We start from the raw sequence: 46,408 nt of genomic DNA, 5'->3' as shown, positions 1-46,408 counted from the left end.
ACGGCGTCCCCCTCAACCGGACCCACCCCGCCATCCCACGGAAAGCCAGCTCTTGCTGTTGAGGTTGCCGGCCAGCGGCCGGCACTACCGCGGGTGCAGGGCGCAGCCCTGCAACCCCCCTACCTTCCCGGCAACTGCGCAAACGCGCGCTGCATGCAGTCCTCGCGCGGGCACACCCGGCAACCCGGGCCGATCGACACCGAGTTGCCCGGGCTCTGCACATCCAGCCCCAGCGAATACACCAACCGCTCCGCATGCTGCAGGTCGCACCCCAGCGCCACCGCGAACGTCTTGCGCGGCTGGCCATGGCCCACCGGCCCGCTGCTGACCTGCCGCGCCAGCCAGAAGTGGCGTCGCCCATCGGGCATGCGCGCGGTCTGCGTCAGGATGCGCCCCGGCTGGTTGAACGCCTCATAGACGATCCACAGCGGGCACGACCCACCCACCTGCGAAAAATGGAAATCGGTGGCCGAATGGCGCTTGGACACATTGCCCGCACGGTCCACGCGGATGAAGAAGAACGGCAGCCCCGGCGCACTGCGCCGCGCCAGCGTGCTCAGCCGATGACACACCGCCTCGAAGCCCACGCCGAACTGATGCGCCAGCAGTTCGATGTCATAGCTGCTGGCCTCGGCCGCACGCAGGAAGCGCATGTACGGCATCACCAGCGCACCGGCGAAGTAATTCGACAGGCCGATCCGCGCCTGCGCGATGCGCGCCTCATCGTGGAAGCCCGCACGCGCGATCACCGCATCGATCTGCGGCAGGTAACCGTGCAGGGCCAGCTCGGCCGCCATCTGGAACGCCTGCTGGCCCGGCTCCAGGTAATCGGGCAGCCACAGCCGGCGCGCACCGGCATCGAACTGGCGCTTCTCGCGCCCGGCCTGCAGCGCGGCCACTTCCACCAGCACGCCGTGGCGGTCGGCCAGCAGCTGGCGCAGGCGCGGCGCCACGTGCCCGGGTGACAGTCCCCACTCGGCGAACAGGCGCTCGGCCAGTTCGTCCAGCTCGGGGATGTGGTTGTGCATGCGGTTGAAGAACTCGCGCACCTGGTCGCCGGCGGGCAGGGTGCTGCCGGCCTCGGGCTCGCCCAGCTGGAACTCCAGCGCGGCGGCGTGCTCGCGCAGGGCCAGGTGGCGGCGATGCAGGTCCAGCAGGGCGCGGCTGACCTGCGGCAGGTTGCCGGCCAGTGCCCGCAGCTCGGTCGCGCTCACCTCCGCCAGGCCGAGGTCGCGCAGGGTCTCGCCCAGCGCCTCCTGCAACGCGGCGGGCTCATCATCGTCGAACAGGGCAGAAACGTCGCCCAACACCTCGCCCAGCTTCTTCTGCACGGCCGGGGTCAGCGGGCGCTTGTTGCGCTCGATCTGGTTCAGATAACTGGCCGACAGGCCCAGGGCACGGGCCAGGTCCACCTGGCTGTAGCCGCGCTGTTCGCGCAGGCGCAGCAGGCGCAGGCCCAGCTGGCGTTGTGAAGGCTGGAAATTCACAGAATTAACATGAATCGTCTGGCGTGTTGGCCAGATTAAGCGGATTCAGGCCGGAAATCGAGGAGGGTGCTGTGAATAATGCCAAGCATCTTTCGAGCCAGTGGGATTGTCGTCATGACTGTTGCAGCGCCCCGTATCCGCATGCTGATCGATGGCCAGTTCGTCGAATCGGCCACCTCCCACTGGCAGGACGTGATCAATCCGGCCACCCAGGACGTGCTGGCCCAGGTGCCGTTCGCCACCACCAGCGAAGTGGATGCCGCCGTTGCTGCCGCCAAGGAAGCCTTCAAGACCTGGCGCAAGACCCCGATCGGCACCCGCGCGCGCATCTTCCTGAAGTACCAGCAGCTGATCCGCGAGAACATGAGCGAGCTGGCCCACATCCTCACCGCCGAACAGGGCAAGACTCTGCCGGACGCGGAAGGCGATGTGTTCCGCGGCCTGGAAGTGGTCGAGCACGCCGCTGCCATCGGCAACCTGCAGCTGGGCGAGCTGGCCAACAACGTGGCCAACGGCGTGGACACCTACAGCATCATGCAGCCGCTGGGCGTGTGCGCCGGCATCACCCCGTTCAACTTCCCGGCGATGATCCCGCTGTGGATGTTCCCGATGGCGATCGCCACCGGCAACACCTTCATCCTCAAGCCGTCCGAGCAGGACCCGATGGTAACCATGCGCCTGGTCGAGCTTGCCCTGGAAGCCGGCATTCCGAAGGGCGTGCTGAACGTCGTCCACGGTGGCGAGGAAGTGGTCAACGCGATCTGCGACCACCCGGACATCAAGGCCGTGTCGTTCGTCGGCTCCACCCGCGTCGGTACCCACGTCTACAACCGCGCCTCGCTGGCCGGCAAGCGCGTGCAGTGCATGATGGGCGCCAAGAACCACGCCGTGGTGCTGCCGGACGCCAACAAGGAACAGACCCTCAACGCGATGGTTGGCGCCGCCTTCGGTGCGGCCGGCCAGCGCTGCATGGCGGCCTCCACCCTGGTGCTGGTCGGTGAAGCGCGCAACTGGGTGCAGGACCTGGTGGCCAAGGCCAAGACCCTCAAGGTCAGCGGCGGCACCGTCTCCGGCACCGACGTCGGCCCGGTCATTTCCTGCAGCGCCCGCGAGCGCGTGGAAGGCCTGATCGCCTCCGGCGTGGAGCAGGGCGCCAAGCTGGTGCTGGACGGCCGCAAGCCGCAGGTCGATGGTTTCGAGAAGGGCAACTTCGTCGGCCCGACCATCTTTGCCGGTGTCACCACCGACATGCGCATCTACCAGGAAGAAATCTTCGGGCCGGTGCTGGTCATCCTCGAAGCGGAAACGCTGGACGAGGCCATCGCCATGGTCAACAGCAACCCGAACGGCAACGGCACCGCGCTGTTCACCCAGTCCGGCGCCGCGGCCCGTCGCTTCCAGGAAGACATCGACGTCGGCCAGGTCGGCATCAACGTGCCGATCCCGGTGCCGGTGCCGCTGTTCTCGTTCACCGGTTCGCGCGCCTCCAAGCTGGGCGACCTGGGCCCGTACGGCAAGCAGGTGGTGCTGTTCTACACCCAGACCAAGACCGTCACCGCACGCTGGTTCGATGACGAGACGCTGAGCCACGGCGTCAACACCACCATCAGCCTGAAGTAAGGGCAGGAGCAGCCATGAGCCACTCGATGACGACGGACCAGGAAGAAGCACAGCAGGCGTACCGCGAAGCCGCGCGTGACTTCGCACAGGCCGAACTGGCGCCGCACGCCGCGCGATGGGATGCGGAGGGCATCTTTCCGCGCGAGGCGATCGCCAAGGCCGGTGAACTGGGCTTCTGTGGTCTGTACATGGACCCGGAAGTCGGCGGCAGCGGCCTCAGCCGCCTGGACGCCGCCGTCGTCATCGAGGAGCTCGCCAACGTCGATCCGTCGACTGCGGCGTACATCAGCATCCACAACATGGCTTCGTGGATGGTCTCCAAATGGGGCCAGGCCGAACTGCGCGATGCGTGGGGCACCGACCTGTCCTCGGGCAGCAAGCTGGCCTCGTACTGCCTGACCGAACCGGGCGCTGGCTCGGATGCTGCTTCGCTGAAGACCACCGCCGTGCGCGACGGTGACTTCTATGTGCTGAACGGCTCCAAGGCCTTCATCTCCGGCGCCGGTGCCACCGAGCTGCTGGTGGTGATGGCGCGTACCGGCGGTGCCGGTGCAGGCGGTGTCAGCGCCATCGCGGTGCCGGCCGACCTGCCGGGCATCAGCTATGGCCGCAAGGAAGAGAAGATGGGCTGGAACAGCCAGCCCACCCGTGGCATCACCTTCGAGAACGTCCGCGTGCCGGTCAGCCACCTTCTGGGAGAGGAAGGCGGCGGCTTCAAGCTGGCGATGAAGGGGCTGGACGGCGGCCGCATCAACATCGCCGCCTGCTCGCTGGGTGCCGCGCAGGGCGCGCTGGATGCCGCACGCCGCTACATGGGCGAGCGCCGCCAGTTCGGCAAGGCGCTGGCCGATTTCCAGGCGCTGCAGTTCAAGCTGGCCGACATGGCCATCGAACTGGTGGCCGCGCGGCAGATGGTGCATTCGGCGGCGCGCAAGCTCGACGCTGGTGCCAGCGATGCCAACGTGTGGTGCGCGATGGCCAAGCGCTTCGCCACCGATGCCGGCTTCAAGATCTGCAACGAAGCGCTGCAGATCCACGGCGGCTACGGCTACATCCGCGAATACCCGATCGAGCGCCTGCTGCGCGACAGCCGCGTGCACCAGATCCTGGAAGGCACCAACGAGATCATGCGGGTGATCGTTGCCCGCCACCTGCTCAACACCGAAGAGGAACTGCGATGAAGGATTGGCGTACCCAGGAGCACGTGGGCCTGAAGGTCGAGGCCGATGGCCACACCGCCGTGGTCACCCTGCACAACCCGCCGGCGCACACCTGGACCGTGCACAGCCTGGCCGCGCTGCGCGACCTGGTGGGCGCGCTCAACGCAGACCGCGACATCTACGCGCTGGTGATCACCGGTGACGGCGAGAAGTTCTTCTCCGCCGGCGCAGACCTCAACCAGTTCGCCTCGGGCGACAAGGGCGCCGCACGCGAAGCCGCACGCCGTTTCGGTGAAGCCTTCGAAGCGCTGTCCGCGTTCCGTGGCGTGTCGATTGCCGCCATCAACGGCTACGCCATGGGCGGTGGCCTGGAATGCGCGCTGGCCTGTGACCTGCGCATCATCGAAGACCACGCCCAGGTCGCGCTGCCGGAGGCCACCGTCGGCCTGCTGCCGTGTGCCGGTGGCACCCAGAACCTGCCGCGCCTGGTGGGCGAGGGCTGGGCCAAGCGCATGATCCTGCTGGGCGAGCGCGTCAACGCGGAAACCGCGCTACGCATCGGCCTGGCCGAAGAGAAAGTCGGCAAGGGCGAAGCCAAGGCACTGGCGCTGGAATGGGCGAAGAAGGCCGGCAAGCAGAGCCCGACCAGCATCGCCGCCTGCAAGACCCTGGTGCAGTCCACCCGCACCGGCACCCACGCCTCGGCGCTGGTGGCCGAGCGCGAAGCCTTCGTCGATCTGTTCGACACCGCCGACCAGGTCGAGGGCGTGACCGCCTTCCTGGAAAAGCGCGCCGCGCAGTGGAAGAACGCATGACCGCCGACACCGTTGCCGAACAAGCACCGGTGCTGTTCGAAGAGCGCGTGGCCGGCAACGGCACGCGCATCGGCATCGCCACCCTCAACGCGCCGCGCACGCTCAATGGCTTCTCGCTGCCGATGGCGCACCTGCTGCTGAAGCAGTTGAACGCCTGGGCCGACGATGACGGCATCGCGATGGTGGTGCTGCAGGGCGCCGGCGAAAAAGCGTTCTGCGCCGGTGGTGACCTGCACAGCCTGTACAAGGCCATGGTCGCCTTCCGCGGGGCTGGCCACGGCGATATCCGCGAAAACGACTACGCCGCCGAGTTCTTCGACGTCGAGTACCGCGTCGATTACCTCATCCATACCTATACCAAGCCGATCCTGTGCTGGGGCCATGGCATCGTGATGGGCGGTGGCATCGGCCTGATGTCCGGCGCCAGCCACCGTGTGGTCAGCGAGCGTTCCAAGCTGGCCTTCCCGGAAATCACCGTTGGCCTGTTCCCGGATGTGGGTGGCAGCTGGCTGCTGCCGCGCGTGCCGGGCAAGGGCGGCCTGTTCCTGGCCCTGACCGGCGCGCTGCTCAATCCGGGCGATGCCATCTACGCGGGCCTGGCCGACGTGCACGTGGCCGAAGAACGCCGCAGCGCAGTGTTCGATGCGCTGCTGCAGGTGGCCTGGTCCAGCGACGCCGCGCACAACCACGAACGCCTGGATCATCTGCTGCAATCGCATGCCAGCGACGCCGCGACCGGCCCGCTGCTGGCCAACGCCGCGCAGGTCGACGCGCTGTGCGAAGGCGATGACCTGTCCGCAATCATCGACCGCATCAGCCGCCTGCAGACCGACGATGCCTGGCTTCAGGCCGCACAGAAGACCCTCGCCGCCGGTGCACCCGGTTCGGCGCGGCTGGCCTTCGAGCTGCAGCGCCGCAGCGCCGGCCAGGACCTGGCCAGCGTCTACCGCCTGGAATACATCACCGCCCTGCATTGCGCCGCCCGTGGCGATTTTGCCGAAGGCATCCGCGCGCTGCTGATCGACAAGGACCGCAACCCGCAGTGGAACCCGGCCACCCTGGCCGAGGCCACCGCCGCGTGGGCGCAGACCTTCTTCGTTTCCCCCTGGGCCGACGCCGCGCATCCGCTGGCCGACCTGGGCACTCCCCTTGCTGAAAGGAGCCTTGCATGAGCCGCATTGCATTCATCGGGTTGGGCAACATGGGTGGCCCGATGGCCGCCAACCTGGTCAAGAACGGCCACACCGTGCGCGTGTTCGACCTGGTGCCGGCTGCCGTCCAGGCCGCCGTCGATGCCGGTGCCAGCGCCGCACCGTCGGCCCGTGACACCCTGGCCGATGCCGAAGTCGTGATCTCGATGCTGCCGGCCAGCCGCCACGTCGAAGGCGTGTACCTGGGCGATGACGGCATCCTCGCCGCGATCCCGGCCGGTGCGCTGGTCATCGACTGCAGCACGATCGCCCCGGCCAGCGCCCGCAAGGTCTCTGAAGCCGCTGCCGCACGTGGCCTGCAGATGCTCGACGCACCGGTGTCCGGCGGTACCGCCGGCGCACAGGCCGGCACCCTCACCTTCATCGTCGGTGGCGAAGAGGACGCACTGGAACGTGCGCGCCCGGTGCTGCAGGCCATGGGCAAGAACATCTTCCACGTCGGTGCCAGCGGCGCCGGCCAGGTGGCCAAGCTGTGCAACAACATGGCGCTGGGCGTGATCATGGCCGTCACCGGTGAAGCCATCGCCCTGGGCGTGGCGCACGGGCTGGACCCGAAGGTGCTGTCGCAGATGATGGCGGTGAGCACCGGCCGCAGCTGGGCCACCGAAGTGTGCAACCCGTGGCCGGGTGTGCTGGAAAATGCCCCGGCCTCGCGCGGCTACAGCGGCGGCTTCGGCAGCGACCTGATGCTGAAGGACATGGGCCTGGCGGTGGAAGCGGCGATGAGCGTCGGCGCCTCGATCCCGCTGGGCGAAGTGGCCCGCAACCTGTACTCGATGAACCACCAGGCCGGCCGCGGCAAGCTGGATTTCTCCAGCGTCGTGCAGCTCATCACGAGCGAGAAGTAAGGTTTGAACGTGTAGAGCCGAGCCCATGCTCGGCTGATCCATGCAGCCGAGCATGGGCTCGGCGCTACACAAGCGAATGCGTCCCCGGCCACATGCCGGGGCCCACCCGAGGTGGGATGGGCGGATGCCCGGTTTCGACCGGCATCCGCCCATTTTTTTGCTCTTGCCGTGGTAGTGCCGGCCGCTGGCCGGCATCACCGCATCAGGCAACGATCAGCGTCACGTCGATGTTGCCGTGGGTGGCGTTGGAGTACGGGCAGACGATGTGCGCCTTCTGCACCAGCTCTTCCAGCTGTTCGCGCGGCACGCCCGGGGCGTTGATGGTCAGCTCGGCTTCGATGCCGAAACCGGTCGGGATCTGGCCGATGCCCACCTTACCGGTGACGGTGGTGTCGGCCGGCAGCGCGACCTTGGCCTGGCCCGCCACGAACTTCAGCGCGCCCAGGAAGCAGGCCGAGTAACCAGCCGCGAACAGCTGTTCCGGGTTGGTGCCCGGGCCGCCGGCGCCGCCCAGCTCGCGAGGGGTCGACAGCTGGATGTCCAGCACGTTGTCGGAGGAGACCGAACGGCCTTCACGGCCGCCGGTGGAGGTGGCCTGGGCGGTGTACAGAACCTTTTCGATGGACATGGGATGCTCCTGGTCAGTGGGTGGGTGTTTCGATGGGTCTACTTTGCCCGTTCCTTCAGGACGATGGGTGATAGTTCGTCCTGAATATTTGACGAATCGTCCTGTCGACCTAGATGGTCCACTCGCGGTCGGTGGTGAACATGATGGTCAGCCAGCGGTCCGGGGAAGCCTCGCCCAGTGCATCGCCGATCTCATCGCGCAGCTGGTCCCACTCCACCAGGGGCCGCGGCGGGTCGTCCTCGCGCACCACGAAGAACAGCTCGATCTGCTCGCCACGGCCGACCTGGGCCACGTAGCTGCGGTGTTCGACGAAGCCATGGCGGGCCACGATGTCCCGCGCCACGGCGTCCACGTGCGCCTGCAGGTCCGGCGGGGTCACCAGCAGGATGCCGGCCAGCGCCCGCCGCACCGTGCCCAGCGGCGCCACCATCACGAACAGGCAGACCACCGCCAGGATGGCCGGATCGATGTAGGGCCCGACCCAGGCCAGCGATGTGCCCTGCACCAGCACCCCGCCCACGAACGCGGCCACGTAGCAGGCCGACATGCTCGCGGCGATCACCCAGTTCTTTGCATCCAGGGCGATGAAGTCCGAGCCGATGCGGCGGTTGGCGCGCCACACGAAGGCGCCGAACGCACTCTCTGCCAGCAGTGACACCACGCCGAACACAATCGCCGGCCCCAGCGCGATATGGCGCCCGCCGGACATCAGCGCATCCACCGCGTTGACCAGGGCATACAGCGCCGCGCCGATCATCAGCAGGCCGCTTACCCCCAGCACGATGGGCTCCAGGTGCCAGAAGCCCATGGTGAAACGCTGGTTGAGCCGCGACTGCAGCGCATCGGTCTGCGTGGACAGCGCGATCAGGCGCGCCACCAGCAGCGACAGCCAGGTCATCACCACGTCGATCAGGCCGTAGATGCCGTCGAAGATGATCAGCGAAGAATTGGCCAGCAGGCCGAACACCACCCCGGCCAGCGCGACCGCCAGCGAGAAGGCAATGGACAGGCGCAGCACGCCCTGTTCGGTGGCGGGGTCGAAGAAACGGGGAGAGGGCAGGGCCATGGCCCGATTGTAGGGCGCTGCCATGTCACGCTGCGTTCAATGCCTGCCCGCGCTACCGCCGCCGGGCGGCTTCCCGTAGACTGCGCGCCTCCCACGTACCGACACCCGCCTGCAGTGATCACGCCACCCTGACCCTTGCCGCACCTCGGCACCCGGCCCGCCCGGCTCAGGAACCCGTGTCTTTCCACTGCATCGCCACGTGGCCCTTTGCCCGTGCGCGCGGAGTTTTCCCATGCAAACGTCCTACCCCCTGCGCCAGCAATGGCTCGGCAACATCCGTGGTGATCTGCTGTCCGGCATGGTCGTCGCCCTGGCCCTGATTCCCGAGGCCATCGCCTTCTCGCTCATCGCTGGCGTCGACCCCAAGGTCGGCCTGTATGCCGCGTTCTCGATCGCGGTGGTCACCGCCATCGCCGGCGGCCGCCCGGGCATGATTTCCGCTGCCACCGGCGCCATGGCGCTGGTCATGGTCGATCTGGTCAAGGACCACGGCCTGCAGTATCTGTTCGCCGCCAGCATCCTGGCCGGCCTGCTGCAGATGCTGGCCGGCGTGTTCAAGCTCGGCTCGCTGATGCGCTTCGTCTCGCGCTCGGTCATCACCGGTTTCGTCAACGCGCTGGCCATCCTCATTTTCCTGGCGCAGATGCCCGAACTGATCGGCCGCGGCCCTACCGTCTATGTGCTGTGCGCCGCCGCGCTGGCCATCATCTACCTGCTGCCGCGCATCACCCGCGCCGTGCCCTCGCCGCTGGTCGCCATCGTCGTGCTCACCGCCGTGGTCATCGGCTTCGGCGTGGACGTGCGCAGCGTGGGCGACATGGGCCAGCTGCCCGACAGCCTGCCGCACTTCCTCATCCCCGATGTGCCCCTCACCTGGGAAACCCTGCGCATCCTGCTGCCGGTGTCGGCCACGCTGGCCGTGGTCGGCCTGCTCGAATCGATGATGACGCTGCAGATCGTCGAGGACATCACCGAGACGCCCAGCGAGCGCAACCGCGAATGCGTCGGCCAGGGCGTGGCCAACACGGTCACCGGCTTCCTCGGCGGAATGGCCGGCTGCGCGATGATCGGCCAGTCGGTCATCAACGTGACCTCCGGTGGCCGCGGCCGCCTGTCCTGCCTGGTGGCCGGCGCACTGCTGCTGGTGCTGGTGGTGTACGGCAGCGACCTGGTGCGGCAGATCCCGATGGCCGCGCTGGTGGCGGTGATGATCATGGTCAGCATCGGCACCTTCAGCTGGCGCTCGCTGCGCGACCTGCGCACGCATCCGCGCAGCTCGTCTGCGGTGATGCTGCTGACCGTGGTGGTCACCGTGGCCACCCACGATCTGGCCAAGGGCGTGCTCAGCGGCGTGCTGCTGTCGGCGCTGTTCTTCGCCCGCAAGGTGGGCCGCATGCTGGACGTGCAGCGTGAGGACGCGGCGGATACCCAGGTGTACCGCGTGCGCGGGCAGGTGTTCTTTGCCTCGGCTGGCCAGCTCGGCGCGGCCTTCGACTACCAGCACGTCGCGCCGAAGGTGCAGATTGATCTGCGCGATGCCCACCTGTGGGACCTGACCGCCGTGGCCGCGCTGGAACGCGCGCAGGAAAAGCTGGCCGCACATGGGGCGGAGGTGACGGTAGTTGGGCTCAATGCGGCCAGCCAGACCCTGATCGAACAGGTGGGCGGCGCGCGCGGCGGGCATTGATCGCGTAGGGGATGCTGGTAGCGCCGGGCCATGCCCGGCGAGCGCAGCGGCGGCGATCAGGGGGGGCCAGCGGATTGCTTGTCCGCCTGCACGACCAGATGCACTCCCAATGCCGACAGCACGCGCTGCACGGTATCGAAGCGCGGATGCGCGCCGGGGCGCAGCGCCTTGTACAGGCTTTCGCGGCCAAGCCCGGCGTTGTCGGCAACACCGCCCATGCCGCGTGCACGCGCAACCGTTCCAAGCGCTTCCTGGAAGTGATCCGGGTCACCCGCTGCCAGTGCCTCGCTCAGATAGGCGGCGATCGCGATGTCGTCATCGAGGTAGTCGGCTGGATCGAAGGGAACTGTCTTCAGCTTGCTCATTGGGGAGTCCTGGGAACGGCGCGTCGTCAATTGTGGCTAGAGTGAATCTGCGAGGCGGATCGCTTTGGCGATGTCGCGGCGCTGGCTCGATTTGTCGCCGCCGTAAAGCAGTACGACGAGAGTTCTGCCGCGGCGCGTGAAGTACACGCGGTATCCCGGTCCATGGTTGATGCGAAGTTCGCTCACTCCTCCGCCCACTGATCGAACGTCGCCCTCAAGCCCCCGGGCGACGCGCTGCAGGCGCTCCACGATCAGGGCCCGGGCCCTGCCGTCGTTCAGTGCGCGGAGCCACTGCGTGAAGGTTTCTGTCGCCCGAAGCGTGATCATGGGCCGATCGTATCCACAAGGATACATCGTTCAATCGGCAACAGCGTCAAAGCTTGGCGTATCCGCACAGGGCTCCCCGCCGCCATTCAGCCACCCGGTGTAAACTATTGATCTCACTGGCAATGCCAGTCTCCACGATCAACGCCCCGATGACGTCCGCCACCGCCCGTTACGCCGACTCCCTGCGCCTGTCCGTCGCCCCGATGATGGATCGGAGCGACAGCCAATCAGGACAAGACTTTCGCGGTGGTTGGTACAACATTGGTGCTCAGGAAAGTCCGTGGAAGTGAGTTCACCCCAAGGAAGAGAGGAAAGTAGTGAACAGGATTACGGTTGTTGAAGTACCAGATCTGGTATGCACGGACGATGCCGAGCGAGACAGGGAGATCGAGGAATGGTTGCTTGCGAACAAGGAAAAATGGTCGCACGCACTGGATCTTGAAACCGACTACATCGATCCGCGCGCGGCCCATGCGGGAGACGAGATTGAGGATATTGACGTTGTAGCAGGAGACATCACGGTCAATTACACCGTTAGTTATTCCATCTACTACGGCTGCGATGACATGGATGTAAATGATGACGATCAGCGCGTTATCGGCGGGGAGTATTCCGATGGCAAGATCACGTTCGAAACGCCGCCGCACCCGGAACCTCGCTATCCGAACGAGGAACTGTGATTAAGCGCCCGCGTCTAGTTTGACAGTACTAGAGAGGGCCACCTAGGGTGGCCCTCTCTGGCTGTTTATGCAGCGCGTGCTTTTCGCTGGCCATCCAACCAACTGACAACGTCGCGCGTGTCGTACACGTCGCCTACCCGTGGCGGCAGCAAGCCGGCTGTGTGCTTGTTGGCCATCGTTTTGATCTTCGCCGTTGGGAAGTAGGTCATCCGCAGTTGCTCGACGGTCATCGTTGCCCCGAATTGGCCATAGAGCAGCCAGAATGTGCCGAACCCGTGTGGCGTCATATGTCACCACCTGCCAACCGCAGCCCCAGCTGCACCACATTGCTGCCGGCGGCAGGTGCGGATGCCTGCCGGCGTTGAGGCGTTCACCTTCGGTGACCCCACGCCCGTGCTGGAATCTCGCGGCATCCTCGACTACCTCGAATGCTGGCGTAACGGGCGCTACTTCGAGCCGCCGGTGGATTTGCATGGGCTGTCCCGCACCACCCGGGCCAATCCGTATCTGCACAGCGGGCTGACGTTCAAGCGCAACATGCTGGTGAGCACGTTCAAGCCCCACAAGCTGCTGAGCCGCGAGGCGTTCGCACAGCTGGCTTTGGACTACATCACCTTCGGCATGGCCTATGTCGAGCGCCGCCGCGCTATGTCCGGTGTCAATCACTCCCTGACGGTGCCGCTGGCCAAGTACGTGCGCCGAGGTGTCGAGCCGGGCGAGTTCTTCCAGATCCGCGCCGGCAAGATCGAGCATGAGTTTGCTCGAGGCGATGTGTTCCAGCTCCGCGAGGCAGATGTTGACCAGGAAATTTACGGGCTGCCGGAATGGATGCCGGCTGTTCAGTCGGCCCTGCTGAACGAATCGGCGACGCTGTTTCGCCGGAAGTATTACAACAACGGCTCGCATGCCGGGTTCATCCTGTACCTCACCGACTCCCTGACCGAGAAGGACGATGTGGACGGCATCCGAAACGCGCTACGCGAGTCACGTGGGCCGGGCAATTTCCGCAACCTTTTCCTGCACTCGCCGGGCGGCAGCAAGGATGGTCTGAAGCTGATTCCCGTCAGCGAGGTTGCGGCGAAGGATGAGTTTACCGGCATCAAGAGCGTGACCCGAGACGACATGCTGGCCTCCCTGCGCACACCGCCGCAGCTGCTGGGCATTGTGCCGCAGAACAGCGGCGGCTTTGGCTCCATACGCGAGGCGGCGACCGTTTGGACTGCGATGGAGCTGGCGCCCCTACAGACGCGGCTAACCGCGCTCAACGAATGGCTGGGTGATGCGGTGATTCAATTCCGCTCCTTTGAGCTGGCGCAGCCGACCTAGCTTGGATCTGGAAGCACTCACGCGGCATTCGCGAGTGCAGTGCCGCTTGGTGCCTTTAAGCGCACCAGGCGGGTGACAGATAATAACGACTTTTGCACCTTCACCCCCGTAACTCCTTCAGGGTCATCTTTGATGTGCTACCCGAGCGCCTGGCTAGAACTATTTCGCCGCCGGTATCACTAAGGAATCGGTCGTATCCCCGAAGATCTAGCTCTATCGGAACAGGGCAGACCAGCTGACCACCAAATGTCAAAGGCAAGAGAAATGGCACGACGTAGTCGTCGGTTTCTGGGAGGTCTTCTTCAGAGCACGGAATGTTTGCTGAGGATATGCCAATGTCTAGCGTCTCACCACTGAGCATTCGGTAGACGCATTCGATCAGCCAGATCTCCTTCTTTGAGTGTTGGAGGTCTGTTAGGCGATAGCTTGAATTCATCAGGCGCGCGACATGGTGCAGCTTGCCAACCGCCGACATGAAGTGAAGTAGTTCGTAGCTCTCATCGTAGTTCGCATAGAACTTGATGACTTGCTTGCCTTTTACGATTTCGCCGCTTATGACGCCATCGTTTAGGACCGCTTGCTCTGCCCATTTACCGAGAGCTCCGACGCTTTGCTTCAGTGCTAGGTCTTGGCCATCGGTGAACGATTCTGGCAGTTGCAGATTCATCTTTAGCGAGTGTCCATTGCTTGAGCTTGTTCCGCGGATTCTTATCCCCAGCGGAGCGCCTGGTGTGCTTTCAATCGTAATCCCTTTGGTGCCCTTGGATAGAAGGCAAGGGATAATTAGCTCTTCGTCGAAGGCCTTTGCTGATTTCGACGGCCGTAGCTTCAATCTACACGCCTCGCGGTAGAGTGGGGAGATCTCGATGGTTGCGGGGGATGAGCGGTCCAAGCCTAGTTCAGTGAAGACTGGGGAGCCTGTGAATATGACCGCGTCGCTCTTGGCTATAGCGGGCTGCCCATAGTCCACCATTGCTTCAACCGCCTCCAAGTTTTGATCAGCGAAAGTTGCCGTGATCTCTGCTGTGCACTTCTTGCCCTCAGCTTCTGAGAACTCGAACGTGGTGGTCTGTCCCTGTTGAACCATGGATACATTCATAGTGTCGTCCAAGCTCGACAGATGAGAGACCTTTGCATTCATAAGGCTCATAACGCCGTCGCAACGCCTGTATAGCGGGAGAAGGATCTCTCTTGCCGCTTCGACGAACTGCTCGATTGAGCACACTTGATTGCTAGGGGGAAGTGGAACTTGAGCTTCACCGGTACCAATGGCCAGGCGAGGATTTTGCTCGACTGCCCTCTGCGCGTGCACCCAATACGCAGTGTTATCCCCCACGAAGACTCGAAAAATGAAGACCGGCATGATGTTCGCGGCGTAGTCACGAAGACGCTTTCTGGCGACAGGTGCAAAGACGCCTCCTCTCTGCCGTTTAGCTTTCCCCTTGACCTGGACTAGAAAGCTCTGGCCGTTGAAATCGTCTCTTGGCGGTGTGACAAAAAGGTCGTACCCATCGTCGATTTGATATGCGCCGACGGTCCAGCCGGCATTGGTGAAGAAGGTCTCAACCCAAAGTTCCCCCTGCCGTCCGGTTTGCTGTGCCAGCGGATAGTTCCTGCCGGCGCCTTGGGCTTTACGTTCTGTCATCACTCTCTACTCGTAAGGAAGACGTGGGCGAGCTCGCGCACGTCCAGCCTGCAGCACGCTTGTCGCCTGAGCTTCAGGGTGCCCGGTTCAGAGCGTCCCCGGCTGGGGGCTGCTATGCCGGCTACAGGCTGGTGCGCGATGGGCAGCCGCTGTGGGCACTGCTCAGATGTAATTGTGCCCTGCGACTGTTGCCGTGCGCACTCGTCTCCCCGCCACGCCTGCGCACTTCATAGGGTGCTTTTTCTGCACTGCCTGCAGCAAGGCCCAGCCCCGGCCCTGCATGGCGTTCTCCCTGCTTCGCTGGCACCGACTCGCCCTGCGGTTCCCTGCGCGATAGGGGGTGTCTGCGTGGAGCCCTGTGGCCTCCTTTGGCCACCTTCGGGCGGAGCCAATTTTTCAGGTGACCACGGGAACGAGGTAACCAGGTAACACGCGCATCCAAGCCGCTTCTAAGTGACTGATAGAAAAGGAAAAGTTGTGGTTACCTTTCGAGGTGATTTGAGGTAATTTTTCGATCCGTACAAAGTAATGTCATTGATTCATAAGGAAATTTTGTTCCGCCAATGTTACCTCTGAAGAAGGTAATGGGATTACTCAGAGGTTACTCTATTGTTACCTTGATAAATTCAATATAAATCATTGTTTTTAAAGGTGAATATGTCAATTTTTTTCAGGGTGGTTACCTTTGTTACCTCTTTCCCGTGGTCACCTGAAAAATTTCACCTTATCGCGCTTAAGGGGGCCATCCGCATCCCCACCGCCGCACATGCTCACGCCTGCAGCCCGCTCCCTTGTCGCAGCCTTTGCGACGACTAGCCGAATCCTCCCCGCCATGCCGCTGCCCCCCGACTTCTACTGGACGACGCGCTGTGCCAGCGCCTGCCTAACGATCCCCTGACCGTGATCGGCTGTGAAGGGGTGTGGCTGGTGACGTTGTCACAGCGGGTGGACGACAACACCTGGGTGGCCACTTGGATCGGCACCGGAATGGGCCTGGCGGGCCAGGCCGCCGCTGCAGCAGCTACGAGCAGGGTCGTGCCGGCGCAGAGCTGCGGGTGGACAGACACCAGGTCCGCCTGCGCGAGGAAATTAGCAGGATCACTGCAGCAGGATCACTGCGTACGGGGAGGCAGTGCGCGCGAACAGGCTGGCCAAGCTACGGACCTCGCCCCCGTTCGGCTGGCTGGGGTAGGCCATCTGCTAGAAGTCGGTTATCGCCTTCGTCCGGTAGTGCAGCTTCCCCGATCTTTCCCATGGCCCCTCCCAGATCGTGAGGCCGCTTTGGATGAACGTCCACGCTGTTATCTGTGAATGCACAGCCTCCGTGATTCGTGTCGGGTAATCATGGTCGAGTTCGGGAAAGCTATTGAGCTTGGCGGCGTAGTTTGCCGCGGGTCCAACCCAAACGAGTTCTGATGTACCCCTCACACCTGCTTTGCACGCCATTACGTCACCGGAATCAATGCCTACCGTGAACTGCAAATTTGCATGCTCCAGCGGGTACTCATTGAGGAAGGCGGGGTTGGCAATGGTTGTCATTGCTTTTGTTAACTGCAGCGAGGCTCTGACCGCATTGTCTTCTTTGCCAACCCCCAAGAAGACGCCCATCACTCGGTCCCCATCGTAAGCTTCAATGGTTCCACCGTTCTTTTCTATGATGCGTGATGCGCAATAGAGAAAAGCTTTATAGTACTCAGCAGCTCTTTCCCGTGGCGTATTGTCTACCATAGTTGTGGAGTTGCTTAGATCCGCATACATGATGCATGCAGAAAGGGTTTTTCCTTGATTTGCGAAAGGAAGGCCTGCCACATCTGGCACTACTCGCCCAGGGGTGACTGTCCAGTCTTCCGTTGCAATAGCAGCGACGCGTTGAGCTAAGTCGGCTTCAAAGGTCATCATTCCCCCACAAAAGTAGCAATGGCTCCGAGCCAAAGCGCCAGTGAAACCGCGCCAAAGATGATGGAGTTCTTCGCGTAAGCATGCTTGCATGTCGCGATCTTGGCGTTGATATGAATCTGGCCTAGGAGATCGTCCGCCACAATCGCATTGTTCTGCAGTCGGCCCGCCTCTATGAACTTGCTAAGGTCAGTAGCCGCGATCTCTCCGAAGAATATGGAGGAACGCCGTTGAGAGCTGTCTCTCGGGAAAAAAACTGCAACTGCCAGCGCCAAGGCAGGAAGAAGCGCCAAGCCGGCTAGGATGAAAAGAGCTTTTGCGGAGGCCGACGGTTCTGCGGAATCCAACAAGGTTGCAGCTACGGCAGTGAGCGCCATATAGATGCCAATTAGGCCCCCAGCCTTAACATCGGCCGTCCCAATCCAGTGCAATTGCCGTTCAAGCACCCATCTGAGATGCGCGATTAGCTCATCCTGTTCCATGGAATCCCCCCAAGCTGGCTCCCGCCCAGCGACAAAGTAATCATTGCGATGGGACTGTTCGGCCGTCAAGTGATTGCTTAGTTGTCAGGTTTCCGGACAGCCCTGTGTAGGCTTTCAGACCTCAGTTGCGTGTACCGCTTGAGCTCGTTCCACGATCGATGAAGCGTTACCGCAGCGACTTCGGGGATGTCATAGCCTTGTTCAAAAAGTCTGGACGTTGCCTCATAACGTAGATCGTGGAAGCACAGGTCCAGTATCCCGAGCTTGCTGCAGGCGCGAGTAAACGCCGTGCCAACAGACTTCGGGTTGAAGGGGAATATCCGGTCCTCCCCGGGGATCTGCGGCTGGCGCTGCACTAGGTCCCAGGAATCCCCAAGGAGGGGGAACGTGCGGTGGTTGCCGACCTTGGCGCGAGGGTGCTTCGCATTTCTCAGCATTGCAGTGCGGTTGGTGGCGTCGAGGTCCGACCACTGCAGCCGCGTGATTTCGCTTTCACGCTTCGCCGTGAGGACGGCGAAGGTGACGATATCGCTCATGGGAATAGTGGCCCGCCATTCTGCAGCTGAGAAGTGGGCGTGCAGGCGCTGCAGCTCCTCGCCCGTCGGGCGGCGGTCACGCTGCTTGGACTTCCCGACCAGCTTCAACAGTCGCAGAACAGGGCGGGCTTCCGCCACCGGGTCGCCTGTCAGCTTCACGCCCTTCATTGGCCCGGCCAGCTTCAGCAGCTCGGACAGGAACCCGAGCTCGACGTTCATGGTTGCAGCCGAACAAGGGGGGATAATGTGCCCCTTGGCGTACATGTGGTTGCCCTGAACGCGCCGGCGGGCGTGTTCGATCACGTCGTTGGCCGTCAGGTGCCTGGCCACTATGCTGCCCAGCCCTTCACGGAGTCGGGTCAGGTTTCCGGTCTGGGTCGCGCCTGCAGCTTTCACCGAGACCAGATCCTCGATCCGCCAGCTGATCAGCTGCTCGATGGTCAGGTTCTCTCCGGGGGTGCCGCCTCTGGCCTCGTAGTCGGCGAGTTCGCGCTCGATGCGGTCGCCCCAGGTCTTGGCGGCAGTCTTGGTGGGGAAGGTCTTGCTCTGCGTTGGATGACCCTTTCGACGCACAATGGCGCGCCAGCGGCCGTTGCGCGGTTGTAGCGTTGCCATCGGTGTACCAGCTCCCGGTGTACCACGTTCCTGTTGGTACGCGGATGGTGCAGATGAATGGGATTCAGCGGGAAAAATTGGGAAAAATCGGGTGCTTCTGTGTACCCATATACGGTGGTAAGTGCATGAAAATGTTGAAAACTGAAGAAATTCGCCTTTCCGTTGCCCCCATGATGGATTGGACCGACCGCCACTGCCGCGTGTTCCACCGCGTGCTGGCGCCGGGTGCGCGGCTCTACACCGAGATGGTGCACGCCAACGCGGTCATCCACGGCGACCGCGAGCGCCTGCTCGGCTTCGACGCCAGTGAACAGCCGCTGGCACTGCAGCTGGGTGGCAGCGATCCGGCCCTGCTCGCGCAGGCCGCGCGTATCGCTGCCGAGTGGGGTTACGACGAGGTCAACCTCAACTGCGGCTGCCCGTCCGACCGCGTGCAGGCCGGGCGCTTTGGCGCCTGCCTGATGCGCGAGCCGGCCCTGGTGGCCGAGTGCGTGGCGGCGATGGTCGATGTGGTGGATATCCCGGTGACGGTGAAGTGCCGCCTCGGCGTGGACGAGGACAACGATTACGAGGTGTTCGCCGGCTTCGTCGACCGCCAGGTCGCCGCCGGTGCCGCCATGGTCGTGGTGCATGCGCGCAATGCCTGGCTGAAGGGCCTGTCGCCGAAGGAGAACCGCGAGGTTCCGCCGCTGAAGTACGACTGGGCCTACCGCCTCAAGCAGGCGCGCCCGGCGCTGCCGGTGGTCATCAACGGCGGCCTGGCCACCGTGGAGGCGGTGCAGGCCCAGGCCGCGCACGTCGATGGCGTGATGCTGGGCCGCGCGGCCTACCACGACCCCTACCTGCTGCATCAGCTGGAGGCGCTGCAGACCGGCGCCGCGCTGCGCCCGCGTGGCGAACTGCTGCGCGCGCTGCGCCCGTACATCGAGGCACGCCTGGGCGAGGGCCTGGCCCTGAAGCACATCACCCGCCACCTGCTGGGCCTGTTCCATGGCCAGCCGGGCGGCCGCGCCTTCCGGCAGGTGCTGAGCGAGGGCGCACACCGCCCCGGCGCCGACTGGGCGCTGATCGAGCGGGCGCTGGCGGTCACCGAGCGCGCATCGGACCGTGCTGCAGCGTGACCGCAGTCACGTTCCTGACTTGACAAGGCCCGTAGATTCGTCCCGAATGTTCACTTAGATGAACAACGCCGGAGAGCACCCGGAAAAGTTCAGATCGGATTCACCGCGCCAAACCAATCATTTGCAAAGGAAATGTAAAGGCCGGGTTCCGTATCCGGCGCTCCGGATTTACGACTTTTGAACGAATCGCCGTGCTCGGCTAGGATCGCATCGATGTCTTCCGCTCCCTTCCACCGCCGCATTGCCCTGGCCACCTGCGTGGTCCTGGCGGCTGCCCCCCTTTCTGCAGCGATGGCCCAGCAGCCACCGCGCGGTGGTGGTGGTGGCGGTGAGCCGCGTGCAGCCATGCGCGCGGACATGCGTACGGACATGATGGATCGTGGTGGCCGTGGCGATGATCGTTCGTTGTCCGATGCTGTGCGCCGGGTGCAGCGCTCCACCGGTGGCCACATCCTCGGCGCCGAGCGCGTGCCGTTCGATGGCCGGGACATCAACCGGGTCAAATATATGGATGACCGGGGCCGCGTCCGCTACATGGACGATCCCGCCCCGGCACGTTCACAGCCGCGCACGCCGCGGTCGGATATGTCATCACTACGCGGCGATAACCCCTGAACAGGGATAGTTGCCGTAATACACCGTACCCACTGGCCTCCGGGCCACACCCAGGACACTAGGGAGAGTTCATGCGTATCCTTCTGGTCGAAGACGAAGCCCCGCTGCGTGAGACCCTGGCAGCCCGGCTCAAGCGCGAAGGTTTTGCCGTCGATGCTGCACAGGACGGCGAGGAAGGCCTTTATATGGGCCGCGAAGTGCCGTTCGACGTCGGCATCATCGACCTGGGCCTGCCCAAGATGTCGGGCATGGAGCTGATCAAGGCCCTGCGCGATGAGGGCAAGAAGTTCCCGGTGCTGATCCTGACCGCGCGTTCGAGCTGGCAGGACAAGGTCGAAGGCCTCAAGCAGGGCGCCGACGATTACCTGGTCAAGCCGTTCCATGTGGAAGAACTGTTGGCCCGCGTCAACGCGCTGCTGCGCCGCGCCGCTGGCTGGAGCAAGCCGACCCTGGAATGCGGTCCGGTTGCCCTGGATCTGGCAGCACAGACGGTCAGCGTCACCGGCAGCAATGTCGACCTGACCAGCTACGAGTACAAGGTGCTGGAATACCTGATGATGCATGCCGGTGAACTGGTCTCCAAGGCCGACCTCACCGAGCACATCTACCAGCAGGATTTCGACCGCGACTCGAACGTGCTGGAAGTGTTCATCGGCCGCCTGCGCAAGAAGCTGGACCCGGACGGCGAACTGAAGCCGATCGAGACCGTGCGTGGCCGCGGCTACCGTTTCGCGATCCCGCGCAACGAGGGCTGAGCCTTTCACAAGGCGATAAACGATGTCCGGCCGTCTGTGGTTCTTCCGACGCTGGCGGCCGCGCTCACTGCAGGCGCGCCAGCTGTTCGCCGCGTCCGTGGGCCTGGTCGCGTTCCTGGCCCTGGCCGGTTACGCGCTGGATGCCGCCTTCGCCGATACGGCGAAGGCGAACCTGCGTGAGCGCCTGAAGAACTACGCCACGGCCTACGCGGCCGGCATCGATTTCACCCGCGACCGCTCGCTGTACATCCGCGAGCAGCCGCCGGATCCGCGCTTCGACGTGCCCGGCAGTGGCCTCTACCTGCAGGTGGTGATGCCGGACGGCAAGGGCAATTCGATGTCCGCCGAAGGCCCGATGCTGCCCACCGTGGGCGGCGGCCTGCTGGCCCCGCGCCAGGAAGTATTCGAAGGCCCGCTGCCGATGATCCAGATCGACGGCAGCCAGGGCTCGGTATACCGCTACGGCCTGGGCCTGGTGTGGGATGCCGACGCCGACCCCGCCACCGAATTCCCGTACACCATCTACGTGATGGAAGACTCGCGCGCGCTGGGCGCGCAGCTGCGCGTGTTCCGCAGCCGGGTCTGGTTCTACCTGGGCGGCATCGGCCTGATCCTGCTGCTGCTGCAGACCGTCATCCTGCAGTGGAGCCTGCGCCCGTTGCGCCGGGTCATCACCGAGCTGACCAAGGTGCAGCGCGGCGAGACCGAGCGCATGAGCGAGCGCCACCCGCGCGAGCTGGAACCGCTGACCGACAGCATCAATGCCTTCATCGAGAGCGAGCGCGAGAACCTCGAGCGCCAGCGCAACACCCTGGCCGACCTGGCGCACAGCCTGAAGACGCCCATCGCCGTGCTGCGCACGCAGATGGACAGCGGTGCCGGCGATGGCGCCCTGCGCGAGGAACTGGACGTGCAGCTGCAGCGCATGAACAACCTGGTGTCCTACCAGCTGGCGCGTGCCGCCTCGTCGGGCCACAAGCTGTTCTCCGCGCCGCTGCCGGTGGAATCCAACGCCGAGGAAATCGTGCGTGGCCTGGAAAAGGTCTACGCGTCGAAGGGCGTGCTGTGCGAATTCGACATCGACCCGGCCGCGCGTTTCCACGGCGAACCGGGCGATCTGCAGGAACTGCTGGGCAACCTGCTGGAAAACGCCTTCAAGTGGGCCAAGCGCCGCGTGCTGCTGACCGCACAGCCGCTGCCGGCACCCAACGCGCGCCGCGCCGGCCTGCTGCTGGCGGTGGACGACGATGGCCCGGGCATCGCCCCGGAAGACATCGGCAAGGTGCTGCAGCGTGGCGTGCGCGGCGATGAGCGCGTGCAGGGCCACGGCATCGGCCTGTCGATCGTGCAGGACCTGATCAAGGATTACCGCGGCGAGCTGCTGGTGGCCCGTTCCAGTGAACTGGGCGGCGCCCGCTTCGAAGTGCGCCTGCCGCCGGGGCCGTAAACCCCGGCACTTCGATCCGCCGGGCATGGTCCGGCGCTACCGGTCGACGCGCATTTCGATCCGCCGGGCGTGGCCCGGCGCTACCGGTCGACGTGCCCGCGGGTAGCGTCGGGCCATGCCCGGCGAACGGATGAATCAATCGGCCATTGCCGGCGGCTCGCCATAGAACCGCCGCAGGTGCGCGGCCACCTCCGGCAGCGCCTGCGCCAGCAGATCCGGCGCGGAGAAGTGGTACTCGCTGGCCACCGCGAAGAACTCCTCCGGCGCCTCGGCCGCATACGGGTCGATCAGCGTCTCAACGCCAGCATCCACCTGCGCGCAGAACGCGTCGTAGGACTGCTGGAACGCCGCCGCCCACTCGCGCTGCCACGCACGCGGCAACGGCGGGGTGCCGTCCATCGCGCCATCCAGCGCATCCAGCTTGTGCACCATTTCATGCACGGCCACGCAGTAGCCCTCGTGCGGCGCGGCCAGGTCGGCCTGCACGTCGGCCCACGACAGGATCAACGGCCCGCTGTCCCACGATTCGCCAATCAGCTCGTCATCCCACTCGTGCAGCACGCCGGCCGCATCCATGTGGCTGCGGTGCACGCGGAAGGCGTCGGGGTAGACGATCAGCTGCGACCAGCCCTCCAGCCCGACCTCGCCGAATTCCAGCAGCGGCAGGCAGCACAGCGCGGCCAGCAGCACGCCATCGGCCACCTGCAGCTGCAGCTCGCCAATCGGGGTGATGGTCTTCTCATGCAGGAAGCGGGTGGCCAGCACGCGCAGGCGCGCGCGGCGCGCATCGCCAAGGCCCCGCAGCCAGGCGGCGCGGCCGCAGGCTTCATTCCACACCGCATCTTCGATCGGCCGCGGCGCAGGTCGCAGCCACTGCAGCAACGACTTGATCAGCGGAACATACCCGGCAGGTAGCTGTGCCACTTCGGCGCGCGGATGCGCTGCAGCACATCGTCATCGCTGCCACCGCCGCCACTGCTGGTGGCGCTGCTGGCCGCCGGCCGTACCGGCGCCGGCTTGGCTGCGGTGGCCGAAGCGGTGGACGTGGCGGCACGCTGCGAAGCGGCGTCCGGGGTGGAGTACACGCAGCCCCCACGGCTGTCGTCCAGCGATGCCGTCGCCGACGCCGCAAAGGGCATCGTCAGCAGGATCAGGCAATGGGCATAACGGCGCATTGACGACATCCACGTTAAGGGAGGGTGAGTTCCCGATTCTAGCCCGAACCCGGCCCCGTATTGGAAGCCCCGCCCCCGGCACCCCGCGGGCGTCGCTGGCGGCTTTCCCGCATAATTCCGTTCTGACCTTGTGGAAGCTGCCGTGGACGATCGCCAATTGCTGGCCAAACTCGCTGCCGGTCGCCTGTCCGGCGACGCCCTGGCCCGTGAGCTGGGCCAGACCCGGGCGGCCATTTGGAAGCGCATTCAAGGACTTAGGGCTGCTGGTGTGGGCATCGAAGGCCGCGCAGGCGAGGGCTACGGCCTGAGCCAGCCGCTGGAGCTGCTGGACCCGGCGGCCATCCGCGCGCACCTGCCCGACGACGCCGTGGCCCTGTTGCATGAGCTCCAGGTGGCCTGGACGGTGGATTCCACCAATGCCGAATTGCTGCGTTGCAGCGCGCCACAGCGCGGCGTTTGCGTCCTGCTGGCCGAGCGCCAGACCGGCGGCCGTGGGCGTCGCGGCCGCAGCTGGGCCTCGCCGCTGGCTGCCCACGTCTACCTCTCGGTGCTGCGGCTGTTCTCCGGCGGCCTGGGCCGCCTGGCTGGGCTCAGCCTGGTGGCCGGCATCGCCGTGGCCGAGGCCCTGCACGACCTGGGCTACACCCAGGCGCAGCTGAAGTGGCCCAACGATGTGCTGGTGGACGGCCGCAAGCTGGTCGGCCTGCTGGCCGAGGGCGGCGGCGAGTACGCCGGCCCGGCGCGTGCGGTCATCGGTATCGGCATCAACGTGCACATGCCGCCGGCCTTCGCCGAACAGATCACCCAGCCGTGGGTGGACCTGGACACCCTGGCCGGTACCCACGTGGACCGCAACGTGGTGGTGGCCGCCGTGCTGGCGCGCCTGCTGCCGGCGCTGGAGGTCTTCGACCGCGAGGGCCTGGCCCCGTTCCTGCCGCGCTATGCCGCCTTCGACATGCTGGCCGGTCGCGAGGTGCGCGTGGAACTGGAAGGCCAATGGCAGCACGGCACCGCCTTGGGCCTGGCCGATGACGGCGCCCTGCGCGTGCGCATCGATGGCCACGAGCGCCTGCTGCACGCCGGCGAAGTGAGCGTGAGGAAGGCATGAGCGATTGGTTGTTCGACCTTGGCAATTCGCGCTTCAAGTTCGCGCCATTGCAGGGTGACCGTGCCGGCGATGTGCAGGCCTGGGCGCATGGCGCCGAAGGCATGGCCGCACAGCCGCCGCACAGCCTGCCCACGGGCGGCACCGCCTTTGTTGCCAGCGTGGCCGCACCGTCGTTGACCACCGCCATGCTGCAGCAGCTGCAGGCCCGCTTCGGCGATGTGCGCGTGGTGCGCACCAGTGCCGAATGCGCGGGCGTGCGCATTGCCTACGCCAAGCCGGAAAAATTCGGCGTCGATCGTTTCCTGGCGCTGCTGGCCGCCGCTACCGCGCGCCGCCCGGTGCTGGTGGTGGGCGTGGGCACCGCGCTCACCATCGATCTGCTCGACGCCGACGGCCAGCACCACGGTGGCCGCATTTCCGCTTCGCCCACCACCATGCGCGAAGCGCTGCACGCGCGTGCGGTGCAGCTGCCGGCCAGTGGAGGCGACTACAGCGAATTCGCCAACGACACCGCCGATGCGCTGGCCTCCGGCTGTGACGGTGCTGCCGTGGCGCTGGTGGAACGCAGCGCCCGCCACGCGCAGGCGCTGCTGGGCGTGGCCCCCGCGCTGCTGGTGCATGGCGGCGGCGCACCCGCGCTGATGCCGCTGCTGGACGGCGCCGATTACCACCCGTCGCTGGTGCTGGACGGCCTCGCCCGCTGGGCGGTGCACCAGCCCGCAGGCTAGTATCGGCAGCATGCTGACCCGTGCCCTGATCGTCGTGCTGGCCATCCTCAACGTAGGCGTCGCCAGCTGGTGGCTGCTGCGCAGTGAACCCGCGCCGGCCACGCCGCCCCAGCCCGCCACCGGCGTGGCCGAGCTGCGCTGGCTGCCGGGCGGCACCGATGCCGCTGCCGTGGCCCAGACCAGCGCCGCCACGCCCACCGAAGCCCTGCAGGAGCGCGAGGCCGCGCCCAGCGCCGCCGTGGCGGCCACCGAGGAACCGGCGCCGGCACCGGCGACACCGCCGCCCGCCGAAACCGCGCCCACTGCCAACGTAGCGCCCACCGTGGCTGCCGCCGCCAAGCCCGCTGCGCCGGTGGTTGAAACGCCAGCCATAGCGAAGCCCGCTGCCGAGAAGCCCGCCGCACCGCCGCGCTGCGTCGCCTTGGGCCCGTTTGCCGACCGCGCCGCCGCCGTGGCCGCGCAAGGCCGCGCCGGCAGCCTGCTGGCCCCGGCGCGCCTGCGCGAACAGCCCGCCGCCAGCGGCAGCACCCGCTACCGCGTGCTGCTGCCAGCCGCCGCCAGCCGCGAGGAGGCGCAGGCCACGGTCAAGCGCATCGTCGCCGCCGGTCTCAGCGATTACTACATCATCAGCCAGGGCGAAGAGAGCAACGCCATCGCCCTGGGCCAGTACCGCAACCGCGAGGGCGCCGAGCGCCGCATTGCCGCCGTGAAGGCCGCCGGCTTCCAGCCGCGTCTGGTGGCCAGTGGCGACGCCGGGCAATGGTGGCTGGAAGGGCAGCTGGCCGCCGGCAGCGAACCGAAGCAGGTGCAGCAGCGCAGCGGTGCTGCGCAGCAGCGGTCGCTGGAATGCACGCGACTGCGCTAGAATCGCCCCACCGCGGCACTGCCGCCGGTGAAGCACCCATGCCGCTTTAGCTCAGTTGGTAGAGCAACTGTCTTGTAAACAGTAGGTCATCCGTTCGATTCGGATAAGCGGCACCAGATCATGGCCGGCCATGGCGCAGAACGTGGCCCTTGGCCCGTGTGAGCATGCCGTGCGCGCTCGTATGGCTACCAGTGTTCAGGCTTTCGGATGGGCTTCCTTCCCGTTTGTACGCGCAGTGGCAGCAGGGCGCGTTTCAGTTCGTCGTCCAAGAGGTGCGTTCTTGTCCAGTCCGCCCTCCCATCGAGAGACGAACTCACTGACCTCCCTGCGGGGCCACCGCCATCCGGAGGGTGTCTTGGCGTCACTACGCCCAGTCGTATGTGAGGAAAGTCCTCTCGAATCGCCCTGAGCACCGGCTCAACGTCGCTGTCATTTGAACAAATAACCATCTGCGCATATCTCCCGGATGCTGCATCCCGATACATCGCCAAGGCGATGTTCACATCCGTCTGCTTCTCCTCAATTTTCCACACCCGTATGCGTTGCTTGCGGTCATAAGGGCCGTCTGGGTTGAAGACTGGAAGCAGTGTTCCCTTTCTCTCCATGCTGTGCCTGCCCAATGTCTTGAGGAATCGATCAGGGTGGAGATGTTCATGCGCGCGCAGGTAGCACGCTTGTGCCGCAACTGAAGCGCCGCCATGAGTAGCAAAGCGCCCCAATGCCATTGCTGTGAAATAGTGCACGTGCGCTAGTTCATTCGTCGGGTTCTGATCGTGGAGCAGGATCTCGAATAGCCTCACGACATCAATCCATTTGAAGCACGTGTTTCTGATGCGGCCGTAGTAGAGGTTGTAGCCGTCCACGTAGACCGCTGTCGTGATCGCCATATTTGCTTCCTGCAAATGTGAAAAAACCGCCTTTCGGCGGTTTTTTCGTCCTGAGCCGTTGAGTCAACCGAATGACGCGGCAAAGGAGGAGTGGTGCGGCCATTTTATATCGGTGCGCGCGTGCCAGTGCAAGGCAGATGCCGACATTCAAAACCCCGCCCACGGCAGCCCAGCCCCTCGCCGCCCCCAGCCGCCTATTCAGTTGAGGCCGCCAGATTCGTCGCATCATGGGCCACGGTCTGCAACGGATGACGGACATGGCACGAAACTGGATTGTGATGGGGGACGTTACCTCCAGCGGCGGTCGGGTGATCACCGCCTCGGGGGACACCGATGTTGCTGGCAAGGGCGTCGCGCGTATCGGGGACAAGGCAACCTGCCCAAGTCTGCATAAAGGCGTCTTCGCCATTGTCGAAGGCGATGCCACGCTGATGGTCGATGGGCAGCCGGTTGCCTTGCATGGCAGCGCGCTTGCCTGCGGCTGCCGGGTGCTGTCCAGCCAGCAGTCCGTGGTGCATGTCACCGGCGGTGGCGGTGGCGGCGCGGCCGCGGGCGGTGCAGGCGGAAGCTCGGGTGCCGCAGGCAAGGTGGCCGCCATCGTGGGCGCCGTGGCGCCGCTCGCCAGCAAGGTGCTGCCTGCGTATGACCAGGCGGTCCGGTTCGTCGGCTCGCAAGGGACACCGTTGGCGAATGTGCCGTACACGCTGCACCTGGCCGATGGCCAGTCCATCAACGGCACCACCAATGAACAGGGCGAAACGGCACGCGTGTCATCCGGCCAGAGCCAGCCCATCGCGCGTGCCGAACTGCATCCGCCCGAGCAGCCGACGGGCTGCTGCGCACGCACGTCGCCGGCCAGCGCCGACGCCAAGGAGGTCTTCGAGCTTGATGGGGTGATGACCACCTCCGATGAAATGGGCACCTCGGTCGTGCCGGTGAGTGCGCCGGGCCATGAGCGCAGCCTGACCCCGGGCGAGATCGAGATGGCACGGCTGGTGTTCGGCGATGCGGTCGACTACAGCAGCGTAAAGGTCCACAACCACGGCTATTGGCTGTTTTTCGGCTTCCAGGACAAGAACACCGCTGTCACCCCGAACGGCGAAATGTACTTCCCCAAGGGCATCTACCTCGATGACTTCTCCGCCGACAGCATCGGTAACCAGCAGTTCTTCATCCACGAGATGACGCATGTCTGGCAGTACCAGCTCGGCTACAACGTCAAGCTCGTGCGCGGGCCAAGACCGGGCATGAGCTATGACTACGTACTGGACGAAACGCGCCTGTTCCACGACTACAACATGGAGGCGCAGGGTGACATGCTGGCCGACTACTTCCTCGTCACCTTCCGTGGCTCACAGTCGCGCATGAACAACACCCGATATCGCGCGGTGGCCGGCATCGGCGCACAGCTGGAACACACGCTTTCCCAGTTCCTTGCCGACCGCAGCAGCAAGGACAACCTGCCGAGGACAACCCGATGATGCAACTGCGAGTGCCGGTCGCGCTGCTGGGCCTGCTGCTGCCGATGATGGCCAGCTGTTCGTCGCCCGCCGGGCGCTACCAGCAGGCGACCATCCAGGACCGTGGCGGTGTGCCGTGTTTCGGCGTGCCCGATACCCGCGAAACGCGCGCCAACGCGCCGCTCATCACCGGTGTTTCGGTGATGGAGGTCGGCACGGGCGGCGCGCCGATCTGGGAACGCGACTTCCTGCAGTCTGGATCTGTCGAACCGCCGCTGCCGCCGGGGCAGTGCCTGCCCTACGGCGAAGGCGGGCCGCCCGCGCCCGCGCTGCAGAGCGGCAAGCGCTACCAGGTGGAACTCTGGGGGCGCACACCGGGCACGCCGGGCAACAAGGACGAGGCGCAGTCCCGCTGGTTCAATGGCCGCTTCTGCATGGTGGACGTGGCCGGAAAGGTGGTAACCAGGGCCGGTGAATCGGAGTGCGCCGCCTCACCCCGGCCGTGACTGCAGCGCCACATATTCGGCCAGCCCCCGGCAGGCCAGCATGAGTCCTTCGCGCGCGCCGTCGCCGATATCGTCCTTTTCCTCGCCATCCACGCGCACGCGCTCGTTGGCGTGATACAGCTCCAGCAGCGCGGCCAACCCGGCGGCGCTGCGGTCCCGGCGTGCATTGTCGACGGCCTGGCCGGGCGTGCGGGTCGGCAACGGCCAGGGCTGTCCATCCGCGGCATCGCCGGCGGCAATGTTCAGCAGGCAGTTGCGCAGGGTGATGGTGCAGGGACTTCATTTGCGGCGGCGAAGGCGTCCTCCAGTGGCTGGGCCAGATCGGGCGGCAGCTGCGTGGCGGCGTCGCCCAGGGTGGCGGTCAGGTACGGGTGGCGGGATTTGGACATGCGGGCATCCTCGGCAGTAACGGAGATGCCACCGGCTGAGGGTGGCGGACGATGCGTGGCTTCCAAAACCGGGAATGATGAGCCGGCGGGTACGAGACCCCCACGCACCGCCCGCCATACAGCCGCAGACGGATTGCCAGCCGACGCCGCCACATACAGGCGACGTCGGCTGACAAGCGCAAACTTGCTTCATCACAACACGGGTTTGGAAGTCCCGGCCACCCGATGCGGGTGGCAATTCATCTTGGGCACGCAAAGTCGTGACGTGCCAATCAATTGTTCGGATGAATCCGCTGTTTCCGAAAGGAAAAATGAATTATCGCGATTGGCCTGTTTTTCCGGATCAAATGGCAAAAGCGACAAGGTGCGCGAGCGTGTTCGAGATGTGCTGACGCAATCGACTACATCGCAACGCTTGAAGCCACGCCTCACATGCATTGCAAAGCTGGCTTAACAGCCGCACCAGGCCATGCACACCCTCAGTGCGGTGCCAAGCAGACCGCTACCGCTGCCCGGTATCGCCCGGCACCAGATGCGCCCACGGGAACACGTTCTTCTCGAAATGGCTGACGTAACCGCCCATGCCCGCCTGGATGACCATGAACTGCAACCCCGGCCGCAGGGCGTGAAGCGTCTGCAACTGCGCCACGCTGAGCGCACTGTTGCGCAGGCGGAAGGTATGCACCGCTGCAAACGCGTCACTGGCGAACAGCCGTTCGTAGGCGGCAAACGGTGTCACCGCATCGGCCTGCCGCGCATCGGCCCAGGTGAACTGCAGTTCGGTGGATTCGCTGAAATCCAGCAGGCCCAGTGCCGGCAGGGTGCGCGATGCGGCCAGGTGCTCGATGAAGTGCTGGGTGTCGTAGCCGCCGCCAATCTGCAGCACGTTTAGGTGGGGCAGCGGCACATCGAAGAAGCGGGCATCCGGCGCGTTGGGCACCACCAGTTCGGTCAGGTGCGGGGCACGGCTGGCGAAGCGGGCGATCTCGCCCGCCTCTTCCATGATCGAGCCCGCGCGCTGGATCAGCGAGGTGTTGTGGTGCTCCGGCGCGGTGGGGCTGATCACCAGCGAACGCAGGCGTGGGAACTGCACGTTGCTGTCCAGCAGGGAGGTGAACGCCCATTCGCGGGTGCCGTTGGCGCCTTCATCCCCGCCGGTGAAGCGCAGCGACATGACCGCAGCGGCCACACCCGGATCCGACAGGCAGGCCAGCGTCCATTCGAACGGTTCGTCCCACGGGTTGCCGAAAAATTCCACGTGCAGGCCACCGTACAGCGGTGCCACGGTCAGCCGTGTCTGCAGCGCCAGCCACAACGGCCCGGCCGGATCGTCGATATCCAGCGCGTACTCGCTGGCGGTGTCCAGGCTGAAGGCGTGGATGCGCTGCTGCAGCTCAAGCAGGGTCTGCTGGGCGGGGGCGAAGCTGGGGGTGGCCATGCGGGTGGTCCGGTCGTCCTTGGGGTGCCCGGATGATAGCGCCGGCCCGTGACGCCCCGGCCCCGTGATGGCCGATCGAGGTCTTGATATTCCTCACGAACAGCCACGCCCCTCCCGACGCATACTGTCGCCATCCGCCCATCCGGGCCGCCTTGGGAATCCATCATGCGTCGCCACGCTGTTTCCCTTACCGCTGCACTGTTGTGCGCCGCCTTCGCGGCCCCGGCCATGGCCGCCGTGCCGTTCTTCAACGCAAGCTGCCCCGGTGGCCTGGATGTGCACGCCGACGAGGGCGGCCCGGTCTACGTGCAGGGGCGGGAGGCGGCGCTGAAGCGCTTCAACGACCGCTATTTCGAAGCGCGTGATGCGCAGAGCGGCGTGACCCTGTCGATCACCAGCGGTGACGACGGCACGCCGCAGATCAGTTACACCGGCCGTGGCGGCGCCAACGGCATCTGCCAGGTCAGCGGCAGCGGTGCACCGGCCGCGACGGAGCGGCACGACCGCCACCACCACGATGACGATGAGGGGGCGGCGCTGCCGAGTGAGGTCACTTGCGAGTCCACCGACCAGCGCCAGGTGTCGTGCGGGATGGACACGCGCGGCAACGTGGAAGTTGCCCGCCAGATCAGCCGCACGCGCTGCGAGCAGGGCCAGAACTGGGGCCTGTCGCGGCACGCGGTGTGGGTGAATGGCGGGTGCCGCGCGGTGTTCCGCAACACCTCGCGCGCCGCATACAGCGCGCCCAGCGGTGGCAATGCGCTGGGGGCCTGCAACACGCGCAAGGGCGCACAGGGCACGCTGGTGACCCAGGTGCCGGTGGGCAGCGATTACCAGGAACTGATCATCGATTACCCCGATGGCCGCTTCCTGTGCATGCTGCGCAACAGCGGTGAAGTGCAGAGCGTGACGCCGGTGCGGCGCCGCTGATTGCCGTTGCCCTGCTGCACCGCCGCGAGTGGTGTCACATGCCTCTGGCTAGACTGTGCTTCTTTTTCGCCTGCAGGAGGCACCCATGGCCCATCCCATTTCCGTAACCCTCATCGGCGTGCCCACCGACGTGGGCGCGGGCCATCGCGGTGCACGGCTTGGCCCGGAAGCCCTGCGCGTGGCTGGCCTGCCGGAGGCGCTGGAGGCGCGCGGCGTGGACGTGCGCGACCTGGGCAACCTGGACGGCCCGCGCAACCCGTGGACCACGCCGGTGCAGGGCTACCGCCACCTGGACGAGGTGGTGGCCTGGAACCGCGCGCTGATGGACGCCAGCTACGCTGAACTGCAGGCCGGGCGCATGCCGATCATGCTGGGCGGCGACCATTGCCTGGGCATCGGTTCGATTACTGCCGTGGCCCGCTGGTGCCGCGAACAGGGCAAGACCCTGCGCGTGCTGTGGCTGGATGCACATTCGGATTTCAACACCAGCGATGTCACCCCGTCGGGCAACATCCACGGCATGCCGGTGGCCTGCCTGTGCGGGCTCGGCCCGGACGCGCTGACCCAGCTGGGCGGCAGCAGCCCGGCCATCACCCCGGCGCAGATGCACCAGATCGGCATCCGCTCGGTGGACCCGGACGAAAAGCGCCTGATCAAGACCCACAAGGTCGATGTGTACGACATGCGCTACATCGACGAGAACGGCATGAAGCGCACCGTGGAAGCGGCGCTGGCCGGCATCGACGAGAACACCCACCTGCACGTCAGCTTCGATGTGGATTTCCTCGACCCGAGCATTGCCCCGGGCGTGGGCACCACGGTGCCGGGCGGGGTGAACTACCGCGAGGCGCAGCTGGTGATGGAGATGATTGCCGACAGCGGCCGCATGGGCTCGTTGGACATCGTTGAATTGAACCCGCTGCTGGACAAGCAGAACGCGACCGCCGAGCTGGCCGTGGACCTGGTGGAAAGCCTGTTCGGCAAGTCCACGCTGATGCGCGACTGAGCGTCAGCGGCCTGCACCTGAACGGCCTGGAAGCCTGTTCACACTCGCTGCACGCGGCAGACGCCAGATTGCACTTCACGCAAGGCCACTCCACTGCGGGAATGGCCAAGCGCGATGAAAACCATGTAGTGGCGAACCCCAGGAGAAGACCATGAAGCGTGTAGTTGCCCTGATGCTGTTGTCGATGTTCTCGGTGGCCATGCTGGCTGGCTGCAACACCGTTGCCGGCGCCGGCAAGGATGTGCAGAAGGCAGGCCAGTCGGTTGAGGATGCCGCCAAGGGCAACTGAGCCCGGGGTGGTGCCCAATAAAAGAGGCCGGGATATTGTCCCGGCCTTTTTTGTGCGCGCTTTCCAGGGTGCAGGCGGAGTGAACCATTCAAGCAGGTGAGCACGCTTTTCATTGCGGGTTGACCGCTGGCCAACAGCCGATGCGCGAAGCTGGAACCACGGTAAGAACGCCGTTGCAACCAAGGGTTCCAGCAATGAACAAAGACATCATTTCCGGCAAGTGGTCGCAGCTCAAGGGCAAGGCACAGGCCAAGTGGGGCGATCTGACCAACGACGATTTCGATGTGGCCGAGGGCAACGCCGAGTATCTGGCCGGCCGTCTGCAGGAACGCTATGGCTGGGCCAAGGACCGCGCGGAGAAGGAAGTGCACGAGTTCTCCGACAGCGTCCGCAAGGATTATCCGGACTTCAAGTAAAGGTCCGTCGCGCTTCCCCCACAGCGCGCCCCCACAGCCCGGCGCCCGTACCGTGATGGTGCGGGCGTCGTGCTGTCTGCCTCAGCGCGAGGGCGGGTCGGGCACGTAGCGGTTGGGGAAGGCCTGCGGCTCGCGCGGCAGGCGCGAGGGCGAATCCAGCACGATGCCGCGTGCGCGCAGGTTGCGTGCGCTGTCGTAGCGCAGTTCGCTCACATAGGACGGATCGCGGCTGGCGCGGTCGAAGGTGGTGTCGCGCACCTGCGAGGTCTCGCGGTCGCCGTGGCCGGTGCCCAGCGCTGGTGTCTGCGACCTGGCCGCGTAGCCTTCGGCACGGCTGGCGCTGGCACTGCTGTCGGCGGCTGCGGAGGCTTCAGCCATGGGTGCGGGCGACGCCGGCCGGCGCAGGATGGGGCGCGGCTCCGGCCGCCACTGGGTGCGCTCGTTGAACACCGCGATACCGATCACGCCCACGTTGTCCGGCCGCCCGGTACGGCTGGCATAGCTGTTGCCAGGGCTGCTGAACACGAACTGGGCCACCTCGTCCTGGCTCTTGCGCCAGCCGGTGATGTCCGCGCGCTGGCCGGGGTTGAGCACGTAGCCGGTCTGCGAGGGGTTGGCCTCCTCGCCGGAAATGGCATTGATGCCATCCACCGACAACACCACCAGCACCCGGCGCGGGCTGTCGTTGTACAGGCGCACCGCATAGCGATGGCCACGATCGCCGGCCACCCAGCGTTGGCCGTCGGCCGGGTAGCTGCGCAGTTCGGTGCCGCGGTCGCGGTCGACCAGGGTCATGCGGACCGGGCCGTCCTGGGCGATCGGCGGCGGCAGCGGGGCCGGGCGGAAGCCGGCCAGGGGCAGGATCAGCAGCAGGGGCAGCAGGCGTTTCATCGGGCGTCTCCAGCGGGGTTGGGTGAACAAACGCGCCGCAGGCCCTGACGGGGTTGGTCACGGGCGCGGTAAACTGGCCCCGTTCATCGAAGGTTACCCCCACGCAGTCATGACGACCCGAGTCCTTACCGGTATCACCCCCTCCGGCACGCCCCACCTGGGCAACTACGTTGGCGCCATCCGTCCGGCCATTGCCGCCAGTCGCGCCCCGGACATCGAGAGCTTCTTCTTCCTGGCCGACCTGCACAGCCTGATCAAATCGCAGGACCCGCAGCGCACCCAGCGCGCGACCCTGGAGATCGCCGCCAGCTGGCTGGCCTGTGGCCTGGACCCGGAACACGTGTGGTTCTACCGCCAGAGCGACATCCGCGAGACCACCGAGCTGATGTGGTTCCTCACCGCCATCGCCAGCAAGGGCATCCTCAACCGCGCGCATGCCTACAAGGCGGCGGTGGACAAGAACCGCGAAGAGGGCGTGGATGAAGATGCGGGCGTCAGCGCCGGCCTGTTCATGTACCCGGTGCTGATGGCCGCCGACATCCTCATCTTCAAGGCCAACCAGGTGCCGGTGGGCCGCGACCAGATCCAGCACATCGAAATGGCGCGCGATTTCGCCCAGCGCTTCAACCACGTGTACGGCAAGGAGTACTTCCCGCTGCCGGACGTGGTGATCGACGAGCAGGTGGCGACGCTGGCCGGCCTGGACGGCCGCAAGATGAGCAAGAGCTACCACAACACCATTCCGCTGTTCGTGCCGCGCGAGGAGCTGAAGAAGCTGGTGTTCTCGATCCTCACCGATTCGCGCGCACCGGGCGAGCCGAAGGACACCGAGGGCTCGGCGCTGTTCCAGATGTACCAGGCCTTTGCCACCCCGGAACAGACCGCTGAATTTGCCAAGGCCTTTGCCGCCGGCATCAGCTGGGGCGATGCCAAGCAGCAGCTGTTCGAGCGCATCGATGGCGAGCTGTCGCCGCTGCGCGAGCGCTACAACGCGCTGATGGCCGAGCCGGAAAAGATCGAAGCGCTGCTCAAGCGCCGTGGCCAGCAGCTGCGCGAGCAGCTGGCGGCACCGCTGCTGGAAGAGCTGCGCCATGCGGTGGGCCTGCGCGACCTGTCCACCGCCGGCGACATCGCCAGCGAGGACGCCGGCGTGGCCCGCGTGGCACCGCCGCTGTTCAAGCAGTACCGCGAGAAGGACGGCCGTTTCTATTTCAAGCTGACCGCCGGTGACGGCACGCTGCTGATCCAGAGCGAAGGCTTCGATTCGCCGCGTGATGCCGGCCAGCTGATCGCCGTGATCAAGCAGGCCGAGCAGGGCGACCAGCTGCAGAGCGAGCTGTTCAAGCTGGAAGCCGAAGTGGATGCCGTGCTGCACGCGCTGGCAGCGCTGCGCGAAGCAGCCTGACCGGCTCGCCCTTGTAGAGCCGAGCCCATGCTCGGCTTTGCTTTGCGTTTGTAGAGCCGAGCCCACGCTCGGCTTTGCCTTTGTAGAGCCGAGCCCATGCTCGGCTGCACGGAAAAGCAGCCGAGCATGGGCTCGGCTCTACATGCCGCACCACCCATGGCATGATGGCCGCGCGCCCCCGGCGCGATGACATGGAGTCTGCGATGGCCTGGTTGTCGCTGCTGCTGTTCCTGCCCTGGTTCCTGCTGCTGGGCAGCCTGTACTGGCTGTTCCCGCGCCAGCCGCGCACCGCGCGGCGGCGCCTGTTCGATACCACCACCCTGGCGCTGGCCTTCGCCCTGAGCATCGGCTCGATGCTCAGGGGCTATCACATCGGCCGCGTGCAGCCCGGTGCCGGCCCGATCTGGCCGCAGGTGCTGGCCGTGCTGTATGCCTACGGCGCGTTCCTGGCGGTGCTGGTGCTGGCGTTGCTGCTGCGGCCACGCTGGCTGGAACGGTAGAGTCGACCGTTGGTCGACTGCTCTCCTGTCGGGCATCGCCAAATTCCGCGCTGCGCGCGAAGTCGACTGACAGTCGACTCTACCCGCCGCCGACCCGTCCACAACCGGCCGGCGGCCGGCACTACCCGACCAAAGCCGCATCGAACCGGGCCCGCGCTGGCGCCTACCATGGGGGTCTGTTCCTGATCCTGCCAGGTGCGTGCCGATGACCGCCGATCCCAGCATCCACACCATCGATACCGGCTTCCAGCGTCCCGATTTCGACGCCGCCTACCTCATCGTCGAAAACGGCCGTGCGGCCTTCGTCGACTGCGGCACCGGCCTGTCCGTGCCGGCCATGCTGCAGGCGCTGGCCGATGCCGGGCTGGGCGTGGAGGCGGTGGATTGGCTGCTGCTGACCCACGTGCACCTGGACCATGCCGGTGGTGCGGGCCTGCTGATGCAGCAGCTGCCTAATGCAAAGGCCGTGCTGCACCCGCGCGGCGCACCGCACATGATCGACCCGACCCGGCTGATTGCCGGTGCCACCGCTGTCTATGGCGCCGAGGAAATCGCCCGCAGCTACGGCCGCATCGAAGCGATTGCCGAGGCCCGCGTGGTGGTGGCCGAAGACGGCCACCGCATCGACCTGGCAGGCCGCGAGCTGTTGCTGCTGCACACCCCCGGCCACGCGCAGCACCACTACTGCGTGTGGGATGCACGCAGCCGCAGCTGGTTCACCGGCGATACGTTCGGCATTTCCTACCGCGAGCTGGACAGCGCGCAGGGCGCCTTCATCTTCCCCACCTCCTCGCCGGTGCAGTTCGACCCGGAGGCGATGAAGGCCTCGATCCAGCGCATGCTGGGCTATGGCCCGCAGGCGATGTACCTGACCCACTACGGCCGCGTGCAGCAGGTCGAAAAGCTGGCCGGCGACCTGTTCGAGCAGATCGATGCGATGGCGGCGATCGGCCGCCAGTGCGATGGCCGCGCCGACCGCCATCGTTGCCTGCTGGCCGCGCTGCAGGCGCTGTACCTGGAACGCGCGCAGCAGCATGGCTGCGCACTGGACCAGGCGGCGGTGGCCGAGGTGCTGGCGATGGACATCGAGCTCAACGCGCAGGGCCTGGCGTGCTGGCTGGACCGCGCACGCCGCTGACCGGCAAGGCTGCGCCGTGGTGTCACGACCACGTTACACTCTGGTGACTCCCCTTCCTGCCGTGGTATTGCCGTGAATCCGATGCGCGTGTTGCTGCTGTCGTCCTGCCTCTTCGTCGGGGGCCTGGCCCATGCGGCCAACGACCTGCCCGGCGGCGGCATCGATCCGCAGGCACTGTCGCGCCACGTGCGGGTGCTGGCCTCGGACGAGTTCGAGGGCCGCGCACCGGCCAGCGCAGGCGAAGAACGCACCGTGCAGTACCTGATCGAGCAGTTCCGCAGCTACGGCCTGCAGCCCGGTGGCACCGATGGCAGCTGGGTGCAGCCGGTGCCGCTGGTGCGTGCGCAGCTGGAAGGCCCGGCCAAGGCCAGCCTGCAGCTGAAGAAGGGCAAGCGCACGCTGGCCAACGGCGTGGACGTGACGCTGCAGAGCCTGCAGCCGCGCAAGCGCGTGCAGATCAACAACGCGCCGCTGGTGTTCGTCGGCTACGGCATCGATGCACCCGAGCGCCAGTGGAACGATTACAAGGACGTGGACCTGCACGGCAAGATCGCCGTGGTGCTGATCAACGACGCTGATTTCGAAGCCGATGCACCGGGCGCGTTCGACGGCAAGGCGGTGACCTACTACGGCCGCTGGACCTACAAGTTCGAGGAAGCCGCACGCCGCGGTGCCGAGGGCGTGCTGATCGTGCACGAGACCGCACCGGCGGCCTACGGCTGGGCCACGGTGAAGAGCTCGGGCACCTCGCCGCTGTTCGACATCGAACGCGGCCAGGCCGAAGCGATGGCCCAGCACACGCCGCTGCGTGGCTGGATGCAGCGCGAACTGGCCGAGGCGATCTTCGCCGACGCGGGCCTGGATTTCGACGCCGAGAAGCGCAAGGCCATGCAGGCCGATTTCCGCCCGGTGGTGCTGGACAACGTGAAGCTGAGCGTGGATTTCGCACTGAAGCGCGAGCAGGTGGTGACCCGCAACGTGGTGGCCAAGCTGCCCGGTGGCGAGCATGGCGATGAGGCCGTGATCTTCTCGGCGCACTGGGATGCCTTCGGTATCGGCCAGCCCGATGCCAAGGGTGACCGCATCCGCCACGGTGCCATCGACAACGCCACCGGCGTGGCCACCGTGCTGGAACTGGGCCGTGTGTTCGCGGCCGGCCCGCAGCCGCAGCGCAGCCTGTACTTCGTGGCCCTGACCGCGGAGGAGAAGGGCCTGCTGGGTGCGAGCTACTACGCCGCGCACCCGCTGGCGCCGCTGGAAAAGACCGCCGCCGTGCTGAACATCGAAATGTTCAGCCCGGACGGTGCGACGCGTGACATCGCGTCGTGGGGCAAGGGCCGGGTGTCGCTGGAAGGCGACCTGGAGCGCGTGGCCAAGGCCCGTGGCCGCAGCTACAGCCCCGACCCGAACCTGGAAGCGGGCTTCTTCTACCGCGCTGATCACTTCGCCTTCGCCCGCCTGGGCGTGCCGGCCATCACCATCGGCCCAGGCCTGGACAAGCTGGACGGCGGCGTCGAGGCCGGCCGCGCGCTGCGCGAGAAGTACTTCGCCGACTGCTACCACCAGGCCTGCGATGCCTGGACCCCGAGCTGGGACCCGGCCGGCCACGCTGCCGACACCCTGCTGGTCTACGACCTGGGCGCCGAGCTGGCCAACAGCCGCCGCTGGCCGCAGTGGGAGAAGGCGTCGGAATTCCACGGTGCCCGCGAGAAGAGCGACGCCGCCCGTCGTTGAGGGGGTAGTGCCGGCGCAGCAGCCTCCACGCGCCCCAGCCGCTGGCAGCAAGCGCGGCCAGATAGCACGCCACCATCGTGCGCATGCCCATCGGGTGCAGTTGCCCGCCGCGCGGGTGGGTACTCATCGCCAGGGAGCTGTGGCCGTTGCCCAGGTCCACCGCCAGCTGCAGCGCCAGTGCGGCGCAGAACACCAGCAATGCCACCCCGAAGCCGATGCGCGGCCATGAGGCCTGCGCGCTGGGGCGGCGCAGCAGCCACGCCAGTGCCGTGGCTGCGGCCAGCACCACCGCGATCCACATCAGCGGCGACGCCGGAGACGCAGCAGCCACCGGCATTGCACCGGTGGCTGCCATCAACACAGCGCCCTTACTTGCGGGTGCCGTCGAGCCAGTTCGGGCCCTTGTTGGTGAGGAAGAAGACATAGACCACCAACGATACCGCGATCGTGGCGGTGACGTAGATGGCGAACCAGTCGACGTGGCCGGTCTTCAGCGCGCCCTGGTACAGCAGCGGCGCGGTACCACCGAACAGCGAGTTGGCCAGCGCATAGCCCAGGCCCACGCCCAGTGCACGGATGTGGGTGGGGAACAGTTCGGCCTTCACCACCGCGTTGATGGAGGTGTAGCCGGTGAGGATGACAAAGCCCAGCGCCAAGGTGAGGAAGGCGAGGGTGGCATCGTGCTGGTGCGGCAGCTGGGTGATCAGGTACCAGCTGTACAGCACGCCGCCCACGCCGAAGAACACCAGCAGGCTCTTGCGGCCGATGATGTCCGACAGCCAGCCACCGACCGGCTGCAGCACCATCAGGAACGTCAGCACGCCCAGGTTGACCAGGGTGGCGGTCATCGGATCATCGGCGGCGAAGGCGCTCTGGATCATCTTCGGGCCGTTCACCGAGTAGGTGTAGAAGGCAATGGTGCCGCCGGCGGTGATCAGGAAGCACAGCAGCAGCGGGCGCCACTGGTGCACGAACAGCTCGTACATCGAGCCGGACTTCTTCGCCTTGCCTTCGCGCGCGGCCTCGATCGACGATTCTTCCATCGTCTCGTCCATGCCGCGGCGCAGCCAGAACACCACGACCGCGGCGATGCCGCCGATGCCGAAGGCGATGCGCCAGCCGAACTCGGAGATTTCCGGCTTGCCCCAGAAATTCAGCATCAGGAACAGCGTGAGCTGCGCCAGCACGTGGCCACCGACCAGAGTGACGTAGTGGAACGAGGACAGGAAGCCACGGCGGCCGGGAATGGCAGCCTCGGACATGTAGGTGGCGCTGGCGCCGTACTCGCCGCCGGTGGCGAAGCCCTGCAGCAGGCGCGCGAACAGCAGGATGATCGCCGCCCAGATGCCGATGCTGGCCGCCGTGGGCGTGATGGCGATGAGGAAGGAGCAGACGGCCATCAGGGTGACCGACACGGTGAGCGCCAGGCGACGGCCGTGGCGGTCGGCGAAGCGGCCAAAGAACCAGGCACCGATCGGGCGCATCAGGAAGGTGGCGGCGAAGATCGCCCACACGTACATCGTGGAGTTCTTGTCTTCGGGCGAGAAGAACTGCGATTCGAAGTACACGGCGAACACCGAGTACACGTAGACGTCATACCACTCCACCAGGTTGCCGGCGGAGCCTTTGAGGGTATTGGAGATCGAGCGGCGCAGCGCGGCGCCGTCGGTGCTGGGGACAGCAGGTTGGGACGTGGTGCTCATCTGGGTGAGGATCCTCGATGCGGTGCTTCCATGCGGGAAAGATCGGTGCCAGGGGCGCGCGTGGGCGCTGCCAGCCAGCCTCCTAGGTACTGCATCCCACGTCAACGCCGGGTGCCGGAGGGGCGGGCAGGGCATGGGGACCGCACAGAGTGACAGCGGCGCGCAGGGGGGACCATAGCTAGATCGTCGTACGCGGTGTCGCATGTTGCGCGTTCAGCCGCGCCGCACAAGGCCCGCGCGCCTGCCGGAAGCGGGGTTATTTCCACCGGCCGAACCTTCTAGAATCCGTTTTCCCCTGCCTGCTGGTGTGTCATGTCGGCTTCCCCTGTTCCTTCTGCGGCTGCCCCCCGGGGTGGCCTTGTCGCGCTGGCGCTGCTGCTGGTCTACGTGGTCTGGGGCTCGACCTACCTGGGCATCGCCAAGGCCCTGCACGGTGGCGCGCTGCCGCTCACGATGGTGTCCGGCAGCCGCTTCATCATTGCCGGCGGCCTGATGTACCTGGCCCTGCGCCTGTTCTGGAAGATGCCGCGGCCGACCCTGCGGCAGTGGCGCAACCTGGTCATCATGGGCGTGACCATGCTGGTGCTGGGCAACGGCATGGTGGTGCTGGCAGAGCGCGAGGTCTCCTCGGGCCTGGCGGCCACGGCGGTGGCCTCGGTACCGCTGTGGATGGCGTTGTTCTCGGCGCTGCGCGGCCAGCACGCCAGCCGTGGTGAATGGCTGGGCATCGCGGTGGGCTTCATCGGCGTGGTCTGGCTCAACGCCGGCAGCAGCCTGACCGCCTCGCCGACCGGGCTGGTGCTGCTGCTGATCGCACCGGTCGGCTGGGCCTTCGGCTCGGTGTGGGCGCGCGGGCTGGACCTGCCCGGCCCGTTCATGACCGCTGCCGGGCAGATGATCTGCGGCGGCGTGCTGCTGGTGCTGATCGGCCTGGCGGTGGGCGAGCGCCCGACCACGCTGCCCGATACCAGCGGCCTGCTGGCCATGGCTTACCTGTGTGTCTTTGGTTCCATCGTGGCCTTCACCGCTTATGTCTGGTTGCTGCACAACGTGCGCCCGGCGCTGGCCGGCAGCTATGCGTACGTGAACCCGGTGATTGCGGTGCTGCTGGGTGCGGCACTGAACGGTGAGCATTTCGGATGGCGCGACTTCCTGGCCATGGCGGTGATCCTGCTGGGCGTGGTGGTGCTGACCATGGCGCGGACCTGGAAGAAATGAGCATGGACGAGAAAGAACAACGCCGCGGCCTGCTGGTCACCGCCTCCACCTTCGTGCTGTGGGGGCTGGTGCCGGTGTACTGGCACCTGCTCAACGAGGTGCCCTCGTTCCAGATCATCGCCCACCGCATCATCTGGTCAACGGTGCTGGTGGTGGCGTGGCTGCTGCTGAGTGCGCGCCTGGGCTGGTGGCGGAAGATCGCCGCGCAGCCACGCGCGCTGCCGATCCTGGCGGTATCCAGCCTGACCATCGCTTTCAACTGGGGCCTGTACATCTGGGCGGTCAACGCCGGGCACGTGATTGAAACCAGCCTGGGCTACTTCATCAATCCGCTGGTGAACGTGCTGCTGGGCGTGCTGGTGCTGAAGGAACGCCTGCGCCGCCTGCAGTGGGTGGCCGTGGCGATGGCCGCCGTGGGCGTGGCCTGGCTGACCATCGATGCCGGCACGCCGCCGTGGATCGCGCTGGGGCTGGCCTGCTCGTTCGGCCTGTACGGCCTGCTGCGCAAGCTGGTGTCGGTGGATCCGGTGGCCGGGCTGGGCGTGGAAAGCCTGTACCTGTTCCTGCCGGCGCTGGCGTTTGCGGTGTGGGCCGAGAACGGCCATGGTGGTGCGTTCTTCCACGGTTGGGGGTGGCGCAACGACCTGCTGCTGGTCTTCGGTGGCGTGGTCACCGCGGTGCCGCTGATCGGCTTCGCCTACGGGGTGAAGCGCATTCCGCTGTCGCTGGTCGGCATCCTGCAGTACATCGCGCCGAGCCTGCAGCTGCTGCTGGGCGTGTTCTTCTTCCACGAGGCATTCGACACCGGCAAGGCGATTGGCTTTGCGGTGATCTGGGCCGGGCTGGTGCTGTTTGTTGGCGGGAACGTGCGCGCGATGCGGGCGGCGAAGCGGTAATCGCGAAGGGATCCGACCCCGGTTCCGGCAAAAAAGAACGGCGCCCCGAGGGGCGCCGTTCTGCTTCCATCTCCGGCCAGGAGAGAGTTGGCCGGAACGGGAACGCGGGTGCAGGCTTAGAAGCGCTGCTGGTACTTCATGTACATGAAACGACCGATGTCGAAGCCGCCGTAGTAGACGAAGCTGCTGTTCGGCTGGCTGTACATGACCGGACCCTGGTGGTCGAACACGTTGTTCAGGCCCAGCGAAACAGTGCCATCCCACGGCAGGCTGTAACGCACCTGCAGGTCGTGGAAGGTGTTCGAGCCCACCTTGTTGGTCGGCGAGGCATCGGTGTACGCCGAGCTGAAGCCCGGGATGTTGCACTCGTCCATGTAGGAGCACTTCTCCTTCATGCTGGAGTAGTAGCGCGCGGTCCAACCGATGCCCAGGTTGCCGTACTGCCAGTCCAGGTTGAAGGTCGAGCGCACGCGGAAGTTGCCGCCCCAGCTGGTCAGCTGCTCCACCGGCGTGGTGGCGGCGTTGTCGTTACGCTGCTCCAGGTAGTCGGTGTAGGTGGTGTTCCAGGTGACGGCGAACTTGCCGAACGCGGTTTCCGGCAGGCGGTAGCGCGCGCTGATGTCATAGCCGGCGGTTTCGCGGTAGCCGGCGTTGACCAGCGAGCGGTCCAGCCCGTTGACCTGGCCGTTGCTGCCGCGGGTGAAGCGGCCGCAGGCGGCATCCGAACCCTGCACGTAGCACTGTTCCAGGATGCTGGTGGCCGACTCGCCGACGATGGCGTTGTCGATGCGGATCTTCCACCAGTCCAGGCTGACGTCCAGGCCCTGCACGAAGTCCGGGCTGTAGACCAGGCCCACGGTCCAGGTCTTGGCGGTTTCCGGCTTCAGGTCCGGGTTGGAACCCGAGCTGAAATCGGTGGTGGCCTGCTGGCCCGGCTTGCTGGCGACGGTGCCGTCGCTGTTGAGCTGGCGGAAGTTGGCCGGCACGTTCAGGGCCTTGCAGCGTGCAGCAACCGCAGCGCTGGTGGCGGCGGTGCCGAACGAGGTGTCGCACGGATCGGTGAACGAGTCACGGCTGCTGACGGTGCCGCCGTACAGATCGTCCACGGTGGGCGCACGGAAGCCGGTGCCGTAGGTGGCGCGCACCAGCAGGCTGTCGATCGGCTTCCACTTCACGCCGAACTTGCTGTTGGTGGTGGAGCCGAAGTTGTTGTAGTCCGAGTAGCGACCGGCCACGTCCAGCGACAGCTCACGGGCGAAGGCCATGTCGGCCAGCAGCGGCACCTGCAGTTCCAGGTAGACCTCGTTGAGCGAGTAGTCGCCCTGGGTCGGCTTGCCGCTGGTGCCGGCGATCTGGCCGTTCTGCACCATCAAGTCCGGGGTGTAGCGTGCTTCTTCGGTGCGGTGCTCGAAGCCCATCGCGGTCAGCACGTCGCCGGCCGGCAGGGTGAACAGCGAACCGGAGATGTTGGCGCTGGCCACCTTGGTGGTGGTCTGGCTCTTGTCCACGAAGCGGGCGAACAGGTAGTCCTGCACGTCCTGGTTGCTCAGCGAGCCCGGGCCGGTGTAACCCATCGGCGCGGCCGGGTTCCACGGCACGCAGCCGGCGATGATCGCATCGGTGGTACCGCAGTAGGCCACGCCATCCTTGATGAAGGACGGGCCGACGGCCTGGTTCACGTTCGGCTGGAACATGCTGCCCGTGCCGATGCGCTCGCCTTCATTGCGGTTGTAGGTGTAGTTGACGTTCCAGTCCCAGTAGCGCGAGCCGGTCTCGAAGCTGCCTTCCAGGCCCAGGCTGCCGCGCTTGGTTTCCAGGTTGTTCTCGGTGCCGCGCAGCAGTTCTTCGGTGCGGTGCGAGAACAGCACGTCCTGGCCCCACAGGTTGAACGCGCTGTCCTTGGACAGGGCGGCACGGGCGCCGCTGCGGGCCTGTGCGGCGGTGACCGAGTACGGGTAGCCGGCCAGGTGCTTGCTCGATTCGCGCTTGCTGTACAGCGCGTCGGCGACGATGCGCAGGTTGTCGTTGACCGAGAAGCCGCCGTTGGCGAACACCGAGGTGCGCTCCAGGCCGGTCAGCAGGCTCATGTTGGTCTTGGTGTTGGCGCCGTCGGCCGGGTTCAGCGTGTGGAAGTTGGCTGCATCGGTCGGGTCGCCGCCCGGGCCGACCGTCACCGGCTTGCCGCCGACGGTGACGCTGCCCCACGGCGTGGTGCCGTTGAGGCCGTCGTTCGGATGGCGCGGGCCGTTGACGTAGCGGCTGAACTCGCGCGCGCCGCCCATCACTTCGTCTTCCTTGGTGCGCTCGGCACCGACGCTGAACCAGCCGCGGTCGAAGGTCTTGCCGAAGGTGGCGCTGTAGGAGCGCTTCTGGCCGTCGCCTTCACCGTACTGGCCGACGTAGACGCTGGCTTCGCCACCGTCGAAGTTCTTGCGGGTGATGATGTTGACCACACCGGCGATGGCGTCCGAGCCGTACAGCGCCGAGGCACCGTCGGTCAGCACTTCCACGCGCTCGACGATGGCCGAGGGGATCGAGGCCAGGTCGGAGTAACCGCCGGCGCTGACGCCCATGCGGCGGCCGTCGATGAGCACCAGGCTGCGTTCCGGGCCCAGGTCGCGCAGGCTGACATACATGCCACCAAAGTCGCGCGAGGAGGTCAGCGAGGACGCGCGGCTCATGCTCGGCGAGCCGGCAGCGGTCACGTCCTGCAGGATGTCGGCGACGTTGACGTAGCCCTTCTTCTCGATGTCTGCGCGGTTGAGCGCGACCACCGGCTGGGCGGTCTCGACACTGGCCTGGCGGATGCGCGAGCCGGTGATTTCGATGCGATCGAGGTTGGTGGTGTTGTCGCCCGCATCCTGTGCGAAGGCGGGGGTGGTGCAGCTGGCAGCCAGCGCGATGACGATCGCGTTGCGCAGCGGGGTGGTCTTCAGGGACATCCGTGAAATCTCGTGTTTCAGAAAAAAACATGCGCCCGTTCTGTGGGCGCGTGGGGTACTGCAAACCAACGTGGGGGGCGGGATTCTAGAGTGTTTTCATTCGTAACTGTTTGTCCCTGCGTGTTTCATCGCGTTGAAGATGAATCGCAACCAACAATCCACAGGACGGCTGTGCGCAGCGTCACGCGCGCGCTGTTTTCGATGCGCAGAGGCACCGATAACGGCCGCAATCGCGTGATCTGTAATGCGCGGAGTGTGCGGACGTTCATCCACGCATGGCGTGGATCTACTGGAATGCGGACACCCGCGCGATCAACAGGCGCGCCGGTAGATCCACGCCATGCGTGGATGAAGCATCGGTAGATCCACGCCATGCGTGGATGAAGCACCGGTAGATCCACGCCATGCGTGGATGAGGCATCGGTAGATCCACGCCATGCGTGGATGAGGCA

General features: G+C 65.8%; 45 protein-coding genes, 1 tRNA gene and 2 pseudogenes. 28 read left to right on the top strand and 20 right to left on the bottom strand.

The window, feature by feature from the left end:
- Nucleotides 1–119: 119 nt before the first annotated feature.
- Complete coding sequence (locus tag IAE41_RS10730) at nucleotides 120–1,487, bottom strand: short-chain fatty acyl-CoA regulator family protein (protein ID WP_108745734.1); 1,368 nt, start codon at nucleotides 1,485–1,487, stop codon at nucleotides 120–122.
- A gap of 114 nt (nucleotides 1,488–1,601) precedes the next feature.
- On the opposite strand from IAE41_RS10730, the gene IAE41_RS10725 reads away from it, so the two are divergent.
- Genes IAE41_RS10725 through mmsB form a run of 5 tightly spaced genes read left to right on the top strand, consistent with a single transcriptional unit; the run spans nucleotide 1,602 to nucleotide 7,141 of the window.
- A complete protein-coding gene (locus IAE41_RS10725; protein ID WP_200733104.1) occupies nucleotides 1,602–3,107 on the top strand; it encodes a CoA-acylating methylmalonate-semialdehyde dehydrogenase in 1,506 nt (501 codons plus the stop codon).
- A 14-nt stretch (nucleotides 3,108–3,121) separates the two neighbouring features.
- Nucleotides 3,122–4,288 carry an acyl-CoA dehydrogenase family protein gene (locus tag IAE41_RS10720; protein ID WP_079224873.1) on the top strand — a complete coding sequence of 389 codons (1,167 nt, stop codon included), beginning with the start codon at nucleotides 3,122–3,124 and terminating at the stop codon, nucleotides 4,286–4,288.
- A complete protein-coding gene (locus tag IAE41_RS10715; protein WP_079224875.1) occupies nucleotides 4,285–5,082 on the top strand; it encodes an enoyl-CoA hydratase in 798 nt (265 codons plus the stop codon). Before IAE41_RS10720 ends, IAE41_RS10715 begins: the two co-directional genes overlap by 4 nt.
- Nucleotides 5,079–6,254, top strand: a complete 1,176-nt coding sequence (locus tag IAE41_RS10710; protein ID WP_200733103.1) for an enoyl-CoA hydratase/isomerase family protein — start codon at nucleotides 5,079–5,081, stop codon at nucleotides 6,252–6,254. The genes IAE41_RS10715 and IAE41_RS10710 overlap by 4 nt, the downstream gene beginning before the upstream one ends.
- Nucleotides 6,251–7,141 (top strand): 3-hydroxyisobutyrate dehydrogenase, encoded by an 891-nt coding sequence (mmsB, locus tag IAE41_RS10705; RefSeq protein ID WP_200733102.1) that lies wholly within the window; start codon nucleotides 6,251–6,253, stop codon nucleotides 7,139–7,141. The genes IAE41_RS10710 and mmsB overlap by 4 nt, the downstream gene beginning before the upstream one ends.
- Nucleotides 7,142–7,343: 202 nt before the next feature.
- Here the strand turns inward: mmsB and IAE41_RS10700 are convergent, their stop codons facing one another.
- Together IAE41_RS10700 and IAE41_RS10695 are read right to left on the bottom strand one after the other, a co-directional pair.
- Nucleotides 7,344–7,769 carry an organic hydroperoxide resistance protein gene (locus IAE41_RS10700; RefSeq protein ID WP_200733101.1) on the bottom strand — a complete coding sequence of 142 codons (426 nt, stop codon included), beginning with the start codon at nucleotides 7,767–7,769 and terminating at the stop codon, nucleotides 7,344–7,346.
- A 109-nt stretch (nucleotides 7,770–7,878) separates the two neighbouring features.
- Nucleotides 7,879–8,859: a cation transporter gene (locus tag IAE41_RS10695; protein WP_079224883.1), complete on the bottom strand. Its 981-nt coding sequence runs from the start codon at nucleotides 8,857–8,859 to the stop codon at nucleotides 7,879–7,881.
- Between the two features lie 208 nt (nucleotides 8,860–9,067).
- Here IAE41_RS10695 and IAE41_RS10690 point away from each other — a divergent pair, with 208 nt between their 5' ends.
- Nucleotides 9,068–10,522 (top strand): SulP family inorganic anion transporter, encoded by a 1,455-nt coding sequence (locus IAE41_RS10690; protein ID WP_200733100.1) that lies wholly within the window; start codon nucleotides 9,068–9,070, stop codon nucleotides 10,520–10,522.
- A gap of 56 nt (nucleotides 10,523–10,578) precedes the next feature.
- Here the strand turns inward: IAE41_RS10690 and IAE41_RS10685 are convergent, their stop codons facing one another.
- Together IAE41_RS10685 and IAE41_RS10680 are read right to left on the bottom strand one after the other, a co-directional pair.
- The gene (locus IAE41_RS10685; RefSeq protein WP_200733099.1) at nucleotides 10,579–10,887 is read right to left on the bottom strand and encodes an addiction module antidote protein; all 309 of its coding nucleotides are present in this window, start codon (nucleotides 10,885–10,887) and stop codon (nucleotides 10,579–10,581) included.
- A 36-nt stretch (nucleotides 10,888–10,923) separates the two neighbouring features.
- Nucleotides 10,924–11,214 (bottom strand): type II toxin-antitoxin system RelE/ParE family toxin, encoded by a 291-nt coding sequence (locus tag IAE41_RS10680; RefSeq protein WP_200733098.1) that lies wholly within the window; start codon nucleotides 11,212–11,214, stop codon nucleotides 10,924–10,926.
- Nucleotides 11,215–11,531: 317 nt separating this feature from the next.
- Here IAE41_RS10680 and IAE41_RS10675 point away from each other — a divergent pair, with 317 nt between their 5' ends.
- On the top strand, nucleotides 11,532–11,894 hold the full coding sequence (locus IAE41_RS10675) for a hypothetical protein (protein WP_200733097.1): 363 nt from the start codon (nucleotides 11,532–11,534) through the stop codon (nucleotides 11,892–11,894).
- 65 nt (nucleotides 11,895–11,959) lie between these two features.
- Here the strand turns inward: IAE41_RS10675 and IAE41_RS10670 are convergent, their stop codons facing one another.
- Nucleotides 11,960–12,181, bottom strand: a complete 222-nt coding sequence (locus IAE41_RS10670; protein ID WP_200733096.1) for a hypothetical protein — start codon at nucleotides 12,179–12,181, stop codon at nucleotides 11,960–11,962.
- Between the two features lie 61 nt (nucleotides 12,182–12,242).
- Here IAE41_RS10670 and IAE41_RS10665 point away from each other — a divergent pair, with 61 nt between their 5' ends.
- On the top strand, nucleotides 12,243–13,220 hold the full coding sequence (locus IAE41_RS10665; RefSeq protein ID WP_200733095.1) for a phage portal protein: 978 nt from the start codon (nucleotides 12,243–12,245) through the stop codon (nucleotides 13,218–13,220).
- A 100-nt stretch (nucleotides 13,221–13,320) separates the two neighbouring features.
- On the opposite strand, the gene IAE41_RS10660 is transcribed toward IAE41_RS10665, so the two are convergent.
- From IAE41_RS10660 to IAE41_RS10645, 4 genes are all read right to left on the bottom strand, one after another.
- Nucleotides 13,321–14,865 (bottom strand): DUF4365 domain-containing protein, encoded by a 1,545-nt coding sequence (locus tag IAE41_RS10660; protein ID WP_200733094.1) that lies wholly within the window; start codon nucleotides 14,863–14,865, stop codon nucleotides 13,321–13,323.
- Between the two features lie 1,200 nt (nucleotides 14,866–16,065).
- Nucleotides 16,066–16,761 (bottom strand): adenylate/guanylate cyclase domain-containing protein, encoded by a 696-nt coding sequence (locus tag IAE41_RS10655; RefSeq protein ID WP_200733093.1) that lies wholly within the window; start codon nucleotides 16,759–16,761, stop codon nucleotides 16,066–16,068.
- Complete coding sequence (locus IAE41_RS10650; RefSeq protein WP_200733092.1) at nucleotides 16,761–17,243, bottom strand: Pycsar system effector family protein; 483 nt, start codon at nucleotides 17,241–17,243, stop codon at nucleotides 16,761–16,763. Before IAE41_RS10650 ends, IAE41_RS10655 begins: the two co-directional genes overlap by 1 nt.
- Nucleotides 17,244–17,320: 77 nt before the next feature.
- The gene (locus IAE41_RS10645; RefSeq protein WP_200733091.1) at nucleotides 17,321–18,394 is read right to left on the bottom strand and encodes a site-specific integrase; all 1,074 of its coding nucleotides are present in this window, start codon (nucleotides 18,392–18,394) and stop codon (nucleotides 17,321–17,323) included.
- Between the two features lie 125 nt (nucleotides 18,395–18,519).
- On the opposite strand from IAE41_RS10645, the gene dusA reads away from it, so the two are divergent.
- The 4 genes from dusA to IAE41_RS10625 all read left to right on the top strand — a co-directional run bounded on the left by dusA (nucleotide 18,520) and on the right by IAE41_RS10625 (nucleotide 22,332).
- Nucleotides 18,520–19,515 (top strand): tRNA dihydrouridine(20/20a) synthase DusA, encoded by a 996-nt coding sequence (gene dusA, locus IAE41_RS10640; RefSeq protein WP_200733090.1) that lies wholly within the window; start codon nucleotides 18,520–18,522, stop codon nucleotides 19,513–19,515.
- A gap of 213 nt (nucleotides 19,516–19,728) precedes the next feature.
- Nucleotides 19,729–20,130: a hypothetical protein gene (locus IAE41_RS10635; protein WP_079224890.1), complete on the top strand. Its 402-nt coding sequence runs from the start codon at nucleotides 19,729–19,731 to the stop codon at nucleotides 20,128–20,130.
- Nucleotides 20,131–20,201: 71 nt separating this feature from the next.
- Complete coding sequence (locus IAE41_RS10630) at nucleotides 20,202–20,885, top strand: response regulator transcription factor (RefSeq protein ID WP_079224892.1); 684 nt, start codon at nucleotides 20,202–20,204, stop codon at nucleotides 20,883–20,885.
- 22 nt (nucleotides 20,886–20,907) lie between these two features.
- Nucleotides 20,908–22,332, top strand: a complete 1,425-nt coding sequence (locus IAE41_RS10625; protein WP_079224893.1) for a sensor histidine kinase — start codon at nucleotides 20,908–20,910, stop codon at nucleotides 22,330–22,332.
- 135 nt (nucleotides 22,333–22,467) lie between these two features.
- Here IAE41_RS10625 and IAE41_RS10620 read toward each other — a convergent pair whose 3' ends face one another.
- Both IAE41_RS10620 and IAE41_RS10615 read right to left on the bottom strand, forming a co-directional pair.
- The gene (locus IAE41_RS10620; RefSeq protein ID WP_200733089.1) at nucleotides 22,468–23,256 is read right to left on the bottom strand and encodes a M90 family metallopeptidase; all 789 of its coding nucleotides are present in this window, start codon (nucleotides 23,254–23,256) and stop codon (nucleotides 22,468–22,470) included.
- Complete coding sequence (locus tag IAE41_RS10615; protein WP_079224897.1) at nucleotides 23,223–23,507, bottom strand: hypothetical protein; 285 nt, start codon at nucleotides 23,505–23,507, stop codon at nucleotides 23,223–23,225. The genes IAE41_RS10620 and IAE41_RS10615 overlap by 34 nt, the downstream gene beginning before the upstream one ends.
- A gap of 142 nt (nucleotides 23,508–23,649) precedes the next feature.
- Between IAE41_RS10615 and birA the strand changes: the two genes are divergently transcribed.
- From birA to IAE41_RS10595, 4 genes are all read left to right on the top strand, one after another.
- On the top strand, nucleotides 23,650–24,615 hold the full coding sequence (birA, locus tag IAE41_RS10610; protein WP_200733088.1) for a bifunctional biotin--[acetyl-CoA-carboxylase] ligase/biotin operon repressor BirA: 966 nt from the start codon (nucleotides 23,650–23,652) through the stop codon (nucleotides 24,613–24,615).
- On the top strand, nucleotides 24,612–25,343 hold the full coding sequence (locus IAE41_RS10605) for a type III pantothenate kinase (RefSeq protein ID WP_079224899.1): 732 nt from the start codon (nucleotides 24,612–24,614) through the stop codon (nucleotides 25,341–25,343). Before birA ends, IAE41_RS10605 begins: the two co-directional genes overlap by 4 nt.
- Nucleotides 25,344–25,353: 10 nt before the next feature.
- Nucleotides 25,354–26,208 (top strand): SPOR domain-containing protein, encoded by an 855-nt coding sequence (locus IAE41_RS10600; protein ID WP_200733087.1) that lies wholly within the window; start codon nucleotides 25,354–25,356, stop codon nucleotides 26,206–26,208.
- Nucleotides 26,209–26,248: 40 nt separating this feature from the next.
- A tRNA-Thr gene (locus tag IAE41_RS10595) sits at nucleotides 26,249–26,324 on the top strand.
- A gap of 69 nt (nucleotides 26,325–26,393) precedes the next feature.
- Here IAE41_RS10595 and IAE41_RS10590 read toward each other — a convergent pair.
- The gene (locus tag IAE41_RS10590) at nucleotides 26,394–27,095 is read right to left on the bottom strand and encodes an NYN domain-containing protein (RefSeq protein ID WP_108758381.1); all 702 of its coding nucleotides are present in this window, start codon (nucleotides 27,093–27,095) and stop codon (nucleotides 26,394–26,396) included.
- A gap of 227 nt (nucleotides 27,096–27,322) precedes the next feature.
- On the opposite strand from IAE41_RS10590, the gene IAE41_RS10585 reads away from it, so the two are divergent.
- Both IAE41_RS10585 and IAE41_RS10580 read left to right on the top strand, forming a co-directional pair.
- Entirely contained in the window at nucleotides 27,323–28,576 is a 1,254-nt protein-coding gene (locus tag IAE41_RS10585) for a PAAR domain-containing protein (protein ID WP_234458427.1), read from the top strand.
- Nucleotides 28,573–29,061, top strand: a complete 489-nt coding sequence (locus tag IAE41_RS10580) for a hypothetical protein (RefSeq protein ID WP_200733086.1) — start codon at nucleotides 28,573–28,575, stop codon at nucleotides 29,059–29,061. Before IAE41_RS10585 ends, IAE41_RS10580 begins: the two co-directional genes overlap by 4 nt.
- Here IAE41_RS10580 and IAE41_RS10575 read toward each other — a convergent pair.
- A pseudogene (locus tag IAE41_RS10575) lies at nucleotides 29,047–29,450 on the bottom strand (hypothetical protein). The gene IAE41_RS10580 and the pseudogene IAE41_RS10575 overlap by 15 nt on opposite strands.
- A gap of 502 nt (nucleotides 29,451–29,952) precedes the next feature.
- Nucleotides 29,953–30,888, bottom strand: coding sequence for a hypothetical protein (locus tag IAE41_RS10570; RefSeq protein WP_200733085.1), 936 nt, complete (start codon nucleotides 30,886–30,888; stop codon nucleotides 29,953–29,955).
- Nucleotides 30,889–31,053: 165 nt separating this feature from the next.
- Between IAE41_RS10570 and IAE41_RS10565 the strand changes: the two genes are divergently transcribed.
- The 4 genes from IAE41_RS10565 (at nucleotide 31,054) to IAE41_RS10550 (ending at nucleotide 33,529) form a co-directional block, all read left to right on the top strand.
- Complete coding sequence (locus tag IAE41_RS10565; RefSeq protein ID WP_200733084.1) at nucleotides 31,054–31,818, top strand: DUF3011 domain-containing protein; 765 nt, start codon at nucleotides 31,054–31,056, stop codon at nucleotides 31,816–31,818.
- An 85-nt stretch (nucleotides 31,819–31,903) separates the two neighbouring features.
- Complete coding sequence (rocF, locus tag IAE41_RS10560; protein ID WP_079224915.1) at nucleotides 31,904–32,824, top strand: arginase; 921 nt, start codon at nucleotides 31,904–31,906, stop codon at nucleotides 32,822–32,824.
- Nucleotides 32,825–32,975: 151 nt separating this feature from the next.
- Entirely contained in the window at nucleotides 32,976–33,113 is a 138-nt protein-coding gene (locus IAE41_RS10555; RefSeq protein WP_079224917.1) for an entericidin A/B family lipoprotein, read from the top strand.
- 194 nt (nucleotides 33,114–33,307) lie between these two features.
- Entirely contained in the window at nucleotides 33,308–33,529 is a 222-nt protein-coding gene (locus IAE41_RS10550; RefSeq protein WP_079224919.1) for a CsbD family protein, read from the top strand.
- An 81-nt stretch (nucleotides 33,530–33,610) separates the two neighbouring features.
- On the opposite strand, the gene IAE41_RS10545 is transcribed toward IAE41_RS10550, so the two are convergent.
- Nucleotides 33,611–34,420, bottom strand: coding sequence for a hypothetical protein (locus tag IAE41_RS10545; RefSeq protein WP_200733083.1), 810 nt, complete (start codon nucleotides 34,418–34,420; stop codon nucleotides 33,611–33,613).
- A 109-nt stretch (nucleotides 34,421–34,529) separates the two neighbouring features.
- Between IAE41_RS10545 and IAE41_RS10540 the strand changes: the two genes are divergently transcribed.
- From IAE41_RS10540 to IAE41_RS10525, 4 genes are all read left to right on the top strand, one after another.
- A complete protein-coding gene (locus IAE41_RS10540) occupies nucleotides 34,530–35,825 on the top strand; it encodes a tryptophan--tRNA ligase (protein ID WP_200733082.1) in 1,296 nt (431 codons plus the stop codon).
- A 203-nt stretch (nucleotides 35,826–36,028) separates the two neighbouring features.
- Nucleotides 36,029–36,325, top strand: a complete 297-nt coding sequence (locus tag IAE41_RS10535) for a hypothetical protein (RefSeq protein ID WP_200733081.1) — start codon at nucleotides 36,029–36,031, stop codon at nucleotides 36,323–36,325.
- 205 nt (nucleotides 36,326–36,530) lie between these two features.
- Complete coding sequence (locus IAE41_RS10530) at nucleotides 36,531–37,463, top strand: MBL fold metallo-hydrolase (RefSeq protein ID WP_200733080.1); 933 nt, start codon at nucleotides 36,531–36,533, stop codon at nucleotides 37,461–37,463.
- An 81-nt stretch (nucleotides 37,464–37,544) separates the two neighbouring features.
- Nucleotides 37,545–39,197, top strand: coding sequence for a M28 family metallopeptidase (locus tag IAE41_RS10525; RefSeq protein WP_200733105.1), 1,653 nt, complete (start codon nucleotides 37,545–37,547; stop codon nucleotides 39,195–39,197).
- A gap of 10 nt (nucleotides 39,198–39,207) precedes the next feature.
- Here IAE41_RS10525 and IAE41_RS22540 read toward each other — a convergent pair.
- Nucleotides 39,208–39,498, bottom strand: a pseudogene (locus IAE41_RS22540) (hypothetical protein); the annotation flags it as partial.
- A gap of 67 nt (nucleotides 39,499–39,565) precedes the next feature.
- The gene (locus IAE41_RS10520) at nucleotides 39,566–40,900 is read right to left on the bottom strand and encodes an MFS transporter (RefSeq protein WP_200733079.1); all 1,335 of its coding nucleotides are present in this window, start codon (nucleotides 40,898–40,900) and stop codon (nucleotides 39,566–39,568) included.
- Between the two features lie 312 nt (nucleotides 40,901–41,212).
- Here IAE41_RS10520 and yedA point away from each other — a divergent pair, with 312 nt between their 5' ends.
- Both yedA and rarD read left to right on the top strand, forming a co-directional pair.
- Entirely contained in the window at nucleotides 41,213–42,118 is a 906-nt protein-coding gene (yedA, locus tag IAE41_RS10515; protein WP_200733078.1) for a drug/metabolite exporter YedA, read from the top strand.
- Nucleotides 42,115–43,014, top strand: a complete 900-nt coding sequence (rarD, locus tag IAE41_RS10510) for an EamA family transporter RarD (protein WP_200733077.1) — start codon at nucleotides 42,115–42,117, stop codon at nucleotides 43,012–43,014. The genes yedA and rarD overlap by 4 nt, the downstream gene beginning before the upstream one ends.
- A gap of 116 nt (nucleotides 43,015–43,130) precedes the next feature.
- On the opposite strand, the gene IAE41_RS10505 is transcribed toward rarD, so the two are convergent.
- Nucleotides 43,131–45,956 (bottom strand): TonB-dependent receptor, encoded by a 2,826-nt coding sequence (locus tag IAE41_RS10505; RefSeq protein WP_108758399.1) that lies wholly within the window; start codon nucleotides 45,954–45,956, stop codon nucleotides 43,131–43,133.
- 125 nt (nucleotides 45,957–46,081) lie between these two features.
- Nucleotides 46,082–46,408: hypothetical protein (locus IAE41_RS22535; protein WP_234458426.1), on the bottom strand; the 327-nt coding region annotated here is incomplete at its 5' end.

It is taken from the genome of Stenotrophomonas sp. S39 (assembly GCF_016624665.1).
Taxonomy (GTDB): domain Bacteria; phylum Pseudomonadota; class Gammaproteobacteria; order Xanthomonadales; family Xanthomonadaceae; genus Stenotrophomonas.
The sequence above is the reverse complement of the archived record's forward strand: the minus strand, read 5'-3'. Positions and strand labels throughout refer to the sequence as shown.

Excerpts from the sequence above, each read along its gene's own strand:
- IAE41_RS10725 (WP_200733104.1), top strand. The coding sequence starts at position 1,602 with ATGACTGTTGCAGCGCCCCGTATCCGCATGCTGATCGATGGCCAGTTC.
- IAE41_RS10720 (WP_079224873.1), top strand. The coding sequence starts at position 3,122 with ATGAGCCACTCGATGACGACGGACCAGGAAGAAGCACAGCAGGCGTAC.
- IAE41_RS10715 (WP_079224875.1), top strand. The coding sequence starts at position 4,285 with ATGAAGGATTGGCGTACCCAGGAGCACGTGGGCCTGAAGGTCGAGGCC.
- IAE41_RS10710 (WP_200733103.1), top strand. The coding sequence starts at position 5,079 with ATGACCGCCGACACCGTTGCCGAACAAGCACCGGTGCTGTTCGAAGAG.
- mmsB (WP_200733102.1), top strand. The coding sequence starts at position 6,251 with ATGAGCCGCATTGCATTCATCGGGTTGGGCAACATGGGTGGCCCGATG.
- IAE41_RS10700 (WP_200733101.1), bottom strand. The coding sequence starts at position 7,769 with ATGTCCATCGAAAAGGTTCTGTACACCGCCCAGGCCACCTCCACCGGC.
- IAE41_RS10695 (WP_079224883.1), bottom strand. The coding sequence starts at position 8,859 with ATGGCAGCGCCCTACAATCGGGCCATGGCCCTGCCCTCTCCCCGTTTC.
- IAE41_RS10690 (WP_200733100.1), top strand. The coding sequence starts at position 9,068 with ATGCAAACGTCCTACCCCCTGCGCCAGCAATGGCTCGGCAACATCCGT.
- IAE41_RS10685 (WP_200733099.1), bottom strand. The coding sequence starts at position 10,887 with ATGAGCAAGCTGAAGACAGTTCCCTTCGATCCAGCCGACTACCTCGAT.
- IAE41_RS10680 (WP_200733098.1), bottom strand. The coding sequence starts at position 11,214 with ATGATCACGCTTCGGGCGACAGAAACCTTCACGCAGTGGCTCCGCGCA.
- IAE41_RS10670 (WP_200733096.1), bottom strand. The coding sequence starts at position 12,181 with ATGACGCCACACGGGTTCGGCACATTCTGGCTGCTCTATGGCCAATTC.
- IAE41_RS10665 (WP_200733095.1), top strand. The coding sequence starts at position 12,243 with ATGCCTGCCGGCGTTGAGGCGTTCACCTTCGGTGACCCCACGCCCGTG.
- IAE41_RS10660 (WP_200733094.1), bottom strand. The coding sequence starts at position 14,865 with ATGACAGAACGTAAAGCCCAAGGCGCCGGCAGGAACTATCCGCTGGCA.
- IAE41_RS10655 (WP_200733093.1), bottom strand. The coding sequence starts at position 16,761 with ATGACCTTTGAAGCCGACTTAGCTCAACGCGTCGCTGCTATTGCAACG.
- IAE41_RS10650 (WP_200733092.1), bottom strand. The coding sequence starts at position 17,243 with ATGGAACAGGATGAGCTAATCGCGCATCTCAGATGGGTGCTTGAACGG.
- IAE41_RS10645 (WP_200733091.1), bottom strand. The coding sequence starts at position 18,394 with ATGGCAACGCTACAACCGCGCAACGGCCGCTGGCGCGCCATTGTGCGT.
- dusA (WP_200733090.1), top strand. The coding sequence starts at position 18,520 with ATGAAAATGTTGAAAACTGAAGAAATTCGCCTTTCCGTTGCCCCCATG.
- IAE41_RS10635 (WP_079224890.1), top strand. The coding sequence starts at position 19,729 with ATGTCTTCCGCTCCCTTCCACCGCCGCATTGCCCTGGCCACCTGCGTG.
- IAE41_RS10630 (WP_079224892.1), top strand. The coding sequence starts at position 20,202 with ATGCGTATCCTTCTGGTCGAAGACGAAGCCCCGCTGCGTGAGACCCTG.
- IAE41_RS10625 (WP_079224893.1), top strand. The coding sequence starts at position 20,908 with ATGTCCGGCCGTCTGTGGTTCTTCCGACGCTGGCGGCCGCGCTCACTG.
- IAE41_RS10615 (WP_079224897.1), bottom strand. The coding sequence starts at position 23,507 with ATGCGCCGTTATGCCCATTGCCTGATCCTGCTGACGATGCCCTTTGCG.
- IAE41_RS10605 (WP_079224899.1), top strand. The coding sequence starts at position 24,612 with ATGAGCGATTGGTTGTTCGACCTTGGCAATTCGCGCTTCAAGTTCGCG.
- IAE41_RS10600 (WP_200733087.1), top strand. The coding sequence starts at position 25,354 with ATGCTGACCCGTGCCCTGATCGTCGTGCTGGCCATCCTCAACGTAGGC.
- IAE41_RS10590 (WP_108758381.1), bottom strand. The coding sequence starts at position 27,095 with ATGGCGATCACGACAGCGGTCTACGTGGACGGCTACAACCTCTACTAC.
- IAE41_RS10585 (WP_234458427.1), top strand. The coding sequence starts at position 27,323 with ATGGGCCACGGTCTGCAACGGATGACGGACATGGCACGAAACTGGATT.
- IAE41_RS10580 (WP_200733086.1), top strand. The coding sequence starts at position 28,573 with ATGATGCAACTGCGAGTGCCGGTCGCGCTGCTGGGCCTGCTGCTGCCG.
- IAE41_RS10570 (WP_200733085.1), bottom strand. The coding sequence starts at position 30,888 with ATGGCCACCCCCAGCTTCGCCCCCGCCCAGCAGACCCTGCTTGAGCTG.
- IAE41_RS10565 (WP_200733084.1), top strand. The coding sequence starts at position 31,054 with ATGCGTCGCCACGCTGTTTCCCTTACCGCTGCACTGTTGTGCGCCGCC.
- rocF (WP_079224915.1), top strand. The coding sequence starts at position 31,904 with ATGGCCCATCCCATTTCCGTAACCCTCATCGGCGTGCCCACCGACGTG.
- IAE41_RS10555 (WP_079224917.1), top strand. The coding sequence starts at position 32,976 with ATGAAGCGTGTAGTTGCCCTGATGCTGTTGTCGATGTTCTCGGTGGCC.
- IAE41_RS10550 (WP_079224919.1), top strand. The coding sequence starts at position 33,308 with ATGAACAAAGACATCATTTCCGGCAAGTGGTCGCAGCTCAAGGGCAAG.
- IAE41_RS10545 (WP_200733083.1), bottom strand. The coding sequence starts at position 34,420 with ATGAAACGCCTGCTGCCCCTGCTGCTGATCCTGCCCCTGGCCGGCTTC.
- IAE41_RS10540 (WP_200733082.1), top strand. The coding sequence starts at position 34,530 with ATGACGACCCGAGTCCTTACCGGTATCACCCCCTCCGGCACGCCCCAC.
- IAE41_RS10535 (WP_200733081.1), top strand. The coding sequence starts at position 36,029 with ATGGCCTGGTTGTCGCTGCTGCTGTTCCTGCCCTGGTTCCTGCTGCTG.
- IAE41_RS10530 (WP_200733080.1), top strand. The coding sequence starts at position 36,531 with ATGACCGCCGATCCCAGCATCCACACCATCGATACCGGCTTCCAGCGT.
- IAE41_RS10525 (WP_200733105.1), top strand. The coding sequence starts at position 37,545 with ATGCGCGTGTTGCTGCTGTCGTCCTGCCTCTTCGTCGGGGGCCTGGCC.
- IAE41_RS10520 (WP_200733079.1), bottom strand. The coding sequence starts at position 40,900 with ATGAGCACCACGTCCCAACCTGCTGTCCCCAGCACCGACGGCGCCGCG.
- yedA (WP_200733078.1), top strand. The coding sequence starts at position 41,213 with ATGTCGGCTTCCCCTGTTCCTTCTGCGGCTGCCCCCCGGGGTGGCCTT.
- rarD (WP_200733077.1), top strand. The coding sequence starts at position 42,115 with ATGAGCATGGACGAGAAAGAACAACGCCGCGGCCTGCTGGTCACCGCC.
- IAE41_RS10505 (WP_108758399.1), bottom strand. The coding sequence starts at position 45,956 with ATGTCCCTGAAGACCACCCCGCTGCGCAACGCGATCGTCATCGCGCTG.